Below are 48,090 nucleotides of genomic sequence, written 5' to 3'. Positions count from 1 at the left end.
TGCTCGCCGACAACACCGAGGAGCCTGTGTGAGCGCCCTGATCGACCCCGAGGACCTCACCCACGAGGACGCTCTCGTGTGGCTGGAGGACACCAGCTCCCTGGGCTACGTGCGACAGGCCCTCGACCGCATCACGGGCCGAACCCGCAGACCCCCGTACTACCGGGCCGGCCGCCTCGTCTGGTACGCCACCCTCGGCCCCGGCGCCCGGCCCTCACGCGCGTCCGGCACCTACCTGCGCCGGGTCTTCTGGCTCGCCCCCCACGACCGCGACCAGCAGCCCGACGGGCTCTACAGCAGCGGCTCACCGTCCGAGGCCGTCGATCCCCGGACGGTGAGCCCCGGAGTGAAGGGCTACAAGACGGAACGGTCCGAAGGCGGTCCCGCGTCCGACGCGATGCGTGAACTGGGCATCACCCTGCCCAAGACCTGACTTCCCGAAGAAGGGGCCCACGCGGTGGCATTCCGCGCGGGCCCCTTCTTCGTCTTCTGCTCCGGTCGCTCCCTCCACTCTCTGCGGTCGCTTCGATCGCTGGCTCGGAACTGACCGGATCCGCAGGTCACAGAGGTATGGACACTCTCACAGGGACTGAAGCGACTCAGCTTCGCACTACAGGTGCCCGGGCTCTTGTCCTCGGATGCGTCACAGATGCGTACCTTCAGTCGCTCGAGTCGCTTTTTCTGTCCCCATAGGCGCTCTGACCAGCAGTCATCCCCAAACGACCCAACGCGTTCCGCTCCGGCGCCGGTCGCTGCGCGTCCGGGTCCAGACGCTCTCGGCCGGATTCACTGATTCACCGCTGCCCCGGTGGCGGGGCCATGCTGGGACCGGCTCGTTCTGCCCCCACGCGTCGGGGCTCGATGGTGCGAGGACCGACAGCTGACACTGCAAGAGGGCGGTTGGTCAGTTGATGTGACGGACTGCGCCTCCCCCGGCCCGCCTCCCGGGCCGGGGGCATCGCCGCGCTCGCCACCTCCGGGCAGCGGTGCTGCCCGTTCTTCGACTTCCGCCTCCACCTCACCGGTAGAAAGACCTGGCCGCCGTGCTCGTCGTCTCCCTCCGGCGCGACAGCAGCTTCGGCCACATCCTTGAATGCGCAGCCGCGCGCATCGCGGTACACCTAGGGGCCTGGCGGGATTGAGGTGAGGCCGCGTGTTGTCCGCGGACAACACGCACCCCTCCGCTGATCGAGCACTCCCCGCAGCGGTGATGGTCCCGACGGGATACAGCAGCAGGCGATCGGCCCGTGGCCCGATCTCAGGTCATGCATCCCTCCCCCGTCGGGGTGGGACGCCAGAGATTTCCAGCCCCATCCATGTCACAGCCTCCAGAGAGGTGAGTAAGGTAACCGCATGACCGTCCCATACCCCCCTGATGACAGGGAAAAGGTAGTCGCCAAGCTACCAGCGGCCTTGCGACAAGAACTCAAGGTCAGAGCAGCCGAGTTCGGCGTCGACATCAAGGACGCTGTGACCGAAGGCATACAGGCATGGCGTGCAGACGACGCCGAGCGCGCCCCTGTGGACACCGCAGGGGGCAGTTCGTTCTCCACCTATCTCCCCACCGGGCTGTACGGGGAGTTCAAGGACGACTGCAAGCAGCGCGGCATCCCTTTCAACCAGGGCATCGCCCAGGCGATCCGCCTGTGGCTCGACACGCACCTCTCCCCCCGTCGGCCCGCAACGCGGCCCGGCTGGGCCCGCCGGCTCATCTTCGGCAACCAGAAGGGCGGAGTCGGTAAGACCGCCACGTCCTCGGGTGTCGCACAGGCCCTGGCAGAGGCAGGCAACCGCGTCCTGCTCATCGACTTCGACCCCCAGGGCCACCTCACCAAGCAGCTCGGGTACGACCTCTTCGACATCGACTCCCCCAGTCTGGCCAAGCACATGCTGGGCGAGGCAAAGGGAGAGCTTCGCGAACTGCTCGTCCCGATAGAGGACGGCGCCTTCAGCGGGCGGCTGTTCATGTTGCCAGCCTGCAAGGACGCGTTCCTGCTCGACGCCAAGCTCGCCACCAGCCGCTTCGTCCGCATCAAGGAGACGGCACTCGAGAAGGCCCTGGAACCGCTGGAGAAAGAGTTCGACTACATCGTGGTCGACTGCCCGCCCAGCCTCGGGTACACCATGGACACAGCCTTGTATTACTGCCGCACACGCGAGGACGAAGCGCCGGGCCTGTCCGGCATCTTCATCCCCGTACTCGCGGAGGACTCGTCCGCCGACGCGTACGACATGCTCTACGACCAGATCCAGGACCTGTGCGCCGACATGGAGATCGAGATCTCCATGCTCGGATTCATCGTCAACATGTACGACAGCCGCAAGGGGTACATCGCCACCTCGTCGCTCCACAGCTGGAAGGAGATCGGCGATCCGCCGGTCGTCGGTGTCATGCCTGAGCTCAAGGAACAGCGCGAGTCCGTGCGCCTCAAGCAGCCCCTGCTGTCCTACGCCCCGAAGTGCGAGCAGGCCGACATCATGCGCGCCATCGCTCGGAAGGTCATGTCATGAGTGTCGCCGACCGGCTCGGCACAGGCTCGTCCTTCGGGGGTGTGCCACGCGGCCGCAGCGCCCGTGGCCGGGCGAAGGCCATCGTGCAGGGTGACGTTCCGGCGTACGAGCTGCGGCGTCTGCCTTTGGAAGACGTCGCACCGACGCCGCTCAACCCTCGTCGTAACTTCGGTTCGGAGGAAGACCTCACTCGCTTCGGTGAGGAGCTGCGCATCGCCCAGCTCGCCGCGTGTGTCGCCGTGTCCCGTGCCGCGTACCTGAGCCTGTGGCCCGAGCACGAGGCGCAGATCGGTGACTCCGCCTACGTACTGGTCAATGGCGAGCGGCGATTCCGCAGCGCGGTCCATGTAGCTCTGGAAGCTCTGGACTTCGTCGTACGCGACGACCTGGCCGCCTCCCGCGAGGAGTTCGTTGACCACCTGCTCAAGGAGAACCTGGAGCGGGAGGACTTCGATGTCGTCGAGCGTGCGCGCGGCGTCCTCGAACTCGTACGGGTGTGCAGCGAGGAGTCGGAGAAGGGTGCCCGCACACGGGCTGCCAAGCGGCTCGGACGCGACCGTTCCTGGGTCACCAACCAGCTCGCTCTCCTGGAACTCCCAGTTGAGCTGCAGGCGATGCTCAGCTCCGGTTCTCTGCCCGAGCGTGACGGCCGTCTGCTCGCGCGGCGGCTGAAGGAGGAGCCAGGACTCGACGGGGCCGGGTTGCTGGCCCATCTGAAGGAGACCCGGGAGAAGGAGGTCCGCGCGCGCGAGGAGGAGAAGCTCCTCCTGCAGCGCGCTCGGCAGACCGTTGCTCCCCGGCCCTCCGTACCGGCCGACGGGGCCGGGCCGGGGGACCACACCCCCGTCCCGGAGATCGTGTTGTCCGCGGACAACACACCGCGCGAGACGCGGACCGCCCAATCGGCTCCGGCTCGGACGTCACCTCTTCCCCATCCCGCTCCTGCGGAAGAGCGTGTGTTGTCCGCGGACAACACAGAAGCGATCAAGATGCAGGCGCCGACCACGACCGCGTCCGTCCCTGCTCCTTTGTTGTCCGCGGACAACACGGCCGACGCCACCATCGCAACGGCCGAGACGAACCGCCAGGACAACGAGGCGGCTGAACCAGCGAACGAGCGCAGCCTGTTCCTGGTGCGCCAGCTCGGCTCATCCGTCGAGGAACAGGCTCGCACTCTCGTGTCCGGGCTTTCTCCCGAGCAGCTGACGCAGCTGATCGAGGAGCTCCACACATACGTCTGAGGGCGGTGACTGGTGCGCCGGGGGTCGGTCGACCCCCGGCGCACTTCTGTCCCGCAGCATGTTCCTCATCAGCTCCAGGCCGGTGGCCAGCGGTACTTCCGCTCCGGCACGGAGTGTGTTGTCTGCGGACAACACACTGAACCCAGGCGTTCAGAGCAGCTCATCCCCGCGCGGGTGGGGAAGGACCCTGGCCCGGCAGTTCCCATGGACAACGAGCTCGCGGTCATGCTGCGAGGCGAGTAATCGTGTCCCGTGCCTCCCGGCGCAGGGGGGCGCCGCCAGACGGCACGCGGACACCATCCGTTCCGGTCCGGCAGCGCTGAAGGACCAGACCCTGCCCACAGGCTGGCCGCCGCACCAGCCCTTCGACCTACGGCTTCGTTTTCGCGGAGGCCCACTCGGCAACAACCGTCGTCCCCCGAGCGATGCGCTCCCTGCACAGACGGGGGTGGTTCCAAAGCGGAAGACCTGCTGGACACCTGTGAAGGGCTCCCACGCCTGCGGGAGGGTTCCAAGAACTGCGGCCCGGCGGCGCTGCCGTGTGCCCGGTTCGCAGCCACGGTGACGGCCCGGTGCTGCAACCACCACATCGGACTGCCTGCGGCCTGGCAAGCTCCGCTCCGGACAGCCTGCCCTGGCGGCCTGTCCTCGGCAGAGGGAGGGGCCGAAGGCCTTCAGTCCCTCTGTTGTTCAGTCCCTCCACAAAAGGCCAGGTCAGAGCGATCTGCTCGGGACTGAAGGGACCGAAGGGACCAAAACTCCTTGTTCCAGCTGCGTGCGGGCGCGTGTATGCGCGCGTACGTAAGACTGACCCTTACATATCCTGGTCAGCTCATAACTAGGGAAATGAGTCCCTTCAGTCCCTCCGCCTCAGCGCATAGCTGCTCTGACCTGCGGAAACACCATGGGGACCGAAAAGGGGCCGAACAGTCCCTCGCCCCCGGCAGGCTTTCAGTCCCTCAGCTTTCGCCCAGCAGGAAGATCACTTCCGCCGCCTTCCGGAATCCCGAACCGAGGGACCGAAGGGACTGAATCTGGAATAAGTGCTCATGTCTCCCGCAGAGGGGTTCCCCCGTGCGCTAGGCTCGGTCCGCCGTAAGGGAAAGTCAGTCCCTTCAGTCCCTCAGTCCCTCGTGCGATCCCGTTTGACCAGGCAAAACGCCCAGGGCTTTGTTGAGAAAACCAACCTTGGCCACACAAGAGGAACGGACCGACGAACAGTGCAGCGCCCCGCCGACATCGCCACGTCCGGAGCCGTGCAGCAGCCGGGCCCCGTGGCCGTGGCCCGGTGGCTCGCAGGCCGTCAGTGGCCGGTCCACCCGCTTGCCCCTGGGCGAAAGACGCCGACCGCCAACTGCGAGCAGTGCCGGGGCCGTAGGCATGATCCCTCGCACTGTCCTTGCCATGGACAGGGCCGCTGGTGCCACGGCTTCCACAGCGCGACCACCGACCTCGCCCTGATCGATGCCTGGTGGGGGCGAGAACCGAGTGCAGGAGTGGGTGTGTCGTGCGGACCGGCGCATCTCGTGGTCCTGGACGTCGACGCCCACGCCTCACAGGTACCGGACCGCAGCCGGCTCCTGCCGGGGATCCGCATCCCGAAACAGGTCAATCTGACCGGGCTCGCCTCAGGCTTCGACACCCTGGCTCTCCTCGCCGCCTACCGGCAGGAACCGAACCCGGCCGAGGACGAGAGGACCCTGCGCGTCCGCACTCCTTCCGGGGGACTGCACATCTGGTACGTCAATCCCGACCCTGCCGTCCGCTACCGCTCCTCCACCGGGTCGAGCCCCAGGACCGCGCTGGCGTGGCAGGTCGACGTACGCGCTCACGGGGGATACATCGTGGCCCCCACCACTCGACTCCCGGCAGGCACCTACACACCTCTGGGAGCAGTACGGGACCCCGCCCCCCTTCCCGCATGGCTCGCAGCAGAACTGACACGCACGGGCCACGACATGCAGGCATCCCCCGTTCCCGTTTCCGTGCTGCGGTCGGGCGGACATGCCCGGGTTCCTCGGACCGGCGCCGCTCAGGCGCTCCTGCGGTCGCTCATCGAGACCGTTCGTGACTGTGTGGCCCACGCGGAAGGCACCGGCTTCACAGAGAAACTCAACCGCGCGGCGTTCACGGCAGGAGGGCTCGCCAGAGCAGGGCACCTGAATCATGCTGAAGCTCGTCAAGAGCTGGCAGAAGCCGCTCACTATGCTCGTCCCCATCAGAACCGCCGTAATGAGACGATCATCGCCGCAGGCCTTTCCGCAGGCGCCAGACGCCCGTTCCATCCCAAAGGACTCGCATGAGTAGCGCCGAGAGCAGTCGCTTCGATGCGGCCGCCGCCGCTCAGCAGATGCTCGATCTCGAGGCTGCCGCCCCCGCGTGGGTTCCTCCCCAGCCTGTACAGGCGCCTGCCCTGGTGGATGCACCAGCTCTGCTGCCTCCGATGCTCACCGACCGCGGGAACGCGAAACTGTTCGCCCAGCTCTACAGCGACCAGTTCCGTCACGTCGAAGGTCTCGGCTGGTACTGCTGGGACCAGTTCCGCTGGAAGCGTGTCGGCGGAGAGAAGGCCGCCTTGTGGGCCGCCGGAGACATGGCCGAGCAGATGTCCCCCACTGACCCCCGGGGCATCTTCAGCGACCGTGAGATCGCCCAGCATCGTCGGCGGACCATGTCCACGAGCGGTATGAAGGCGCTGCTCCACCAGGCGAAGGCCGCGCCCGCGCTCAGCCTCGACCCCGACGTCCTCGACGGCGATGCCTATTCGCTGTGCACACCCGCCGGTGTCGTCGATCTGCGTAACGGCCGCCTGCGCAAGCCCGATCCGATGCGGGACCTCCACTCGCGTGCCACTCATGTGGCTCCCCAGGCGATGCCGACTCCGCGCTGGCATGCCTTCCTGGACGACACCTTCGGCGACGACGCCAAGGGCCAGGAGATGATCGACTTCCTGCACCTGCTGCTCGGGTACTCCATCACCGGTGATGTCGGCGCGCAGGTCCTGCCTTTTCTCTGGGGCAAGGGTGCCAACGGGAAGTCGGTCCTTCTGGACGTCATGATCCAGGTCATGGGGGATTACGCCGATGCGGCCCCACCCGGGTTCCTGATGGACAAGGGCAACTTCGCCGAGCACTCGACGGAACTGACGGAGCTGCACGGCCGCCGGATCTTCGTCTGCAGCGAGCTCAAACCCAACGACAAGTTCGACGAGGCCCGGGTCAAGCTCCTCACCGGCGGAGACAAGATCAAGGCCCGCCGTATGCGGCAGGACTACTTCAGTTTCACCCCGACCCACAAGCTCTGGCTGCTCGGCAACCACCAGCCCGAGGTCGGGACCGGCGGGCACGCGTTCTGGCGCCGGATCCGGCTCATCCCCTTCGAACGCGTCGTCGCGGCCGACCGGAAGATCGACAACCTGGCCGGCGAACTCGTCCAGGAAGAGGGCCCGGGCATCCTGCACTGGCTGATCCAGGGCGCGATCCGCTACCTCACCACCCGTGACCCGCTGAGCGGTCCGTCCTCCGTGCGTCTGGCCACCGCCGCGTACGAGACCACCGAGGACCACATCGGGCGTTTCCTGGGGGAGTGTTGTCTGCGTCAGAGTCCGGACACCGGGGACCTGCGCGTGGAACAGGGGCTTCTCTACGCGACGTACACCGGCTGGTGCAGCTCGGAGGGCATCCGGGCCGATACGACCAGGGCTTTCGCCGGCCGCATCCGTCAGGAGGTCGGACTGGCGTCTCCCGCCGAGATGCTGAAGTCCAGCGGAAAGAAGTACTACCCCGCCCTGGCGTTGCTGAAGGACGACATCGTCCGCCCTGACGGCCCGTCCGGCGGGCGCTCATGAGGCACCACGGCTCTCTGGATCGGCCATCGCTTTATCATGGGAGCGTCCCGGACCCCCGCACTGCCCGGCCCGTACCGAGTAACCGCAAGCACCACCACATCACCGACAAGGAGCTGCGTCCATGAGCTCGCTGCTGCATGAAAGCCAGCTCGCACACGAGGCGAGCGTGGTGTGGCTGGAGGACCTCGACGAACTCGACTACGTCCGTCAGGCGCTCGACAAGAGTGCCCGCCGTGGCGGGAAGCCCCGCTATGCCCGAGACGGACGCATGGTCGGCTATGCGGAGCTCGACAAGGAAGCCGAGGCCAACCCTGACAGCGGCCTCTACCAGCGCCGTACCTTCTTCCTTCTGCCTCATGACAGGCCGAACGACCCTGAGGGCCTCTACAAGGAGGGCGCTCCGGGCGAGGCGGTGGACCCGCGGACGATCGAACCGCGCCGGGTAGGGGAGAAGACACCTCGTTCGCAGGGGAAGCGCAGAAACGAGATAGTGCCTTCCTGAGCCAGCTCTCCTCCTCCGGGTCCCGTCGGCCGAACTGCGAAGGGACCCGGGAACCCTGTGTGTCCTGGTCCCTTCGCAGAAGCGGGCACGGGGCGTGCCATGGTGCGACTCCGCAGGCGTGCTGTCGCGACCGGCGCGGTTCTCTGGTCGCGGCGACGGCAGTCAGGCAGATGACCCTCGTCGCCCCGTAGTGCCTGTTCCGTATCTCCGGTTCTGAGTAGCCTTGGCGCCTAGGATGGCCATGTGTCCGAAGGCGCCAGGCGGACCGGAGAGCGGGTGTGCGAGGGCTGTGGTGAACGGCTGAGGCCGGGAGCGCGGCCCGACGCGGTGTTCTGTTCTGCGGTGTGTCGTGCCAGGTAGTGGCGTCGGGTCCGGCGGCAGCCGCTCGAAAGGCAACGTTCAGCAGGCCGTCAGCGCCTCACGACGGAGAACGTGATCTTCATCCACGTACGCGACCTCGAAGTCAGCCTGCCCCAGTTCCTCGACACCCACCGACCCTCCCGAAGCGAGCTCGTACTGATCCGAGCAAGCCACACCCGACAGCCGCCACCAGGCTGAACACCCGTAAATCACCCGTGGGAGTCAACCCTCTGTCCCGTCTTACGTAAGTCGGGGAAGAGCATCGCTTTGACCTGCGGTGCCCCAGATGGGTTGAGACGAGGGTCGTCGTTTCGTCTCTACGATCTCGGGGCACGGCAGCACGAGCGTGGTGATGGGGTGCAGCCGCAGCGGACGTCGGAACCTGGCTCACCCACCCGGTCAACCGCTGCTCGAGGCGCAGGTCGTACGGGAAACGTCCGGTGCGGCTCACCGCTCGTGGATTCAGGATGAAAGCATGTCCATCATGACAGGTCAGCGCCGTTTTTCGTAGGACGGAACGCACAGTTCGCGAGGCTTGTCCGGTCCGTTCCCCGCCACTCAGAATCTCCTTCGTGCGTCATCCGCAGACAGGGGGAATGGTGACGATCGATCACGACGCGGTGCTTCGGGCCCGCGTGCTGCTGCTGGGGTCCGGACGGCCGAGTCGGGCCGAACTGGTCGGCGCGTACCGGGTTCTGGCCGAGGTGAGTTCAAAGGCGTACATGCCAAAGTTGGTCGACGCCCTGCTCGCGCTGCGCCACGAGAGCCGGGATCCGAAGGTGGACCTCGCGCTCGCCGCCGAGGCTTCCCGGGCCGCTCGCAGGATAGAGGTCGGGGCACCGAACCGGGCAGAGCGGTTGCACCGGGCCCTGGACGCCTATCAGGCTTCCTTGTTCGCCCTCGGGCACAGGGCGGAAGGGCGCGCAATCTGTGAGGAGCTTGCCGAGGCCGGCCGAAGCGAGCCCCTGGCGAGCGTTCTGGCCGAGGAGGGGCACTTCAGGGAGGCCTCGGAGCTCAACGAAGAGGCCGCCCGGGACGGAATCCCGGAGCACACCTTCTGGAACATGGTCCGGTGGGCGGCGAACCTGGAGGGCGCCGGGCTGTACGACGCCGCATCAACCGTCTTCCGCGAGCTCCTTGAGGAGACCCGGCGCAAGGCGGCCGAACAGCGCACCGCTCTGGCGATACTCACCTGGGAATTGGTTCACTTCTCCCGGATGCGGGAGGCTGTCGGGGATGAGGCGAGTGCTGCGGCCGCCCGGCGAGAGGCCCTGAGTGTCCTAGAGGAGCTCGCCACCACGGGCGAGCCGAAGAACTGGAGTTGCATCCTCGGGTGGTGGAGGACGCTCTTCGTCCTGTCGGGGCGGACAGCCGAACCCGCCGCGAGCCCCGAGTCCCCGATGCCGCCGTTCGGCACGGAGCTCCGGTGGTCGCGCGACGTGCGGGACGGTTTTCTCGGCATGCTGCCGGGCCTCGAAGCGGAGGCGGCGAGACTGCGCGGGGCCGATCGGCTGCCCGAGCTGGTCGACGTCCAACGCAGGATCGGTATCCGCGCGGCCGTCCGCGAAGGCGACCACCCCTACCTGTTCAAGGACCGGTTCACGCCGTACTTCGACGAGGGTGTGACGCTCGCCCGCCGCCTGCCTGACAACCACGCACGCCTCGCCCGCGCCCTCACCGACCGGTCGATGTTCCTCGTCGCGGCACGATCCTTCGAACCCGCGCATGCCGACTTCGCCGAAGCGGTCGCCCTTCTCCACGATCGCTGATCGCGCCGCCCGGTTGCCGCGTCGCCCGGGCACGAGGACGCGGTCCAGGCCGTCACGGTGCCACCGGTGCCGGGCCCCGGGCTGAAGCAGCCGATCCCAGCCCTGTTGAAGGCTGGGATCGGCTGCTTGACCTCCGAGTCTGTGTGCCCCGAGAAGACTGAGACGCCTGCCTAAGACCTGTCCCTTAAATGATCTCCAGCGGGGGTGGTTTGGCCCAGTACGCGTTCTCGCTGGACACCCTGTTGGTGTGGTGCGCCGCTTCAGGCCCGTGCGGGGAAGTCAGGATGGCCGGTGTACGGCGAGGCAAGGTCACGCAGGTCGTGGCACGGCCAGGGGTCGCGGGCGTGACGGGCCAGAATGCGCCGCTTGGCCTCGATCTCGCGGAGGACGCGGGCCGGGTCGTGCAGAGCCACGTGCAGAGCAATCGTGGGGTGGAATCCGGAGAGGTCAACCTGACAGAAGTCGACTGTGTGTCCGTGGGCAGACCACTCCCCGCATCCGTCGCCGTCGCAGCGCCGGGCCAAGTCGGCCTCCTCGTCCAGTCGCGCCTCGATGAACCTCACCAGTTCTTCAGTCATGGGAGCATTCTCGACGTTGTGCCAGGCCCCATGAAACGATCTTGTGGTGTCTGGTGTGATCACGGCGTCGGAGCCAGCCTGGACAGCCCCTTTCACGGGGCTGGGCCCGCGTGTCTTCGGCAAGTTGGTGACTGCGCTGCGCCGCGAGGGTGCGGACCCGGTCCGCAAGAGTCGCCCGTGGTCCCTTCCGCTGGAAGACCGGGTGCTGCTGGTGGCGGCTTACCGGCGCACGAACCTCACGTTACGCCAGCTTGCCCCGCTCTTCGATATCTCGAAGTCCGCGGCCGACCGCATCATCGATGATCTCGGTCCGTCGCTCGCGCTGCAGCCCCGCAAGCGATTCCGTAAGGGCACCGTGCTCATCGTGGACGGCACCCTGGTGCCCACCCGCGACCACACCATCGCCGAGCAGTCCAAGAACTACCGGTACTCCACGAACCACCAGGTCGTCATCGACGCCGCCATCCGGCTCGTCGTACTGGTCGGCCGGCCTCTGCCCGAAAGGCGGCGGCGTCCATCACGCCATGCTCGGAACCGCCCGCCTGCACAACCTCAACCTCGCCGGATAGCTGAGCGGTCGGGTTGGTCACCGACCACATCCATACGACTCAGAGATCATTTACGGGACAGGTCTTAGCTTCGGCTATTCCTGAGTTTCACGGTAATTAGCTGCTGCCTCCCTTGTCCGGTAGTGCGCACGTAGAACCGGACGAGGGGCGGAGCCGTCGCCCGCTACCGCGGCGGTGAGACGGGCATGGTAGCGGCGGGCCCGGAGGCCGACCCGCGGACTCCACTTGAGCAGTCCCCAGACATACCGGCTTCGTCGTAACCCGTGTGCCTGGGTCAGCGCGTACAAGAGGTCCTGCTGGTGAGAGGCCCGTTCGGCCTTCGGCATCCACCATGAGGGGCACCCCGCAGCCCTGCCCACTGCCTGAAGCTGCCCGGATCCGGTCAGCAGCGGTTCGGTACGACAGCCCGTAGACCTCGGTCCGCCCGGAGACGCCTCTCCAGGGGCGCGACGGACGCGGCGCCGGTGCGCAAAGGACCGCTGATGTCGGACCGGCACGGGGGCGGGACGCCGGGGACCCGGTCGTACCGACCGTGAATCACCCGGCGTCCCATGACATCAGTTCAATGCGACGGGAGGCGGCGTGCCGTAAAAGGTCAGGGGCGGCCACCCCTTGGACTGGGCCAGCGCGGACAGTGCCTGGGCCACCTCCAGGGGTGTGATGTCCTGCGCGGACGGATAGCCATTCGGCTTGTCGACGCGGATCGTGAAGCTCATGTCCATCAGCAGGTCGCTCTCGGCCATGTTCGCGTCGGCCCGGAACTCGGTGCCCTCCATGAACTCGACCGTAGCCGTCGCTTCTTCCGTCTCTGCGGCCTCGGCCGCATCAGTGGAGGCGAACACGGCCCCCGCTGCGGCCGTTCCCGAGTAACCCAGCAGCTTGCGTCTCGATATGTCCGACACGGGTCCTCCTCCTATGGATGTCCCGGTCACCCAGGAGCCAGAATCGATCATATGAACGAGGAATCGATTTCGAAGCAGATTCGCGGTCTTTTCCCTATGGCTACCGGAGCTCGCTGTTCCGTTCGCAGAGGCAAGGTCGCCTTCCGGCACCGGCAAGGAGAAGAGCCCTCCTCGGGAGTTGAGCGGTGTGCGGGCACGGAGCCTGAACGCGTTCAGGCGCTGGGCAGGCTGCCCGGACGAGTCCCCTGCCGCGCGGGGGAGGCCCTGAAGAACATCGCCTCGCCGCCGCGCGACCTCATGTTCGAAGCGCTGTGGCGCCTGGTGGGCAAGACGGTCACGGCGGGAGGCGAGCATGAGGTGATGTGAAGGGTGGCCCGGCACCTGCAGCCGGTGACCACCGCTCTGGCCGCGGCCAGAGCGGACCCGTCACCTTCGGGCCGGTCCCGCTCCTTGGGCCGTCAGCCATCACGCCGTGATGGTTCGTGGCCTCGATCCGCCTCGGAACCGCCGGCCTGTCGTGGCGTCAAGGCGTAATCCAACCGCAGTATGACGAGACAGGTGCGATTTTCGGTCACTGTCACGGCGGTGCGGGGGAACTGTTCTGTGACTCAGTCGCTGCGGTCGCTGTCGTCTCAGCAGTCTTCCCGCTCGGTCCCTGATGTGCGGCGACCGGACGGAGCTTCGGTCGCTGCACATCGGGAAACGAGAAACCCCAGTTCAGAGCAGTGCGTGCCCCTGCGCAGCGACGCAAGCGACCGAGGTTCAGGTATGTCGATACATCAACATGCGCGTGTGTGTGTCATAGAGGGGACTTGAGTCGCTGCAGTCGCTTTCATGATTCCAACACTGCTCTGAACTGGGGTTTCAGGGACGATGGCCGTCAGCGACCCAACGGCTCCGGTCGCTCGACCGCCTGGCGCCAGGCGGTCTGGGCCTCAAGGTCTGCACCATGCAAGATTCGGGAAGCTACGTTCCGAATGCTTGTCATGTGTTCGCTAATCTGTCTTGGTCGTTGAGTCGCTTCGGTCGCTATGGAGGGGGATTCAGGTGACTCCTGAGCTGCACCTGGTGGGCTTCGACCCCTCCCGACCGACGCCGCCGCGTCCGGTCCTTCCTCGCTCTGTCGCCACTGCCCGATGGTGTGCCGAACAGGGCTGGCCGGTGCATCCGCTCGCCGCCGGACGCAAGACTCCGGCCGGGAACTGCGACACCTGCCGTCATCCCGGTCATACCCACCGGGGCTGTGACTGTGCCGCGGCCGGCCGCTGGTGCCACGGCTTCCACGCCGCCACCCGTGACGCCGACAGGATCGACCACTGGTGGGGGAGGAACCCGAGTCTCGGGGTGGGGGTGTCCTGTGGCCCTGCGGGACTGGTGGTGATCGACATCGACGCGCACCCGCAGAGCCTGCCTGCACGGGAGCGGCTGCTGCCCGGTATTCCGATCCCCGAGCAGGTCGACCTCACCGGCTTGGCCCACGGTTTCCACACGCTGGCCGTCCTGGCCGCGCTACGGGGCGCACCGGACCCGGCGGCCGACGAGACGACGTTGCGGGTACGAACTCCCTCGGGCGGCCTCCACGTCTGGTACCGCGCTCCCGATGCCCGTCAGTGGCAGTGCTCCACCGGCTCGAGCAGCAGGCGTGCCCTGGCCTGGCAGGTGGACGTCCGGGCGCACGGCGGCTACATCATCGCGCCCGGCACGACCACCAGGGCGGGCAACTACACAGTGCTCGGTACCGTCCGGAGTCCGGCGGTCCTGCCGGCCTGGCTCGCCCAAGAGCTCGAACGCACGGGGCATGTGCTGCCGGAGCGGTTGCCGGGCCCGAGGCCTGTCCCTCCCCGAGCACTCCAGGCGGTCATCGCCGCCGGTGGGGGCCGGAAAAGCCCCCTCGGAGTCCTCGGCTTTGTACTGGCCGAGGTGACCGCTTGTGCAGCCGTTGCCGAGGGGGCAGGGTTCTCGGAGAAGCTCAACCGCGCTTCGTACACCGCCGGTGGTCTCGTCACCGCCGGACATCTCACTCATGAACAGGCCGAACAGATCCTTCAGTCAGCTGCTTCCGTTGCCCGCCCGGGCCAGGGCCCGCGAGCTGCCCGGATCATCCGTAGCGGAATGACCGCCGGTACGCGCAGGCCGTTGTACCTGGGGAGGCCCGGATGACTCCGGCCGGCGACAGTTCGCTGTTCGATTTTGACGCCCAGGCCGTGGCAGCCGACATCATCGCCAGAACCACGCCCCGCGCAGGCACCCCCACCTCCTCCGCGGGTGAACCCGCGGGGCCCGTACCGGTTCCGGCGCAGGACGCGGCGTCTTTGTTCCAGGAGCATGTGTCACCTGTCGGGCTGATGCCCGACACCTTGACGGACCGGGGCAACGCCAAGCTCTTCGTGAAGCTTTACGCACATGACTACCGGCATGTCACCGGTCTGGGCTGGTACCGCTGGGACAACACCCGTTGGCAGAGCGACGAGGACGACACCGTGGTGTGGGCTGCGGGGGAGATGGCGGAGAACATCGCCGTCACCGACCCCCGGGGCGTGCACTCCGACGCGGCCCTGCGCAAGCACCGCCGTCGTGCTTTGAGCACATCGGGGATGAACGCGTTTCTGGTGCAGGCGAAGTCGGCCCCGGGCATGGTGCTGAGCGCGGCGGTGATGGACGCCGATCCTTACGTGCTGTGCACCCCCGCGGGGATCGTGGATCTGCGGACGGGGGTGCTGCGGGCGCCGGATCCGGACCGGGACTTTCACTCGCGTTCGACGTCCATCGGTCCGCAGCGGATGCCGACCCCGCGCTGGGAGCAGTTCCTTGCCGATACGTTCGGCGACGACGAACGGGGAACGGAGATGATCCGTTTTCTGCACCTGCTGCTGGGCTACTCGCTGACCGGGGATGTCGGGGCGCAGGTCATGCCGTTTCTCTTCGGTTCCGGCAAAAACGGAAAATCGGTCCTTCTGGATGTTCTGATCAAGCTCCTCGGCGACTACGCCGATGCCGCGCCTCCCGGCTTCCTCATGGCCCGTCCCTACGAGGGCCACCCCACGGACCTCGCCGAACTCCACGGCCGGCGCGTCATCGTCTGCTCCGAGGTCAAACCCGGCGACCGCTTCGACGAAGCCCGCGTCAAACTCCTCACCGGCGGTGACCGCATCAAAGCCCGGCGCATGCGCCAGGACTTCTTCTCCTTCACTCCCACCCACAAACTGTGGCTCCTGGGCAACCACCGCCCCGAGGTCGGGACCGGCGGTTACGCCTTCTGGCGCCGCATCCGCCTCATTCCTTTTCAACGCGTCGTTTCTGACCACCACAAAATCGACAACCTCGCCGATGTTCTTGTCACCGAAGAGGGCCCCGGCATCCTCAACTGGCTCATCAGGGGAGCTCATCACTACCTGAACAGCTCCCGTGACCTCACAGGACCTGAGACCGTCCGCATCGCCACCACGGCGTACGCGGAGACCGAGGACCACACGGGCCGCTTCCTCGACGAATGCTGCAGCGTCCAGCCCCACTACCGGGTCGAGCAGGCACACCTCTACACCACGTACAAGATCTGGTGTCAGGACGAAGGCGTCACCGCGGTCTCCTCGAGGGCGTTTGCCGCGCGGGTGCGGGAGCTGGCGGGGCTCTCCTCGCCGAAGGACATGATTCTGTCGAACCAGCGCAAGTTCTACCCGGGCGTGGGTCTGCGAGACCGAGACCGGTGAGGAAGCCCGCATCCTCGAAGAAGGACGTGTCTGCCGCACCCTCTTAGGCTGTCGCGGGTCGAAGGCTAGGAAGGGGCTCTCGCTGTGGCAGATACGGCTGACTTACCGGTTCGTGTAAGGGGAGACCTCCCGCAGGAGAGCGGGGTCAGGCGCCGTGGACTGCTGCTGGTCCTCAGCACGGTCGCAGGCTTCCTCCTGACCGTGGTCTGGTCGGCGGAGTTCGTCGACCAGACCGTGGGCGGGAACATCGCCACCTCGATCCTCGGCCATGATCCGGAGACGTCCCCGCTCGCCTCGGCGGCTGCCGGAACAGCCTTCGCCTTCACATCCGGTCTCGCCGGGACGTTCACCGCGTGCAACATCGCGGTGTTCGGCACGGTCGCCCCGATGCTGGGAACCGTGAACAGCCGCGCGGGCCGGGCTGTCCAGGCGCTCAAGCCGCTCGGATGGCTCTTTCTGGGAATGGCCGTGGTCTCGGCGGCGTACGGCGCGGTGGTCGGACTGGTCGGTACGTCGATGCCGCAGTTCTCTCAGGCGCAGTCCGTGCCCGGCGTGCTGTCAGGGCGAGCGGTGCAGTCGATGGTCACGTTCGGTTTCATCGGACTGGCGATGTTCTTCATGGGGCTGAGCTCGCTGGGATACACCCGTGACCCGTTCGCCGAAGTGTCCCGCCGCTTCCCCCATGCCCAGTCGGTGTTCATGGGTGTGCTGGTCGGCGGGTTCCTCGTCGGCCGCCCGTATCCGCTTTTCCGCCAGCTCTTCCGCGATGCGGCTGAAAGCGGCAACCCGCTCTACGGGGCCGCGGTCTTCGTACTCCAGTCGGTCGGCAACGTGGTGATCATCGCGGTGTTCTTCTTCCTGATGGTGTACTTCGCCGGAGGCCGGCTGTCCGCCTGGACAGTGGCCAAGCCCGGCAGAACAGCCGCCGTGACGGCGGTGACCCTGATCGTCGCGGGTGTCTTCACCTTCCTCTACTGGGACGTCAGGATGCTCGCCCGCCGCGAGATCATCCCCTGGTATCCGATCGCGCCCTGGGCGGTCTGACCCGGAGCCCTCCCCGGCCGGCCGGTGCCGGTGCCGTGAACACCACCGGTACCGGCACCGGTTCTCACGTCTGCTTCCTGTGGATCTGCTCGTCTTCCGTCACAAATCCCTCGTGCGTGTGCGGTGTACGACGGCAGACTGCCCAGCCGTGCGGCCCGGTGTCAGAATGAGCGCGTGGGTCTGCTCGTCGAGGAGGAGGCGGGATGAGTGCTCTCATCGACGAGGTCGAGATCTGTGACGAGTCGGAGCTGGTCTGGCTGGAGGACGTCTCGGTCCTGGACTACGTACGTCAGAGTCTGGACCGGCTGCCCACTCGGCGGGGAAAACCCGCTTACCACCGAGGCGGACGCATGGTGGGATACGCCGTGCTCGGTTCACAGGCCAAGGCATCGAGGTCTTCGGGCACATTCAGGCGCCGTGTCTTCTGGTTGCTCCCCCACGACCGGGACAGCAACCCCGACGGGCTCTACGCCACTGGGGCACCCTCCGAGTCGGTCGACCCCCGGACCCTGGCCAGAGGGAAGAAGGGCTACAAGACGGAGCGTTCCGAGGGCGGGCCGCCCTCCAGCGCCATGCGTGAACTGGGCATCACCCGGCCCCAGTAGTCACCCGGACCGGCCGTGGACCACCACGCCGTGACGACGCGCGGCTCGTACGCGCCCTGGTGACACCGGACGGCGGACCGGACACCGGGCGCTCTCCCGCCGGTACGCGCCGGGTACGTCCACAGCCGACTGTCCTCGTGGGCAACACGATAGATCTGATTAATTAGCCCGATCAGGGCGGGTACCCCGTTGTGTGACCGGATGTGCCGGGATGTCAGGAACGATCTTGGGTGAAACGCCCATCGTCCGGAGCTGCTTGACGGCCCCCGGTACCGTCCGCACACCACGGAGGAACTATGCGACACCCTGTGCCCTGCTCACGCGCGCGAGCGCGCGCGAGAGGCTGGTCCGGGGCGGCGGCCGCACTTTTGTCCCCGGTCGCCGGCGACACGGCCGGTCGGCGGTTTCCGGGTCCGGCCGTCCGCGCTGCCAGTGGCGGTGCGGTCTAGCGTGCTGTCATCGACCAAGCTCAGCTACGATCGCCACTGTGCCGAGATCGTCGCGCAGACCGGTTTGTTGCGGTCCCGTATCGCAGGGGCCGATCTGACTCTTCCTGTGCCTTCCTGCCCCGGCTGGAACATCGGTCAGCTGCTGCGGCATCTCGGTGGCACCCAGCGCTGGGCGGAGGAGATCGTGCGGACCAGGGCGGCGCAGCCTCCTGCCGACGACCATTTCCGCGACCTGTCCGGCTATGTCGACGAGGACCCCGACGTCCTCGGCCCCTGGCTCGACGAGGGTGCCGCGCGGCTGGCGGAGACCTTGAGCACCGCCGGACCCGACACCGATGTGTGGACCCCGGTCGAGGGAGAGACCACGGGATTCTTCGCCCGCCGTTTCGCACACGAGACAGTCATCCACCGGGCCGACGCGACCCTGGCTCTCGGCGCGGACTTCACCGTGGACGAAGAGGTCGCCCTCGATGCCATCGACGAGTGGATGGAGCTCGGCTCGCTGCCGCAGATGCTCGAGATCCGCCCTGAGATGCGTGCGTTGCTCGGGCCCGGCCACACTCTGTACTTCCAGGCCACCGACACCGCGCCGGAGACGGGGGCGGAGTGGCTGGTCGACCTCACGGGCGACAGCGTCGCCTGGCGCCGTGCACGCGAGAGTGCGGCCGTCACCGTACGCGGTCGGCTGACCTGTCTGCTGCTGACCGTCTACCGCCGGCAGGCGGCCCCCAGCGAGCACGTCGAAGTGATCGGCGATGAGAAGCTGTTCGCGCTCTGGCTGGAGCAGGTGGGCTTCGGCTGACCGGCCCGGGGCGGACAGAATTCCGTTCGGGCCGCCCCATGATCCTGGGAAGGGCCGTTCTGGACCGAGAGCGATGCGCACCGTGTGAACCACGTGCAAATACTGTTTCCGGCCCGGACCAGGTTCGCGCCCTCCCCGGGGAGGGCCGTTTTTCCGTCCTCACGGGGCGGGCCGGAGTCAATTGTGTTATTCCTGCAAAGAAAAAGGTGACATCAGCTGCGCATCCCTGCTGGGTACAGAGAGTAATTGCTTTGTGCCTGTCGGTTTCCGGAGCTTGTGTGCTTCCGGGAACTGCTGCGGAGTTCCCCGCCCGACCAGCGCTCCGCTGATGCCGTCTTTCGGGCCCGAATACGCGCACCGGCGATGAGGCCCCGGCGGGTGCATGCTGAGCGTGCCGCTTCGCGAAGCCCGGCCCGAGCCGGCCGTGGATGCGCCTCCGGCCGTCGGGCACTGCTCAGAGGCTGGCGGGTTCCTCGGGTGTGGCTGTGGCCGGTTCCGACGGCGGGACGAGAAGGGCGCCGTGTCGGCGCGCGGCGGTGAAGGCGGACCAGGCCACGAGTGTCAGGAGGGAGGCATCGCCGGATCCGCTGTGCAGTACAGGCGCGATGACGGTTTCGTCCACACGGTAGGAGGCGAAGGCGGTGAGCAGGGCGAGGCGGCCGGCGGGGCGGTCCTCGGGGGGCAGCTGGGACTCGGCCTTGTTGAGCCAATCCGGAACGAGCGGCTTGGGTGTACCGTCCCAGCCGGAGAGTTCCTCGGTCACGAGGGTGCGGACGGAGACGGGGACGGTGTTCTCGCCCGCGGTGGCGATGGCCTTCGCGGCGCGGGCGAAAGCGTCGGCGACGGTCGGCCTGGCGCCGGCCCAGCCGAAGTCGCCCGGGAGCGCGGCCGGGGGCAGCAGGCCGAGCGAGCGGCCGGGTTCGCGGTGGGCGCGGGCGCCGCGTGCGAGCACCGCGGCGAACAGACGTGAGGCGGGGCCCCGGGCGGCGCCGGGGATACGGGCCGGCAGAGGGGACGGCTCGAGGAAGACGTTGACCATGCGGTTGAGGTAGTGGAAGACCACTGCCACGCCCAGGGCTTCGGGCAGTTGTCCCGGGGCGGGTGCGGGGGAGCGCTGCCCGCCCCGGGGGCCTGTGGCCCATTCGGCGAGTCTTCGCAGCTCGCCGGACGGGAGAGCCCGACGGGTGTCCTGGCCCGGGAGGTGGGAGCCGGGCACGAGGGTGTTGAGCACCGACCCGTGTACCTCGACGCAGTAGGGACAGGAGTTGGCGGCCGAGACCGCCGCGGCCACGGCCTCCTTCTGCGCGCGGTCCATGGTTCCCTCGGCGACCAGTGTCTCGCGCAGCATCGTCCAGGCGGCGGCCAACAGGGCCGGCTGCGGGGCGTGCATGGCCACGGGAGGCGCGAGTACGCCGAACTCCTTCTCGGTTTCCTCGTAGACGGCCGCGACCGGCCCGGTCGCGGCCGCCGGAGGGATGTGCCCTATGTACCGCACCTGCGCCAGCGATCTCCGTGCGGCCGGACGGATAAGTGGGTACGGCATCGTTCTCCTGCCTCTTCTTCCAGGGCGGTTCGTTACTTACGGGTGAGCAGGGGAAGCTGCGGGCGGACGCCGGCCCGGCCGGCGGTGCCGCCATCGGGGGTGGGGGCGCCGTAGCTGACGTCGACGCCGCGCTCGCGGGCCGCCTGGACGATCCCGGGGATGGCGCGTTCGGCGAGTGCGGAGATGGTCAGCGCCGGATTGACGGTGAGGGCGCCCGGTACCGCGGAACCGTCCGTCACGAAGATGCCGGGGTGGCCGCGCAGTTCGTGGCGGTCGTCCAGGGCGGAGGTGTGCGGGTCGTCGCCGATGCGGCAGGACGCCAGCGGGTGGACGGTGTAGGCGCCCACCACATCGTTGGTCCAGGGCGTCACACGGGCCAGTCCGTCTCGTTCCAGGATGTCCTTGACGACCGCGTCGGATTCGTCCCAGCCGCGCAGGGTGTTGGCGGTGGGCCGGTAGGAGATCGGGCCGCGGCCGAGCATCTGCTGGGAGATCCGGACGGCGTTGCCGGTCGGCGGGGGCGGGCCGAAGACGCCTTCGTTGTCGTCCTCGACCATCGTGAAGATGGTCAGCCAGGAGCGCCAGCGCCGGACCATCTCGGTCTTCTCCGCACCGAACCAGCTGGGCCCCTGGGCATCGGGGACCTGGGCGAGGATGGTGCCGAAGCCCGGGGGGAAGTAGAGCTGTTCGAGCGAGAACCGGGAATGCTCGGGCAGGGTGCCGTCGAGGTTGTCCCAGCTCGCCACCACCGGGCCTTTGCCGATCTGGTTGGCGAGGTAGGCGATGTCGTCGCCGCGGTCCAGGCCCAGGAGGTCGCGGGCGCGCTCCTCGTTGATGACGGCGTTGTTCAGCCTCTCGCCGTTGCCGGAGAAGTAGCGTCCGACAGCGTGTGGCATACCGCCGAGGTCGGCGGCGGAGCGCTGCAGGATGACCGGGGTGGCGCCGGCTCCGGCGGCCAGGATGACTATCTTGGCTTCGATGACGCCGCTGCCGTTGGCGAGGCGGTAGTCGGTGTCGTCGATGGTGTTGTAGTGCACCCGGTAGCCGCCGTCGTCGGTGCGGGTGAGTTTCTGCACCTCGTGGAGCGGCCGGACCTCGGCACCGTGGGCGCGGGCGGCAGGCAGGTAGTTCAGCAGGAGTGAGCGTTTCGCGTCGAACCGGCAGCCGGCCATCATCCAGTTGCAGTTCGTGCACTTGGAGTTGTCCACCGCGGTGGGGACCGGGTTGGCGGTCCGGCCGGCGTGGTCACAGGCCGCGGCGAAGAGACCTCCGGCGTAGCTGACGTCGTCCCAGCTCTGGGTGGTGACGGGAAGCGCCTCGCTGACCACGTCGTACCAGGGATCGAGGGTGTCGCGGCTGATCGCGGCCGGCCACATGCGGCGCCCGATGCTTCCGGTGCGGTCGAAGACGAAGCGGGGCGCGCGGGGCATCGCCGCGAAGTAGACGACGCTGCCGCCGCCGACGCAGTTGCCGCCGAGCAGGCTCATGCCGTCGCCGACGGTGAAATCGAAGATCCGGGTATAGGAGGAACCGAGAAGGAAGTCGTGCTCGAAGTCGTTGGATTCCAGCCACGGGCCCCTTTCCAGCACGGTCACCTTCGCCCCGCCCGCGGCGAGGTGATAGGCCGTGATGGCTCCGCCGAATCCGCTGCCCACGATCAGCACGTCGGTCTGCTCGGTGGCGTTCACGCCAGGCTCCCGGAGGGTGTCGTGTCGGGGTGGAGCCGGGCGAGGGGGCGGCCGTAGGAGAAGTCGGGGAAGCGCCACTGCCCGTCGTCGGAAGGCGGCGCGAAGCCCAGGGCGGCCAGGCCCGGGTGGCCGGCGGCGATCGCATCGGCGGTATGCAGATGGGCGCCGGTGTCGAAGGCCATGTTGCTGAACAGGGCAAGGCTGACCCAGAGATCACGTTCGGGGTGCCCGGGGGCGGTCAGGACGGTCACCAGGCGGGTTCGCTCGGTGTAGGACAGGGCCACGAAGGGCGGCACCGCGGAGTCCGCGTCGGCCGGTTCCGCGGCGGCGTACAGACGGGCGTGGCCGTTGAGGGCGTCGGCGAACTCCTCAAGGGAGTCCGACAACCCGGTGGCGGGTGTCTGGAGCAGTTCGAGAGCTCCTGCGGCCACCGCGCCGGGACCCTGTACGACTCCGGCCACGGCCCGGTCCTCCGCGTTTCGTTTCGCACCGGGAACTATGGTGTCGGCGAAGGCTTCCAGCGTGCCGATTATGTCCTGGTTTAACAGCGGTTGAATGGATGGCATTCCTTCTCCATTTCGGCGTACGAGGGTGTCGTGAAATCGGCAGTGACTCGCCATACTGAGAGCCTCTCCGTACATCGATCCTCCGCTGTGGAGATGGTTGAAGCATCTCCGTCATTGCTGTCGGCCGGTAGGCCGAAAAAGATCGCATATGCCCATGGGGTGTGATGGGTAAACATCGATGTCGTGGTTGCCCGGACCCTTATCTGAAGCTAATAATGTCCAGCGGCGCTGATCGATTCACTCCGCGCGAACGGTTGGTGCGTGGCGTGAATGATCGTCATTCGTCTCGGATGCGGAGGGCAAAATGCACAGTGCACAGTGCACAGTGAAAGGGATTGAGAGGGCTGTGGAGCAGTCGATCCACATCATGCGGAGCAAGCTCTCCGAGCCCTTGAGCATCGATGACATGGCGCGATTCGCCATGTACAGCAAATTTCACTTCTCCCGAGAATTCCATCGAATTACCGGGATATCGCCGAAACGTTTCCTCTCCGCGTTGCGGATACAGGAAGCCAAGCGGCTTCTGCTGACCACCGGCATGACGGTTACAGACATCAGCTGCACTGTCGGCTACAGCAGCGTCGGAACATTCAGCTCACGCTTCACCAATAGCGTCGGACTTCCGCCCTCGGTGTACCGTCAGTTCGGCGGATATACGACGCGGATAAAAGTTGCGAAGAACGAGGGGGACGGAGAGTCGGTGCGAGGTCTGGTTGTCGCGCCGGCCGTCGCAGAATTAGGGCTCATTTTCCTGGGTCTGTTTCCGACCAGAGTGCCGGAAGGTCGACCCATCAGCTGTGCGGTTCTCCGCACGCCCGGACCTTTCGAGATGCGGAACGTGCCGCCCGGTGTCTGGTATCTGCTGGGCCATTCCGTACCTGCCACAGCACATGAAGCGCTGACGGATGGCCAACCGGTCCATGTGGGATCTCTCGGTCCGCTGGAGATCGGGTCAAGGCTCGGGAACAGAATCGTAGAGTTCCGGCTACGAGGCGTACACGTCCTTGATCCGCCTGTGTTGATGGCTCTGCAGAAAGTGCGGTCGGCCGCGTTCGAGAACAACCTGGTAGGGGAAGCCGGATGACCGTCGGGTGCGGTGGAACCGGCTTCCACCGCACCGAAGCCGCTGCCCTGATCGCGGCGGGACGCACATCCGCGCCGGGCCCGGTGCCGCACCAGTGATGTGACGGAAAGTAACTGACGGTCCGTCGTACGTCCCTGGCGAGGGCATCAGGCCCTTCTCCGCGCAGCCACTCCTCCCGCGCCGGCCGCCGTGCGGCGCCCCCCGGCCTCCCGCCCCCTCCGGCGCTCTTCCTCGCGACGACGTCTTTTCCCGCGCCGGCACCCGCCCGCCCGCCGGCTCCGGCCTGCCGCGTGACCCACCGGTGCCGGAGGCCTTCACCGACCGGAAGACCGCCGAGGAAGAGCCGCACCAGCTGGCGGAGGGCGGCAGCGCTCAGCACGATGCCCGGCACGTGCCGGACCGGCCCTCGGATCCCCGGCATGTCCCCTCCCGTTGTGAGTCGACGGCCGGACCATCATCGGGCGCGGGCGGAAGCCGGTGCTTCTCTGCCGTTGCGCCTGGTGGATGTTCCTCCGCTACAGCACGGACAAAGAAGGGGATCGGCCCGCTCGCGCCCCAGACTGGGCCCGCAGACCAGCCGACCGGAGAGAGGAACCAGGCATGACGCACGAGAGGGACGTCATCACCGATCTGGTGGAGGAGGGCAAGGCGCTTGACGCCCTGCTCGCCGGGGCCCGCGAGGACGTGTGGACGCTTCCGACCCCCGCCGAGGGGTGGTCGGTCCGGCACCAGATAGGACACCTGGCCATGGTGTTCGCCATGGCGGAGAAGGCGGCTGCGGATCCCGTCGGCTTCAAGGCGTTCGTCGCCGGGCTCAACAGCTCCTTCGACGCTGCCGTCCAGGAAGGCCTGGCGCCGTATCTCGCCATGGACGGCGAAACCCTCATGAGGGAGTGGCAGAGGCAGCGGGAGGCGACCACGAAGGCGCTGCGGGGCGTCCCCCCGGCCCGCCTGGTGCCCTGGCTGGTACGGCCGATCCCGGCGGCGGTGCTCACCGCGGCGGGTATGACCGAACTGTTCGGGCACGGCCAGGACATCGCCGACGCGCTCGGCGTGACCCGCCGCCCCACCGACCGGATCAGGCACATCGCCGAATTCGTCACTCTCACATGGGAGTTCGGATACGAGTCGCACAGCCTGCCGGAACCCCGCAAGGGTTTCCGGTTCGAGCTGGAGGCGCCGTCGGGCGAGAAGTGGACGCTCGGTGCCGTCGACGCGACCGAGCGGATCACCGGTCCCGCTGTGGACCTCTGCATGCTGGCCACGCGGCGCCGCCACCGCGACGACCTGTCACTCACCGCCTCAGGTCCGGACGCCGACCAGTGGCTCGACATCGCCCAGGCCTACCGGGGCCCGGCCGGGACCGGACGCCGGCCTGGGCAGTTCGCCGCGGTACGCGGCTGACCGGTCCCGCACCGACAGGTCCGGAGTCCCTCGAGGACCCCGGGCGTGTCGGCCTGAACAGCACCCGTGTCGAGGCCGCGGCCGGTCCGCGGTACGGAGGGAACCCCATGGCAACCAGCGAGAACGGAACGGACGACGCCCGGAGTGCTCCCGCCACCCGCCCCCTGACGGGGGACGAGTACATGGAGAGCCTCAAGGACGGCCGCGAGATCTACCTGTACGGCGAGCGGGTCAAGGACGTCACCGAACACCCGGCCTTCCGTAACCCGGTACGCATGGTCGCCCGGCTGTACGACTCCCTGCACGACCCGGAGCGGCGGAGCATCCTGACCGCCCCGGTGGACGGACCGGGCGACGGATTCACTCACCGCTTCTTCACCGCCCCCCGCTCGGTGGACGACCTCGTGGCCGACCAGCGCGCCATCGCCGAGTGGGCGCGCACGACGTACGGCTGGATGGGCCGCAGCCCGGACTACAAGGCGGCCTTCCTCGGCACCCTGGGGGCCAACGCCGACTACTACGCCCCCTTCCAGGACAACGCTCGCCGCTGGTACCGGGAGTCGCAGGAGAAGGTTCTCTACTGGAACCACGCCATCGTCAACCCGCCGGTGGACCGGCACCGCTCACCGGACGAGGTCAAGGACGTGTTCGTGCACGTCGAGCGGGAGACCGACGCCGGGCTGCTGGTGAGCGGCGCCAAGGTAGTCGCGACGGGTTCGGCCCTGACCCACTACAACTTCATCGCCCAGGCCGGGGGAGTGCCTTTCAAGAAGCGGGAGATGGCGCTGGTGGCCACCGTCCCGATGGACGCGTCCGGCATGAGCCTGATCTGCCGTCCTTCGTACTCCGCGGCGTCCGCCGGACGTCCGCCCTTCGACTATCCGCTGTCCTCACGGCTCGACGAGAACGACACCATCCTGGTCCTCGACCGCGTCCTGGTCCCGTGGGAGAACGTCTTCGTCTACGGGGACGTGGAGAAGGCGCATCGGTTCAGCGCGCGGTCCGGGTTCCTGGAGCGCTTCACCTTCCACGGGTGCACACGGCTCGCCGTGAAGCTGGAATTCCTGGCCGGGGCGCTGACCAAGGCGCTGGAGATCACGGGCACACTGGAGTACCGCGGGGTGCAGTCCCGGCTCGGGGAGGTGCTCGCCTGGCGCGACTTGTTCCAGGGACTCTCCGACGCCGCCGCCCGCAACCCGGTGGAGTGGAAGGACGGCATGCTGCTGCCCAATCCGCGCTACGGCATGGCCTACCGATGGTTCGCGCAGATCGGTTACCCGCGGATCAAGGAGATCATCGAGCAGGATGTGGCCAGCGGACTGATCTACGTCAACTCCGGTGCCGAGGACTTCGCCAACCCGAGTGTCCGGCCGCACCTGGACAAATACCTGCGCGGTTCCGGCGGTGTCGACTCCGTCGAACGCGTCAAGGTGATGAAGCTGCTGTGGGACGCCGTCGGCACCGAGTTCGGCGGACGTCACGAGCTGTACGAGCGCAACTACTCCGGAAACCACGAGAACACCCGGGTCGAACTGTTCATGGCGCAGATGGCCGACGGAAGCGTGGACGGCTACAAGTCGTTCGTCGACGACTGCCTGGACGAGTACGACCTGTCCGGGTGGACGGTGCCCGATCTTTTCCCCCGTTCGACCGAATAGCCGCCGCACCGGGACTCAGAGAGGGGGGCCGCCCGGACATCGTCCGGGCGGCCCCCCTCGACGACCGGCGGGTCACGCCGCGTCGTACGGACTGTTCTGGTAGGCGGCCAGGGACCACCGGCCGTTTTCGCCGCGCACGGCGACCCAGGACGCACGGACCCTGCGCTCGGGACGGACGGTGTCCTCGCCGGCGGCGCGGACACCGCCCTCGGTGACCAGTACGGCCGCTTCCTCGCTGAGAACGTTCACCTCGACCGGTGCGCCGACGACCTGGGTGCCCCGGTACGGGCCCTTGAAGGCGGCCGCCATGAACGTACGGATGGACTCCCGGCCCTGGCAGTGCACTCCGGGCATCACCATGCTGGCGTTCTCGGTGAAGACGTCCGCGAACGCGTCGGCGTCGTGGGCCGCCCATGCCGCCATGATGCGCTCCGGCAGGCCGGCGAAGCCGTCTCGCGTGTCGGCCGTGGCCGTGGTGCTGGTGGGGTTCATCGGATTCCTCTCTCCGTGCTGCGGGCAATGCGGGGGAGCGGGGGGAACCCGGCTCCGCTCACTGTCACGTGTGCGATGTGGGCCAGTACTCGCCGACCACCTCCCGTGTGATCCTGCAGTCCAGCAGGAGGACGCCGCGGTATCCCCGGTCGCGCCAGGCCCGCACCGGTGCCAGATCCTCGGTACGGCGCACGGTGACGGCTTCCGCGCCCAGTGCGCGGGCGACGCCGGCGAAGTCGCAGTCCTCGAAGACGGCGCTGTCCAGGGCGGCCCCGGTGGGCGCGAACCGGTGCACCTCGGCGGCGTAGGCCGCGTCGTTGTACACCACGACGAGCGCCGAGTGGGCCGCGCGGACCAGCGTCTCCAGGTCGGGCAGGCCCATCAGCGCCCCCCCGTCGCCCAGCGCGGCCACCGTCGTACGGTCCGAGCGGCCGACCGCGGCTCCGACCGCGCCCGCCAGACCCAGACCGATGCTCTGGAACGCGGCGCCGGTGAACACGGCTGCGGACGGGTCGGGCACCGGCCAGTACATCCAGGGCCAGCCGACGAAGTGACCCCCGTCAGTCACCAGCGTGCGTTCCGCCGGCAGCAGGCCGGCCAGTGCTGCGGACAGGGTGCGCGGATCGATCCGGTCGGCGGTTCCGGCGTCCTCGTGCGGACCGGGCGTCCCGGGGCGCAGGCCCGTCGTCCTGGCCCGCCAGGTGTCCGGCGCGCTGTGCGCGCCGGACACCGAGTCGAGCAGCGCGGAAGCCGTCTCGGAGGCGTCCGCGGCGATGAACTCGTCGACGCGGTCACTCGTGGCCCGGGCGCCGGTGCCGATCTGCACGAGCCGTGTGTCCGGGCCGAGCAGGGAGCCACCGTGCAGGGTCCACTCGTTGAGGCCGGCGCCGAAGGCGACCACCAGGTCCGCGTCCCCGACGACGGAAGCGACCTCCGGGCCGCTCAGGTTCCCGCATACCCCCAGGCACCACGGATTGCCGGCGAACAGGCCGCTCGCCATCACGGTCGTCGCCAGCAGCGCGCCGGTCCGGTCCGCGAGATCGGCCAGCAGCTTGCCGGCACCGGACCGCCACGCGCCCAGTCCGGCGAGCAGCAGCGGACGTTCGGCCTCCTGCAGGGCGCGCCGTACCACCTCGACCCGGGCGGGCTCCGGGCGTGCGGCGGGGCGCCGGCCCGCCCGGGGCACCAGCGGGGAGGTTTCCTCGGGCACCGGAGCGTCCATCAGGTCGACGGGCAGGGACAGCATCACCGGGCCGGGCCCCGAGCGGGCCGTCTCCAGGGCGGCGGCCGTGTCCGCCCGGACCGTCGCCAGGTCTGTGAGCCGGAAGGCCGGGACACCGAGGGAGGCGGCGAACGCGGCCTGGTCGATGTCGATGCGGCGGGCTCCGCTCGACGGGGCGTCACCGCAGAGCAGCAGGACACCGCTGGCCTGCTTGACCGCGTCCGCCAGCCCGGTGGCGGCGTTGGTGAGTCCGGGGCCGAAAGTCGTGGTGCAGACGGCGGGTTCACCGGTCGTGCGGTAGTAGGCGTCGGCCATGGCGATCGCGCCGCCCTCGTGACGGGCGGAGAGATAACGCACGCCGTGGTCGGTGAGAGCGGTGACCGCGCTCATGTTGCCGTTGCCCACCACCCCGAAGGCGTGGCGCACACCGCAGTCACTCAGGGTCTGGCCGACCGCGTCGGCGAGTGAGGTCACGATCCGGCCTCCTGCCGTCCCTCGGTCCGCGGGGCGGGCGACGGCGCGACGACGTCACCGCGGAACACGCCGTCCGGGTCGATCCGGTCGCGCACCGCCGTCACCGCGGGGAGCAGCCCGGCGTCGAAGTCCCGCCGGGTCTCCGGACGCTCGACCAGACTGGGTACGGTGCGTCCGCAGTCCCAGGGGGCCAGTGCGGTGCGGACGGCGGCCAGGTCGTGCGTGATCTGCTCGGGGCCGGCCGTGCCGAAGGGCACTCCGGACCCCTGGTAGGCGAGGCCGGCGGGGAAGTGGTCGACCACGCCGCCGGAGCGGTCCCGTTCGGCCAGCGCGCCGCCGAGCTGGCGCAGTTCCACGTTGGTCAGCGCGCAGCCCGAGTCCGGTCCGGCTGCGGCGGCGAGCGCGGGGGCGCCGACAGCGTGCACCAGCATGTGGTCACCGAGTACCGGCAGTGGCGCGGGCGGGTCCAGGTGGGCGTGGAGGGCGGCCAGGGTCCCTTCGGCCCCCCAGCCGTCGACCAGGGGCGGTGCGACGGCTCGCAGCGGTTCGAGCAGGTCCCGCATGATCTCCGGCGTCCGGCCGGGTGCACCCGGCGGTGCGAGCACGGTGCCGTCCACACAGACCACTTCGGCGCCCCGCAGGGGCTCCGGCAGCTCCGGCTGCGGGGGCAGCCGCATCATCCGGAAGGAGGTCGTGGCCTGCCGCGGGGCGTCCTTCTGCCACGTGAGCCAGGTGTTCAGCAGGGCCTCTGCGTGCCGGGCCGGCCAGTACGCGGCTCCCGACAGCGTGATGCCGGCGGTGAACAGACCGATCTCGACGGCCGTCACGACACCGAACCCGCCGCCGCCGCCGCGCAGGGCCCACAGCAGATCCGGGTCCGTCTCCGCGTCCGCCCTCACCGACGTACCGTCCGCCGTGACGAGTTCCACGGCCCGGACGGAGTTCGCCGCGACGCCGGTGACCCGGCCGTACACGCTCAGGCCGCCCCGCAGCAGGTAACCCACCGCGCCGACCAGGGGGGAGGAGCCGTGCGGGGCGAAGAGAGCGTGCGGCGCGGCGGCCCGAGCGACCTCGCCCCAGGTGGCGCCCGCGGGAATGCGTGCCGTCCGCCGGTCCGGGTCGATGCTCACAGGTCCGCGCATCCGGGTGCGGATCAGCAGCGCCTCGTCCATCGGTGCCGCCGTGGCCGCGCCGTGCCCCGTGGTGTGCATCCGTACCGCCCACCCGGACGAAGCCGCGGTGCGCAGTGCCGCCCGCACTTCGCCGGGGGAGCCGACCGTGACGGCTGCCGCCGGACGGGGAACGGCCGCCAGGTTGAACGCCTCGGTCGCCCGCAGATAGGCGGGGGTGTCCGGGAGTGCGGCGCCCGGGTGCGCCCCGGCCCTCACCGGACACCGAACCGTGTGCGGGCGTACTCGCGTACGGCGACCGTGGGCAGCAGTACGGAGATCCCGCCGTGGCTGTGCAGGGCCGACATGTCGCGCCAGATCCGTTCCAGGCGCCGGCCCTGACCGGTGGCGGAGGAGCCCGCGGTCGGGAACAGGAAAGTTTCGACGGCCTTGTGGCACAGCGCGATCACATGCCTGCACACGCACGACAGCCGCAGGTCCTGCTCCCGGGTGAACGACTCCGGAGACCGGCAGATGGCGCTCCACTGGTCCACGGCTCCGCGCAGCGCCGCGTCCGCGGTGGCGATCAGTCCGGCGGCCTCGCCGTACCAGAGCTGGTAGTCGGCGTTCTCGGTGCAGGGGCGGCCGGGAGGGACCGGTTCCCTCCGCTCCTGCAGCGACTGCTCGTATGTGTCCAGAGCGCCCTGTGCCATGCCCACGGCCAGAGCGGCGATCTCCAGGTTCATGAAGCTGAGCGGCCCGCCAGCGTAGTCGGCGTTGCCGTGCAGGGCGGCACCGGGCGTGCCGTCGGCGACGGAGGTCTGGCTCACATGGGTGCCGGGCAGTGCGAGATGCGCGGGAACGTGGGCGTCCTCGACCACGATGGTGTGCGACCCGCTGCCGTTGAGACCCAGTTGGTTCCCCCAGTCGTCCAGGCGCCGCCATCCGGCACGCGGCAGACAGAACAGCATCGGCGCCGGCGGGCCTTCGGGGGAGGCCTGAACCAGGGCGTGGGCGAGGAAGTGGGTGGCGTAGGGGGAGCCCGAGCAGTACTTCCACTGTCCGCGTACGGTCCACCCCCCTGCGGCGGCCGGCTCGGCGGTGCCGCCAACGGCGATGGCGAGCGGGGCGATGAAGTCTCCGTCGGCGAAGATCTCGTCCTGGGCGCGCTCCTCGAAGAGCGAGGCCGCGATGAGCGCGTGCGCGGCTCCCAGGCAGTACATCCAGCCGGTGGACGGGCAGCCCCGGGCCAGCTCGGTGACCACGCGCAGGAACACGCCGGGCCCCAGTTCCAGGCCCCCGTGGCGTCGTGGCACCAGGATGCGGTAGAAGCCGGCCTCGGTGAATGCCTCGTGGGTCTCCGGGGCGTAGTAGGTACGTTTCTCCGTCTCGGCCTGGCGGGCGATCAGCTCCGGTCGCAGGGCCCGCGCCCGGCCGAGGAGATCGCGTACGGTGCGTTCTTCGGAAGTCACCGCGGCGGCCCGCTGCGGTGAGGCGGAGGAATCGGGCATCACATATCGCTCCCTGAGTGGCGAGGCTGCTGAGGTGCTGGTCGGTGGGGTGCTCGGAAGCCGGCGTGGTTCAACGCGCGGCGACCAGTTTCCGCATCGCGTCGAGCTGCTCGCCGGGCGCCAGCGGCATGGCCCAGAAGACGTGTCCGATCCCCGTTTTCTCCAGGACGGCCAGGTCCTCACAGACCTGCTCCACCGAACCTGTGAGCGGCGCGCGGCCGTCGAGCGGCCCTTCGGTGACCGGACCGTTCACCCGCACGACCGCCGGGAGCCGGTCCGGCGTGTGTCCGGCCTCCACGGCGGCCTCGCCGTGCGCCTGGAGCACGGCGAGCAGGTCCTCCAGCGTCCCGAACGGGGAACTGAAGCCGACGGCCGGGTTCAACGGGATACCGAGGCGTCCCGCGCGACGGGCGGCGACGGCCGTCTTGGCTCCGATGAGCATCCGGGGGCCACCCGGTCGCGGGCTCCTGGGGCCGATCTGCGACTCGGGAACCGAGTAGAAACGGCCGTGGAAGCTGACCGGGTCGGGGCCCCACACGGCGCGCATCGCCGCGATGTGCTCCTCGAACCCGGCGCCGCGGCGCGTCATCGGTGTTCCCGTGAGCGCGAACTCCTCCTCCATCCAGCCCTGGCCGAGCCCGGCCAGCAGCCGCCCGCCGCTGAGCCGGTCCACCGTCGCCAGGCGGCGGGCGAGAACCACGGGGTGGTGGAAGAGGGCGCCCAGGACACTGGTTCCCAGAGTGATCTCGGTGGTGAGAGCGGCGATGTGGGCCAGGGTCTCCAGCGGGGCCTCGACATTCGCGTACACCTCGGGGACCGGTTCGCCGCCGGCCGCCCGGACCGGGCGGAGCAGCCGTTCCAGCACCCACACCGAGGCCAGGCCCATGCGCTCCGCCTCGACGGCGGTGTGCCGGATCGCCTCGGGCGAGGTGGCCGGGCCGATGGTGGGCAGCGCGAGTCCGAGATCCATGACGTCTCCAGAACGGGAGGCAGGTGGCGGCCTGAGCGCGGCGGCGCCCGGCCCGGGGATGCCTCGATGCTCGCCTGCCACCTCGGTGACGTACCACTCCAGGATTGCTCTGGCTCCCCTCAACTGCGCTTTACCGCGGCGCTGTTGAACGAACATCCCCGAACGTGGCGCGGGCACGGCGGAGCGAGGGCCGCCACCCGGAGGCCCTCGTGCCGGCCCGGTCACGTGGGCCGCGCCGCCGCTACCGCGCGGGCGTCCCGGCGGGCCCAGGGGCTCCGTCCACCGTGTCCCGCTCGGCTGCGGGCCGCGCTTCCCCGGTGTCCCGCGCCAGGTGGCGCAGGCACAGCACAGCGAGAGCCGCCAGCACCACGGCCCCGATCCAGCCGGCCGTGTGCAGGCCGCTGGTGAACGCCTCCCGGGCCCGGTCCGCGAGCTGATCGCCGACGCCGTCCGGGAGGCTCTGTGACGCCTTCACCGCCGCGGCCACCGTCTCCTCGGCGGCGGCGCGGACATCCTGCGGCACCCCGTCCAGCTGTGCGCCGTCCAGCCGTGACCGGTAGACCACCGCCGCGACCGTACCGAGCAGGGCCATGCCGAGCGTGCCGCCGAAATGCAGGCTGGTCTCGGAGAAGGAAGCCGCCGAGCCGGCCCGCTCAGGTGGCACCGAACCGACCACCATGCCGGTGCCGAGCGCCACCAGCGGGCCGTCGCCCAGGGCCATGACCGCGATGCCGGCCACCGCCACGGCCCCGTTGCCGCTGCTGCCGGCCAGGGTCAGCATCAGGAAGCCGGCGCTGCTGAGCGCGAGACCGCCGGCCACCGCGAGACGGGGCCGCACGTACCGCACCAGGAGCGGCGTCAGCAGCGCCCCCAGGGCCATGGCCAGTCCCATCGGGGCGTACAGCAGCGCGGCCCGCGCGGGCGGATGGCCCAGCACGCTCTGCAGGTACTGGCTGACCAGCATGCCGGTGCCCGAGAGCACGACACCGCTGAGCAGCATCGTCACGAGCACCGTGCGCACCCGGATGGAGCGGAACAGCCCCAGGTCCAGCAGCGGCTGCGCCAGCCTCGACTGCCGCCGTACGAAGAGCAGGGCGAGCAGCGTGCCGACGACCAGGGCTGCGCCGGGAACGACCGGCCCGCCCAGGGGGTCGCCCACCAGCAGCTCCTTGAAGCCGTAGACGAGCGACAGCACGGCGCCCAGGGACAGCGCCACGCTCAGCGGCTCGATCCGCCCCGCCTTGTCGTTGCGGCTCTCCGGCAGCAGGAGGGGCCCCACCACCAGCAGTACGGCCATGATCGGCACGCCGAGGAGGAACACCGATCCCCACCAGTACCGTTCGAGCAGCAGACCGCCGATCGTCGGTCCCAGGGCCGCCCCCGAGAACTGGACCGTGGCCCACAGCGCGATGGCGGTTCCGCGCTGCGTCGCGTCGGCGAACATGGAGTTGATCAGCGCGAGGATCGACGGCATCAGCGTCGCGCCCGCCACCCCGAGCAGCGCCCGCGCCAGGATCAGTGTCCAGGCGTCGGGCGCGAAGGCCGCCGCGAGCGACAGCACGCCGAACGCGGCGGCACCGGTCAGCAGCGTGCGGCGCCGGCCGTAACGGTCGCCCACGGTCCCCATCGTGACGAGGAATCCGGCAAGCAGGAATCCGTAACTGTCCGACACCCACAGCTGCTGGGTGCTCGTAGTGTCCAGGTCGACGCTGAGCTGGGGCAGCGCCAGGTAGAGCGCGCCGATGTCCAGGCTGATCAGCAGCGTGGGCAGGATCAGCACGGCCAGCCCCAGCCACTCCCGCCGGGTCGCGCGCGCCGCCGGATTCACCTCGTGCATGGCAGACCTTTCCGTCGTCCGGCTCGACTGCCGCATCCACTCACCCCGGAGTCGGAGCCGCACGGCCGTCCTCGACGGCCGGCACGGTCCCCACGGGCAGCGGCCCGTCGGGGGCGGCCGTCACCGTGTCGAGCAGCGCCGTGTAGCTCGCCGTCCAGGACTCCACCGTGGCCGCGTCGAAGAGCCGGGTGCGGTACTGGACACTGCCCGTGATGGGCCCCGCCGGATCGAGCTCAAGGGTCCACAGCGCACCGTCGGGTACGTCGGGGCCGAGCGGCTGTGACCTGGTCCGGCCCCGCAGCTCGGTGTAACCGAGCGGGCCGACGCGCTCGCCGTCGAGTAGCTCGGGGAAGGAGAACCCCTGGAACACGCAGGGCGCCCGGTCCTCGAGGACGGCGTCGGCCATCAGGGTGGGGAGGGCCCCGAAGATGTGCAGGGTGGGGATGTCGTTGGTGTATCCCCTCGCACACGCGGTACGGGTGCGCCGCAGCAGATCACGGAAGTCGCGGCAACCCAGATGATCGATGCGCAGCGGAAGAAAGTTGAAGAAGGATCCGACGGTCCGGTCGAAACGGCCGTCACCGAACCTGCCCGGCGTGAAGGTGGGAACCACCACGTCCGTCGTACCCGTCGGTCCGCGCATCAGCAGCCCGTAGGCGGCGTAGAGCACCATGAAGTGCGTGCAGCGGGCCTCGTTGGCGAGCGCGCGGATCCGGTCCGACGTGTCCGCCGGCAGCGCGAAGCGGTGGATGGCGGAGGTGTCCGGGCGGTCGGTCCGTGAGCGCGGGTGATCCGTGGGCATGACGGTGACCCGGGTGTCCGCGAGCGTCTCACGCCAGTACGGCAGGGCCTCCTCGACGTCCTTCCCGGCGTCGTCACCCTGCTGCCACAGGGCGAAGTCGCCGTAAGCGGCCGCGTCGTACGGCTCCGGTGCGTGACCCGCCGCCCGTGCGGCGTAACACTGCGAGAGGTCGCGCACCAAGGCCCGCACCGACCAGCCGTCCGCCGCGGTGTGATGCACGGTCAGTGCCAGCAGTGAGCGGTCCGGGGAGAAGCGGGCCAGGACGGCACGCAGCAGCGGGGTCTGCCGCCCGTCGAGCGGTGTGGCCTCCAGCTCGGTCAGCAGCTCCTCGGCGGCGCTTTCGCGGGCGGCGTCCGCGGTGTGCGTGAGATCCCGCAGCAGGAGCTCCGGCGCGGAGGCGGGCCGCACCTCCTGCAGGTAACCGGCCTCGTCCGGCCCGGCTACCAGGACGGTGCGCAACGCCGCGTGGCGTTCCACGACGTCGGCCAGGGATCGTTCCAGCACCGCCTGGTCGACGCTCCCGTCGAGCCACCAGGCATGGGTGATGTGGTACCAGGAGCCGAGCGGTCCGTGCTCGCCCTCCGGGTCGAAGAGACAGACGAACTGCTGGTTCAGGGTGAGCGGATACCGGACTTCCGCTCCGCTCCCGCCGGCCGGGTCGCTCATCGCGCGGCCTCCGCCCGCTGCGGCAGTGACCGCGACCGGGGCCGCTGGTCCACCCACCACCAGGCGATGATCAGATTGACCACCCAGCACAGCCAGTTGGCGAATTCGAGGTTGGTCAGCGGATCGAGCTGGAGACCCGGCATGAGAGTGACGAGATAGGCCAGCAGCCGTCCCCAGGTGGTGCCCATCGCCAGGGCGAAGCTGTAGATCATCCAGCGGCGGTGTTCGATGTAGCGGTGCTGCTTCTGCATCCGGTAGCCCATGACGGTGGTGACGATCCACAGCACCGCCATGCAGAAGAGTCCCATCTGGCCCATCGGCGCCTTGGAGTAAGGCAGCAGCACCAGGGCCAGAAGCGAGCTGGGCAGCACTCCGGCGAGCATGTAGGTCATGCCGCTGGCCCGGTGGATCCGCGGGTGTTCACGGCGCAGTCGCGGCATGAGCTGGAGCACCACGGTGACCAGCGCCACGTTGCCGGTGACCAGGTGTACGACGAGCACCGGGAACTGGAACGGTGCCGACGGGTCGAGGGGGACGCGCGAATCTGCCGAGTCCAGGGACATGTAACGGGGCAGTGCCCACAGCAGGTTGAAGACGACGAGAACCGTCAGGGCGATGAGCCACGGGACGAGCCCGCCTCCGCCGCCGGCCGGAGGCCGCTTGTGGTCGGGAGGTGGACTTCCGGGAACGGTCGCTGCTCTGGCGTCAAACGACATGACGAGCCCTGCCCTTCTGCGGGGACGATGCGTGTGGTGGACGGTCCCGGACGGTTGCCGGACGGGCCGGATGTTCAGCCGATCGCCTGGGCGAACCGGAAGAAGCGGTGCGGGTCGTACGCCTTCTTGGCCCGGACCAGTCGCCGGTAGTTCTCGCCGTAGTAGGCGGGGCGCCAGTCACTCAGCGCCGGGTCGATGAAGTTCTGGTAGCTCTCCCGCAGCGAGTTCGTGTCGATGGTGGAGAAGCCTCGGGCCATCCACGCCTGGCAGGCGTGTTCGTCCTCGCTGGTGTAACCGGCGTCGTTGAGCCCTCCCGACACGCCCGCCATGAAGGAGGCCGTGCGGTGCACGTAGGCGGTGTCGGTGCGGGCGTGGTCGTTCACGGCGCCCCCCAGCGCGATGAAGTCCAGCAGCCGGAACTGCCCGGGGCGGGGCCGCTCGCTGAAGGTGTCCAGCATCGCGGCGACCTGCCGGGGTGTCTGCGGCCGGTCGTGCAGGCGGTTGCGGTTGTGGAACCAGTTCAGACGTGCCAGCTCTGCCTCAGGCGAGTAGCCCACCTGGTGGCACTGGTCCACGGTGCGGTCCTCGCACTCGTACCAGCTCATCATCGCGGAGGCGAACGACCGCTCCTCGACCTCGCTGGTCGTGGGCGGGGACCCGACCATCGAGGTCAGTGCGGAGAGCTGGCGTCCCAGGTCCTTCTCGCGCCCCAGCCAGGCACCGTTGACCAGGAGGATGGGTGCGCCCGTGGAGGAGTCGAGGTGCAGCAGCGCGAGACCGGAACCCAGGTCCCGGGGGGCGGTGCCGATCCACTCCTGCCAGGCCGTGACCACCTCGGCCGCCGACTCCCAGGGCCAGGTCAGGGCGTAGTTCACCAGACGGGACTGGGCGCTGGGCCGGGTCTCGTACGCGGTGACCACGCCGAAGTTGCCGCCGCCTCCCCCGCGCAGCGCCCAGAACAGGTCCGGATGCTGGTGCTCGGAGGCCGTCACCGTGCGGCCGTCGGCCAGCACGACACGGACCCGCTCCAGCTGGTCGCTGCCGAGCCCGTGCCGGCGCGACTGCCAGCCGATGCCCCCGCCCTGCAGGAAACCGCCGAGCGCCACATTGGGGCAACGGCCGCCCACCAGGGACAGCCCCTGCGGGGACAGCGCCTCGAGCGCGTCCACCTGCTGGACCCCTGCCCCGGCCACGACCGTGCGGCGCCCCGTCACCCGCAGCCCGTTCAGACCACGCAGGTCGAGCACGATGCCGGTAGTGCTTGAGTAACCGCCCTGGCTGTGCCCGCCGCTCCGTGGAACCAGGTGCACTCCGTGGTCCTGCGCGAACCGGAGCGCCGTCGCCACGTCCCGCTCGGTGGACGCGCAGACCACCGCCGCCGGGCGGATGCGGTCGTACTGCACCGTCGCTGCCTGCCGCACCCGGTCGTAGCGGGGATCACCGGGCCGGATCAGCTCGCCCCTGAGATGACGGCGTAACCGCTCCCAGGCCGGCTTCCCGCCTCCGGCAGTGGCGACAGCCGGGGCCAGTGACGCCGACACCGCCGCGGCGCCGGCCGCTCCCGCCGCCGTCTGTATCAACCTTCGCCTGCTCAGCATGGCCTGCCTTCCTGCCGTTGTCGTGCTGACCGAGCGGCCCCGGACGCGACCGGGGCGGCCTGACGAACTCCCGCCGTGATTCCCGCGTCCCAAAGGCCGGCGCCGCGAGGACTCCGTCGGCCTCGCCCGCCGCCCCCGATCGCCGGGAGCCGTCACCTGCCGGAGCTCCGCCCCGCCCCGGGCGGCCCGGGTGACGCGGCCGGGCACCCGGCGCCGCCCGTCCCGTCCCCGGGGGGCGGACGGCGCGCGGGTCCTGCCCCGAACCGGAATCAGGCTGGCGGTTCCGCGATCGCCCGGCATCTTTTGACGTGCTGTGAGGCAGCGCATTCTGAAAGATGGCCGGGCTGCTCCCGGGCCACGAGCATGCGGTGGTGTCACACCTCAGGAACCCGAAAAGAGAGGCTCCATGGGCACCAGCACCGACACATGCGCTGTGGTTCTCGGCGGGAGCATCGCAGGCCTTCTGGCGGCCAGGGTGCTCACCGAGTCCTACGACCGGGTGGTGATCGTCGAGCGTGACCGCATCGCCGGGGTTCTCGGTCCGCGACGCGGAGCCCCCCAGGGCAACCACGCCCACGGCCTGGTGGCGAGAGGGCACCAGATCATGGAGTCCCTGTTTCCCGGGCTCACCGATGAACTGATCGAGGCCGGCGTACGGCCCGGCGACTTCAGCGGCGCCATCCGCTGGTACTTCAACGGACGGCTGCTGCGCCCGGCCCGCACGGGGCTGCCGTCCGTTCCCGCCACCCGCCCCGTGCTGGAACATCATCTGCGCGAACGGGTACGGGGCCTTCCCGAGGTGACCTTCCGGGAGGAACACGACGTCCTCGCGCCTGTCACCGACAGCTCCGGGCACCGGGTGACAGGTGTCCGGGTGCGCCGGCGCGACCCGGACGCCGTAGAGGAGACACTGACGGCGGACCTGGTCGTGGACGCCACCGGACGTGGCTCACGCACCCCCGTGTGGCTGTCCGAACTGGGATACGCACGTCCTCCCGAGCAGCGCATCGGGGTCGACCTCGCGTACACGACCCGCCACTACCGCCTGCTCGCGGACCCGTTCGGCAGTGACATCGCCGTCATCCCCGCCGCTACTCCGAGCCACCCGCGCGGTGCCTTCTTCTACCGGCTGCCGGGAGCGGACAACCGTGTGGAACTGTCACTGACCGGAATCATGGGCGACCACCCGCCCACCGACCCCGCGGGCTTCGAGGAGTACGTCCGATCGCTGCCCACCCCGGAGATCCACGAGGCGCTCCGCGGCGCGGAGCCGCTCGACGCCCCGGTGCGGTTCCACTTCCGGGCCAGCGTCCGCCGCGACTACGACCGTCTGGACCGCTTCCCCGAGGGGCTGGTGGTCATCGGTGACGCCATCTGCAGCTTCAACCCCGCATACGCGCAAGGCATGACGTCGGCCGCCCTGCAGACGCTGGTCCTGCGAAAGCACACCAGAGGCGGCCGCCGGCCCGAGCCCCGTGCCTACTTCCTGGACATCGCACGTGAGATCCGGGCCCCCTGGGAGTTCGCCGCCACCGCAGACCTCGGCTACGCCGGCGTCTCCGGCCGCCGCACCGCACGCATCCGGATGGCCAACCGGTACGTCGCCCTGGCCCAGCGGGCCGCGGTGCACGACTCTGCGGTCACGGAGGCACTGATGCGCATCGCCGGACTCGTCGCCTCGCCGGAGTCCCTGATGCGTCCGCGCATCCTGCTGCGTGTCCTGCGCTCGGCACGCCGGTCCCAGCGGGCACCTGCCGCCACGCCCTCCCGGGCCTGACCCCTCCCCCGCCCACCACTTCGTGAGGTGCTCATGCGACCCTTCCGGATCGACTTCCCCCAGGCCGACCTGGATGACCTGCAACGCAGACTCGACACGACCCGGTGGCCCGAACGGCTGCCGGACGACGGCTGGCGACGCGGTGTCCCGATCGGATACCTCAAGGACCTGGTACACCACTGGCGCCATACCTACGACTGGCGCAAGGCCGAGGCGGAGCTCAACGCCTTCCCGCAGTTCCGGACCGAGATCGACGGGGCGCTGCTCCACCTCCTGCACGTCCGCTCCCCGGAACCGGACGCCACCCCGCTGCTGCTCACCCACGGCTGGCCCAGCTCCTTCGTCGAGTTCCTCGACGTCATCGGCCCGCTCACCAATCCGGTCCGCTACGGCGGCGACGCGGCCGATGCCTTCCACGTCATCATTCCCGCGCTGCCCGGCCACCCCCTCTCCGGCCCGTCCCCATGCGCCAGCTGGGACGTCGAGCGCACCGCCCGTGCCTGGGGTGACCTCATGGGCCGGCTGGGCTACCGCGACTATCTCGTCCAGGGCGGCGACTGGGGGATGCCCGTGTCGCTCCGGCTCGCCCAGGAGCGGCCCGACGAGATACGCGGGGTCCACCTCACCATGTTCGTCACCGTGCCGCCCCTGTCAGCGGCGGACACGCCCGAACTGGACGCCGAGGCGATGGCCCGGCTGGAATTCGCCCAGCACTTCGAGCAGGACGGTGCCGGCTGGCGGCTGCTCCAGTCGACCCGCCCCACCACTCTCTCCTACGGGCTCACCGACTCGCCTGTCGGTCAACTCGCCTGGATAGTCGAGAAGTTCAGGGAGTGGAGCGCGGCCGAGGGCAGTCCCGAGGACGCCATCGACCGGGACCGGATGCTGACCAACGTCATGCTGTACTGGCTCACCGGATCCGCCGGAAGCAGCGCCCAGTTCTACTACGAGTCCACGCATCTGACCACGGACTTCCTGCGCACCTGGGCCGGCCCGTGGACCCACCCGGCTCCCACAGCGGTGGCGTACTTCCCCAAGGACGTGGTGCGCCCGGTCCGCGCCCTGGCGGAGCGCGCGCTGCCCACGCTGACGCGGTGGACCGAGTACGAGCAGGGCGGCCACTTCGCCGCGCTGGAACAGCCGCAGTCCTTCGTAAGCGACTTGCGGGCCTTCAACCGCGGCCTGCGCTGAGGTCCCCGCGAATCGCAATCCGCGAGATGCCGCCGTTTCCGGTGGGCTGACACCGTGAGACCGCGCCGCCCGGGAGCCGGCTGCGGCAGACCCACGACCACCGGCCGAAGCCCGCACCCGGTCCGGGCCCAACCGCCCGCGACCTCGCTCCGGACGGTCCGCTGTCCGACAACGCCCTTGCAAGGAGACCTGGTGGACCCTACGACGACGACCCACGACGCCGTGCAGAAGGCAGCGCAGCTGCTTCCCGTGCTGCGGGAGAACACCGCCTGGGAGGAGGAGAACAGTCGGCTGCACGAGGACACCGTCTCGGCGCTGATCGCCTCCGGACTTCCCCGGATGAAGGTCCCGGCGCGCTACGGCGGCCTCGAGACCCCGATGCGTGACCAGGTGGACGTCCTTGCCGAGCTGGCCAGGGGCAGCGGCGCCGCGTCCTGGACGGTGGGCGTCTGGACCATCAGCAGCTGGACCGTCGGCCTGTTCCCCGACGCCGTGCAGGAGAAGGTCTTCGCCTCCGGCGACACGCTGGTCAGCGGCATACTCAGCCCCAGCGCCATGGCCACGCCGGTCGACGGAGGCATCTCGGTCTCGGGGACCTGGCGGTTCAACACCGGTGCCTGGCACTCCAGCTGGAACGCGAACGCCGTGCTCCTGCACACTCCCGAGGGGCCGCGGCCGGTCCTGGCCCTGCTGGCGATGTCCGACCTGGACATCACCGACGACTGGGACACCAGCGGGCTGAGGGGATCCGGAAGCGTCACCACCTCCGCCGACGCGGTGTTCGTCCCCGACGGCTGGTACATCCCGCTCGGCGCGCTGATGTCGGGTCAGGGCGGCCTGGGCTCGAACGCTGACCGGCCGACCTGGCACTCGCCGATCATGCCGACCGCCTGCGCGACGGTGGCTGCCACCGCCGCGGGTCTGGCCCAGGCGGCGGGCGACGCCTTCTTCGACCGGCTGCCCGGCCGCTCGATCACCTACACCGACTACGCCGATCAGCGTGAGGCCCCCCTGACGCACCGGCAGGTGGCGCAGGCCGTGGTCCGGACCGACGAGGCCCTGTTCCACGTCCACCGCATCGCCGACCTCGTGGACGCCAAGAACGGCTCGGCCGAGCCCTGGACCCCCGAGGAGCGTGCGAAGGCGCGCCTCCTCACGGGTGCGGCCACCCAGCGCGCCAAGGAGGCGGTGGAGGTGCTGGCCTCGGCCAGCGGCGCGTCATCGATCCACCGCACGGTGCCCATCCAGCGCATCCTGCGCGACGTCCAGGCTCTGAGCGTGCACGCCGCCATGAACACCGACACCGCCCTGGAGCTCTACGGGCGTCTCCTGTGCGGCCTGCCCCTCAACTCCACCTACGTCTGAGCGGGAAGGGACACCGACGTGAGCGGCACCTCCAGCAAGACCGTCATTGACGCCTGGCTGCACTATTACAAGACACCGAGGTTCCTCGACCAGACCGTGGAGGCGGCGCGCAGATTCAACGCCTCGCACCCCGAGTACGACGTCAGGATCTCGCGCCACGACTACGTGCTGATTCCCGGCGAGATCGGGCGCGCAGCCGCCCGGGGCGAGCGTCCGGCCATCGCTCAGTACTACTCGACCAGCACCAGGGCCGCAGCCGACATGACCGGGTCCGACGGGGCCCCGCTCTTCACCTCGGTGGACGCGGCCGTCGCCGGCCGTGACGAGATCCTGGGCGTCCCTGTCACCACCGAGGACATCGTCGACCCGGGCAGGGAGTACTTCCGCCTGCCCGACGGGTTCAGCTCGCTGAGCACCCTGGTCTCCACGACCCTCCTCTACGCGAACACCGATCTGCTCCGCGCCGCCGGTGTGGAGCAGATGCCGCGTACCTGGCAGGAGGTGACCGAGGCGTGCCGCGCCGTCACCCACGCGCGCGGGGGCCCGGCACACGGGATCACCTGGGCCTGCCACGGCTGGATGTTCCAGCAGGCGGTGGCCTGCCAGGGCGGCACGCTGACCGACGCCGACAACGGGCGCGGCGCCACCCCCGGCACCGTGACCCTGGACAGCGAGGAGATGCTCGCCTACGTCGACTGGTGGCGCGGGCTCCATCAGGAGGGTCAGTACCTGTACACCGGCGTACGGATGACCGGACCCGGCACGGACGTTCCCGAGAGCCATCTGCAGCCGTGGGTGGCCTCGTTCCAGGCGTTCGCCGAGGGACGGACCGCGTTCCTGATCACCTCGTCCGTCGACTCCGAGCGCCTGGTACAGGTCGGCCGTGAGCGCGGCTTCACCGTCCGGGCGGGACGGCTGCCCTACAACGCGGAAGTTCCCTACCGGGGCAACATCCTCGGTGGTGACTCGCTGTACCTCGGCCACGGCCTCGACGAGGAGGTGCGGGACGGCGCCCTGGCGTTCATGCAGTTCCTCAACTCCCCGGAGAACGCCGCCGACCGTCACCGCGTGAGCGGCTACATGCCCAGCACCGTCGCCGGGCGCCGGCTGCTGGAGGAGGAGGGCTGGTTCGAGCGCAATCCGCACCGGGCCGTGGCCGGCGAGCAGCTCGCCGCCTCCGGATCCTCCGGGGCGTCCCTGGGGGCCGTTGTCGGCGAACTCCCCCGGATCCAGGACCTGATGACCGAGGCCATGCACGACGTACTGGCGGACAAGGCGGCCCCGGCCGCACGGTTCGCCCTGGCGACCGAGGCGGCCCAGCGCCTCCTCGACGAGTACAACGTCCATGGGCCGACCAACTACCGGGTGCACTGAGCCACCCCTCCGGAGCTGCCACCATGGTGTACAAGAGCGACAGCCAGCCCGGCGCCCCGGCGGCGGCCGAGCCGGTACCCGAACGGCGGCGGCCGTGGTGGCGCCGGCCCTGGATGATTCCGCTGGCCATCGTCAATGTGGTCTTCCTGACCTACATCTGGCGTCCCTACGTCACACTCGACCCCGCCACGGCCACCGTCCAGCTGGTCGCCGGCATACCCGCGCACTACTTCATCGTGCTGGTGCACGTCTTCGGTTCCGGCACAGCCATGATCTGCGCCTTCTTCCAGGTATGGCCGTGGCTGCGCCGGAAGCACCCGCGGGTGCACGCCAGGACCGGCCGCCTCTACATGGTGGCCGTGACAGCCGCCACGGTGACGGCCGTCGCGCTGCAGGTGATCCGCAACGTCCGTGACGGCAGCGTGCAGGCCGGTGCACCCGGGCTGTACATCACCGCCCTGCTCTGGCTGGCGGTCTCCCTCGCCGGGTACCGGGCAGCCAGACGTGGTGACTACGTACTGCACGGCCGGTGGATGACGTACAGCTTCGCGCTGGCGATGACCAACATCTACAGCCGGCCGCTCTACCTGATGCTGGAGGGTTCGTCACCGCTGGTGCTGAACTCCTACTTCGAGATGGTCGGCTGGCTGCCGTGGATCGTCCACCTGGGGCTCGCCCGGTGGTGGCTCGGCCCCGCGGGGACGCGCGGCCGTCAGCACCGTGAGCCGCGGCAGCCCCGCACCGAGATACCACAAGGAGCTGCGCGGTGACGGAACACGCGGTGTGGAGCCACACCTCGATCGCGGGACGGGTCGCGGACCTGGCCGCTGTGCAGCCACAGGCTCTCGCCCTGTCCTGGAGCGGCGGCCGGCTCACCTACGGCGAACTCGACCGGCGCGCGGCCGCCCTGGCCGCCCGGCTGACGGCCGCCGGGGTCCGCCCCGGCCTGCCGGTGGCGATTTTGATGAGACGTTCCGCCGATCTCGTGGTGGCAGCGCTCGCCGTGCTCAGGGCCGGTGCCCGCTACCTGCCGTTGCACGACACCCAGCCGGCGGACCGGGTACGCCGTATCATGCAGGACTCCGGAGCGGTCGTACTGCTGACCGACGAGTTCGGTCCCGAGGATGTCCGGCGGCTGCACGCCGGCCGGGTGATGACGACGGGGGCCGCGGACGGCACGGGTCCGGCTGCCGCCCCGCCGCCCCCACCGCGGACCGCCGACCCCGTCGCCTGCGTGGTGTACACCTCCGGTTCCACCGGCGCCCCCAAGGGCGTCGAGGTGACGCAGAGCGGGGTCCTCGACTTCGCCGCGGACCCCTGCTGGGCCACCGGACGGCACCGGCGGACCCTGATGGTGGCTCCGTTCGCCTTCAGCGTGCATCTCTACGAGCTGTGGGTGCCGCTGCTGAACGGCTGGGGGATCGCTCTGGCCCCGCACGGCGGCCTGGACACGGCCAGCCTGGCGGCCCTGATCCGTGAGCACGAGGTCACCGCCCTGCACCTGGCGGCCGGACTGTTCCGCGTGGTGGCCGAGGAGGCACCGGAGAGCCTCGCCGGGGTACGGGAGGTGCTCACGGGCGGCGATGTCGTGGCCCCCTCCGCCGTGCGCCGGATTCAGGCCGCCTGCCCCGGCATCGTCGTCAGGGCGACGTACGGGGCGACCGAGACGACCCTGTTCACCCTGACCCGGGTGCTGGCCGACGGACAGGACCCGGGCCCCACGGTGATGACCGGTCAGCCCATGGCCGCAGTGGTGGCCCTCGTCCTGGACGCCGAGCGGCGGCCCTGCGCCCCGGGCACGCCGGGCGAGCTCCATCTGGGCGGGCCCCGGCTCGCGCTGGGCTACGCCGGACGCCCGGACTTCACCGAGGAACGGTTCTTCAGCGATCCGTCGCTGGCCGGCGGAATGCGTCTGTACCGGAGCGGAGACCGGGCCCGCCGCACCGCTGACGGCGGCGTGGAACTGCTCGGGCGAATGGACCGGCAGGTCAAGATCCGCGGATTCCGGGTGGAACCGGCCGAGGTGGAGGCGGCCCTGCTGAGCAACAAGGACGTCAGCGCGGCCGTGGTGGTGCCCCGCCCGACCCCCTCCGGCGACACCGCTCTGCTCGCCTGTGTCGCCACCGGACCCGGCACCGAGGCCGCCTCCCTGGAGGCGGCCCTGCGCGAGGTGCTGCCCGACTACATGGTGCCGGGCCGGATCATCACGGTCCGGGAGCTGCCGCTGACGCCCAACGGGAAGATCGACCGGGACGCGCTGCTCGCGAGCGAACCGGGCCCCACCGGGCCCCGGTCGCCCGCGGACGAACAGCGCGAGCTCCTGCGGAGCGTGTTCGCCGGCATCCTGGGCCGCCAGGTCGGAGACGACGACGACTTCTTCGCCTGCGGAGGGCAGTCGCTGGACGCGATGCGGCTCGTCAGCAGGCTCCGCAGACAGCTCCGCACCGACGTCGACCTGGAGGACCTCTTCGACTGTCCGACCGTGGCTTCCCTCGACGACCTCATCTCCACCCGGCGCTCCGGCGCGCCCAAATGAGATACCCGGCACGCGTCGAGATCGGCGAGACGGCTCCGACAACGACGTGAGAGGTGTACGAACCGGGAGCCGAGGCCGTCAGGAGCGCAGGTGTGAAGTACTTGCTGATCATCCATATGAACCGCGGCGCCTGGAACGCGCTCGCGGAAACGGAGCGCGAGGAAATGGCGCGAGGACACCGCACCTTCCAGGAAAGCGTCGGAGAAGCGGGAGAGCTGATCTCCACCCACTCGCTGGCCGATCCCCTGCAGAGCTCGGTCGTACGCGTGCGGGAGGGGGTGGTGACCGTGACCACCGGTCCGGTCCACGATTCCTCGCCCTTCCCGGCCGGCTACTACATGGTCGACTGCGATTCCCGCGGTCGCGCCGAGGAACTGGCGGCGGAGATCCCCGACGCACGCATCGACGGTTTCGGCATCGAGGTACGTCCCGTCATGGTGTCCTCGGGAGAGGAAATGTGACGCTGCGCGCGAGCAGGCGTCCCGGCTCGGCGTCTGGATCGCTCCCCTCACAACGGTCCCACCCCTCAGGGAAAGAAGCTGCGCATGAGTCCCACCCAAGAGGCCCGTCCGGCGCTGCTGCCGTCGCTGACAGGCATGCGAGCCATCGGTGTGCTGTTCGTGTTCATCACCCACGGCCTGGCACTGGGCGCTTTCAGCGATCCGCAGGCCGTCGAGCGTTACAACACCCTCATCGGCGGCGGCCGCATGGGGTACCTGGCCGTTTCCTTCTTCTTCGTCCTCAGCGGATTCATCCTGACCTGGACGGCCGGGCCGCGCGACACCGCGCGCGGCTTCTGGCGGCGCCGGCTGATGCGCATCGGCCCGAGTCACCTGGTGATCGCCGGCATCGTACTTGTCATGTTCCTGGCCGCCGGTGAGCGCATACGTATCGTCCCTGCGGTCGCCAACCTCTTCCTGGTGCAGAACTGGGTCCCCGACCCCGACCTCATCTTCTACCAGCTCAACGGGCCGACCTGGACGCTCTCGGTGGAGCTGTTGTGCTATGCCCTCTTCCCCGTCCTGTTGCCTCTCATCAGGAGGATCGACCCCGGGCGGCTGTGGCTCTGGCTGGGTGCCTTGGCCGTGACCGCTGTACTGATCCCGCTCATCAGTTACCCGCTGCTGTCCGGCTACCCGCCGAGCACGGTGTTCACCGACGGGTCATGGCCCCAGCAGTGGCTGCTGTACTTCTTCCCGCCGGTCCGGTCGCTGGACTTCGTGATCGGCATGTTCCTCGCCAGGATTATCGCCACCGGACGCTGGCCCAGGATCCGCGTGCTGCCGGCCTTCGCCCTGAACCTGGCCGTGTACCTCCTGCTCTACCACCTGCCGACCCCCTTCGGGTTCGCCGCGCTCTACCCGTTGCCCATGGCCCTGCTGATCGGCGCGGTCGCCAGCTCCGACCTGGCCGGACGCACTTCCGTGATGAGCAGCCGCCCCGTGGTCTGGCTGGGCGAACTCTCCTTCTCCTTCTATGTTCTGCACGTCACCGTGATCTTCGCTGTGCACGCGGCCTTCGCCGGCGAGCTGTCGCGATACGCCCATCAGTACACCCGGGTGCAGTTCGGTACGCCGACCGCGATCGCGCTCCTGACAGGCCTCTACATCCTGTGCGTCGC

At 69.4% G+C, this 48,090-nt stretch carries 38 protein-coding genes and 1 pseudogene; 25 read left to right on the top strand and 14 right to left on the bottom strand.

Annotated features, from left to right (window positions below; translation table 11 throughout):
- Nucleotides 1–28 precede the first annotated feature (28 nt).
- From VN520_RS32955 to VN520_RS32925, 7 genes are all read left to right on the top strand, one after another.
- Nucleotides 29–433, top strand: coding sequence for a DUF6009 family protein (locus tag VN520_RS32955; protein ID WP_325750611.1), 405 nt, complete (start codon nucleotides 29–31; stop codon nucleotides 431–433).
- Between the two features lie 920 nt (nucleotides 434–1,353).
- Complete coding sequence (locus tag VN520_RS32950) at nucleotides 1,354–2,511, top strand: ParA family protein (RefSeq protein ID WP_325750607.1); 1,158 nt, start codon at nucleotides 1,354–1,356, stop codon at nucleotides 2,509–2,511.
- Nucleotides 2,508–3,752, top strand: a complete 1,245-nt coding sequence (locus VN520_RS32945; protein WP_325750606.1) for a plasmid partitioning protein — start codon at nucleotides 2,508–2,510, stop codon at nucleotides 3,750–3,752. Before VN520_RS32950 ends, VN520_RS32945 begins: the two co-directional genes overlap by 4 nt.
- Nucleotides 3,753–5,032: 1,280 nt before the next feature.
- Nucleotides 5,033–6,055, top strand: coding sequence for a bifunctional DNA primase/polymerase (locus VN520_RS32940; protein ID WP_325750610.1), 1,023 nt, complete (start codon nucleotides 5,033–5,035; stop codon nucleotides 6,053–6,055).
- Nucleotides 6,052–7,599 carry a phage/plasmid primase, P4 family gene (locus VN520_RS32935; RefSeq protein WP_325750605.1) on the top strand — a complete coding sequence of 516 codons (1,548 nt, stop codon included), beginning with the start codon at nucleotides 6,052–6,054 and terminating at the stop codon, nucleotides 7,597–7,599. Before VN520_RS32940 ends, VN520_RS32935 begins: the two co-directional genes overlap by 4 nt.
- 121 nt (nucleotides 7,600–7,720) lie before the next feature.
- The gene (locus VN520_RS32930; protein ID WP_325750604.1) at nucleotides 7,721–8,101 is read left to right on the top strand and encodes a DUF6009 family protein; all 381 of its coding nucleotides are present in this window, start codon (nucleotides 7,721–7,723) and stop codon (nucleotides 8,099–8,101) included.
- 956 nt (nucleotides 8,102–9,057) lie between these two features.
- Nucleotides 9,058–10,230 carry a hypothetical protein gene (locus tag VN520_RS32925; protein ID WP_325750603.1) on the top strand — a complete coding sequence of 391 codons (1,173 nt, stop codon included), beginning with the start codon at nucleotides 9,058–9,060 and terminating at the stop codon, nucleotides 10,228–10,230.
- Nucleotides 10,231–10,490: 260 nt separating this feature from the next.
- Here the strand turns inward: VN520_RS32925 and VN520_RS32920 are convergent, their stop codons facing one another.
- Complete coding sequence (locus VN520_RS32920) at nucleotides 10,491–10,808, bottom strand: DUF6221 family protein (protein ID WP_325750602.1); 318 nt, start codon at nucleotides 10,806–10,808, stop codon at nucleotides 10,491–10,493.
- 46 nt (nucleotides 10,809–10,854) lie between these two features.
- On the opposite strand from VN520_RS32920, the pseudogene VN520_RS32915 reads away from it, so the two are divergent.
- A pseudogene (locus tag VN520_RS32915) lies at nucleotides 10,855–11,316 on the top strand (helix-turn-helix domain-containing protein); the annotation flags it as partial.
- A gap of 618 nt (nucleotides 11,317–11,934) precedes the next feature.
- On the opposite strand, the gene VN520_RS32910 reads toward VN520_RS32915, so the two are convergent.
- Nucleotides 11,935–12,279 carry a twin-arginine translocation signal domain-containing protein gene (locus VN520_RS32910; protein WP_325750601.1) on the bottom strand — a complete coding sequence of 115 codons (345 nt, stop codon included), beginning with the start codon at nucleotides 12,277–12,279 and terminating at the stop codon, nucleotides 11,935–11,937.
- 51 nt (nucleotides 12,280–12,330) lie between these two features.
- On the opposite strand from VN520_RS32910, the gene VN520_RS32905 reads away from it, so the two are divergent.
- From VN520_RS32905 to VN520_RS32880, 6 genes are all read left to right on the top strand, one after another.
- Nucleotides 12,331–12,645 carry a hypothetical protein gene (locus VN520_RS32905; protein ID WP_325750600.1) on the top strand — a complete coding sequence of 105 codons (315 nt, stop codon included), beginning with the start codon at nucleotides 12,331–12,333 and terminating at the stop codon, nucleotides 12,643–12,645.
- Nucleotides 12,646–13,440: 795 nt separating this feature from the next.
- Nucleotides 13,441–14,439 carry a bifunctional DNA primase/polymerase gene (locus VN520_RS32900; RefSeq protein WP_414720027.1) on the top strand — a complete coding sequence of 333 codons (999 nt, stop codon included), beginning with the start codon at nucleotides 13,441–13,443 and terminating at the stop codon, nucleotides 14,437–14,439.
- Nucleotides 14,436–15,986, top strand: coding sequence for a phage/plasmid primase, P4 family (locus VN520_RS32895; protein ID WP_325750599.1), 1,551 nt, complete (start codon nucleotides 14,436–14,438; stop codon nucleotides 15,984–15,986). The genes VN520_RS32900 and VN520_RS32895 overlap by 4 nt, the downstream gene beginning before the upstream one ends.
- 84 nt (nucleotides 15,987–16,070) lie before the next feature.
- The gene (locus tag VN520_RS32890; protein ID WP_325750598.1) at nucleotides 16,071–17,030 is read left to right on the top strand and encodes a hypothetical protein; all 960 of its coding nucleotides are present in this window, start codon (nucleotides 16,071–16,073) and stop codon (nucleotides 17,028–17,030) included.
- Nucleotides 17,031–17,233: 203 nt separating this feature from the next.
- Nucleotides 17,234–17,635, top strand: coding sequence for a DUF6009 family protein (locus VN520_RS32885; RefSeq protein WP_325750597.1), 402 nt, complete (start codon nucleotides 17,234–17,236; stop codon nucleotides 17,633–17,635).
- Nucleotides 17,636–18,085: 450 nt separating this feature from the next.
- Nucleotides 18,086–18,886, top strand: a complete 801-nt coding sequence (locus tag VN520_RS32880) for a maleylpyruvate isomerase family mycothiol-dependent enzyme (protein WP_325750596.1) — start codon at nucleotides 18,086–18,088, stop codon at nucleotides 18,884–18,886.
- 454 nt (nucleotides 18,887–19,340) lie between these two features.
- Here the strand turns inward: VN520_RS32880 and VN520_RS32875 are convergent, their stop codons facing one another.
- Genes VN520_RS32875 through VN520_RS32865 form a run of 3 tightly spaced genes read right to left on the bottom strand, consistent with a single transcriptional unit; the run spans nucleotide 19,341 to nucleotide 22,683 of the window.
- On the bottom strand, nucleotides 19,341–20,429 hold the full coding sequence (locus VN520_RS32875; RefSeq protein WP_325750595.1) for a carboxymuconolactone decarboxylase family protein: 1,089 nt from the start codon (nucleotides 20,427–20,429) through the stop codon (nucleotides 19,341–19,343).
- 32 nt (nucleotides 20,430–20,461) lie between these two features.
- Nucleotides 20,462–22,117 carry a GMC family oxidoreductase gene (locus tag VN520_RS32870; protein ID WP_325750594.1) on the bottom strand — a complete coding sequence of 552 codons (1,656 nt, stop codon included), beginning with the start codon at nucleotides 22,115–22,117 and terminating at the stop codon, nucleotides 20,462–20,464.
- Nucleotides 22,114–22,683: a DUF5987 family protein gene (locus VN520_RS32865; protein WP_325750593.1), complete on the bottom strand. Its 570-nt coding sequence runs from the start codon at nucleotides 22,681–22,683 to the stop codon at nucleotides 22,114–22,116. Before VN520_RS32865 ends, VN520_RS32870 begins: the two co-directional genes overlap by 4 nt.
- Before the next feature lie 367 nt (nucleotides 22,684–23,050).
- Between VN520_RS32865 and VN520_RS32860 the strand changes: the two genes are divergently transcribed.
- The 3 genes from VN520_RS32860 (at nucleotide 23,051) to VN520_RS32850 (ending at nucleotide 26,829) form a co-directional block, all read left to right on the top strand.
- Nucleotides 23,051–23,767, top strand: coding sequence for a helix-turn-helix transcriptional regulator (locus tag VN520_RS32860; RefSeq protein ID WP_325750608.1), 717 nt, complete (start codon nucleotides 23,051–23,053; stop codon nucleotides 23,765–23,767).
- 600 nt (nucleotides 23,768–24,367) lie between these two features.
- Nucleotides 24,368–25,171: a TIGR03084 family metal-binding protein gene (locus VN520_RS32855; RefSeq protein WP_325750592.1), complete on the top strand. Its 804-nt coding sequence runs from the start codon at nucleotides 24,368–24,370 to the stop codon at nucleotides 25,169–25,171.
- A 107-nt stretch (nucleotides 25,172–25,278) separates the two neighbouring features.
- Entirely contained in the window at nucleotides 25,279–26,829 is a 1,551-nt protein-coding gene (locus VN520_RS32850) for a 4-hydroxyphenylacetate 3-hydroxylase family protein (RefSeq protein WP_325750591.1), read from the top strand.
- A 72-nt stretch (nucleotides 26,830–26,901) separates the two neighbouring features.
- On the opposite strand, the gene VN520_RS32845 is transcribed toward VN520_RS32850, so the two are convergent.
- From VN520_RS32845 to VN520_RS32805, 9 genes are all read right to left on the bottom strand, one after another.
- Nucleotides 26,902–27,321 (bottom strand): SgcJ/EcaC family oxidoreductase, encoded by a 420-nt coding sequence (locus VN520_RS32845; RefSeq protein ID WP_325750590.1) that lies wholly within the window; start codon nucleotides 27,319–27,321, stop codon nucleotides 26,902–26,904.
- Nucleotides 27,322–27,385: 64 nt separating this feature from the next.
- Nucleotides 27,386–29,017: a thiamine pyrophosphate-binding protein gene (locus VN520_RS32840; protein WP_325750589.1), complete on the bottom strand. Its 1,632-nt coding sequence runs from the start codon at nucleotides 29,015–29,017 to the stop codon at nucleotides 27,386–27,388.
- A complete protein-coding gene (locus VN520_RS32835; RefSeq protein ID WP_325750588.1) occupies nucleotides 29,014–30,405 on the bottom strand; it encodes an FAD-dependent oxidoreductase in 1,392 nt (463 codons plus the stop codon). The genes VN520_RS32840 and VN520_RS32835 overlap by 4 nt, the downstream gene beginning before the upstream one ends.
- Nucleotides 30,402–31,637, bottom strand: coding sequence for an acyl-CoA dehydrogenase family protein (locus VN520_RS32830; RefSeq protein ID WP_325750587.1), 1,236 nt, complete (start codon nucleotides 31,635–31,637; stop codon nucleotides 30,402–30,404). The genes VN520_RS32835 and VN520_RS32830 overlap by 4 nt, the downstream gene beginning before the upstream one ends.
- Nucleotides 31,638–31,707: 70 nt before the next feature.
- Entirely contained in the window at nucleotides 31,708–32,607 is a 900-nt protein-coding gene (locus VN520_RS32825; protein WP_325750586.1) for a TIGR03619 family F420-dependent LLM class oxidoreductase, read from the bottom strand.
- Between the two features lie 241 nt (nucleotides 32,608–32,848).
- Nucleotides 32,849–34,444: an MFS transporter gene (locus VN520_RS32820; protein ID WP_325750585.1), complete on the bottom strand. Its 1,596-nt coding sequence runs from the start codon at nucleotides 34,442–34,444 to the stop codon at nucleotides 32,849–32,851.
- Between the two features lie 40 nt (nucleotides 34,445–34,484).
- Nucleotides 34,485–35,912, bottom strand: a complete 1,428-nt coding sequence (locus VN520_RS32815) for a condensation domain-containing protein (protein ID WP_325750584.1) — start codon at nucleotides 35,910–35,912, stop codon at nucleotides 34,485–34,487.
- A complete protein-coding gene (locus VN520_RS32810) occupies nucleotides 35,909–36,628 on the bottom strand; it encodes a DUF2306 domain-containing protein (RefSeq protein WP_325750583.1) in 720 nt (239 codons plus the stop codon). The genes VN520_RS32815 and VN520_RS32810 overlap by 4 nt, the downstream gene beginning before the upstream one ends.
- 74 nt (nucleotides 36,629–36,702) lie before the next feature.
- On the bottom strand, nucleotides 36,703–38,226 hold the full coding sequence (locus VN520_RS32805) for an FAD-binding oxidoreductase (protein WP_325750582.1): 1,524 nt from the start codon (nucleotides 38,224–38,226) through the stop codon (nucleotides 36,703–36,705).
- Nucleotides 38,227–38,632: 406 nt separating this feature from the next.
- On the opposite strand from VN520_RS32805, the gene VN520_RS32800 reads away from it, so the two are divergent.
- The 8 genes from VN520_RS32800 to VN520_RS32765 all read left to right on the top strand — a co-directional run.
- Nucleotides 38,633–40,003, top strand: a complete 1,371-nt coding sequence (locus tag VN520_RS32800) for an FAD-dependent oxidoreductase (protein WP_325750581.1) — start codon at nucleotides 38,633–38,635, stop codon at nucleotides 40,001–40,003.
- Nucleotides 40,004–40,036: 33 nt separating this feature from the next.
- Nucleotides 40,037–41,194 (top strand): epoxide hydrolase, encoded by a 1,158-nt coding sequence (locus tag VN520_RS32795; RefSeq protein ID WP_325750580.1) that lies wholly within the window; start codon nucleotides 40,037–40,039, stop codon nucleotides 41,192–41,194.
- 192 nt (nucleotides 41,195–41,386) lie between these two features.
- Nucleotides 41,387–42,559, top strand: a complete 1,173-nt coding sequence (locus tag VN520_RS32790) for an acyl-CoA dehydrogenase family protein (RefSeq protein ID WP_325750579.1) — start codon at nucleotides 41,387–41,389, stop codon at nucleotides 42,557–42,559.
- Between the two features lie 18 nt (nucleotides 42,560–42,577).
- Nucleotides 42,578–43,933, top strand: coding sequence for an extracellular solute-binding protein (locus VN520_RS32785; RefSeq protein ID WP_325750578.1), 1,356 nt, complete (start codon nucleotides 42,578–42,580; stop codon nucleotides 43,931–43,933).
- Nucleotides 43,934–43,956: 23 nt separating this feature from the next.
- Entirely contained in the window at nucleotides 43,957–44,703 is a 747-nt protein-coding gene (locus tag VN520_RS32780; RefSeq protein WP_325750577.1) for a DUF2306 domain-containing protein, read from the top strand.
- The gene (locus tag VN520_RS32775) at nucleotides 44,700–46,469 is read left to right on the top strand and encodes a non-ribosomal peptide synthetase (RefSeq protein ID WP_325750576.1); all 1,770 of its coding nucleotides are present in this window, start codon (nucleotides 44,700–44,702) and stop codon (nucleotides 46,467–46,469) included. The genes VN520_RS32780 and VN520_RS32775 overlap by 4 nt, the downstream gene beginning before the upstream one ends.
- Before the next feature lie 92 nt (nucleotides 46,470–46,561).
- Nucleotides 46,562–46,930, top strand: a complete 369-nt coding sequence (locus tag VN520_RS32770) for a YciI family protein (RefSeq protein ID WP_325750575.1) — start codon at nucleotides 46,562–46,564, stop codon at nucleotides 46,928–46,930.
- A gap of 84 nt (nucleotides 46,931–47,014) precedes the next feature.
- Nucleotides 47,015–48,090, top strand: a 1,076-nt coding sequence (locus tag VN520_RS32765; RefSeq protein ID WP_325750574.1) for an acyltransferase, incomplete at its 3' end; no start/stop codon positions are given.

This window comes from Streptomyces sp. (assembly GCF_035563135.1).
In the GTDB taxonomy this organism is placed as follows: domain Bacteria; phylum Actinomycetota; class Actinomycetes; order Streptomycetales; family Streptomycetaceae; genus Streptomyces.
The sequence above is the reverse complement of the archived record's forward strand: the minus strand, read 5'-3'. Positions and strand labels throughout refer to the sequence as shown.

What these genes read in the sequence shown, in the direction of transcription:
- VN520_RS32845 (WP_325750590.1), bottom strand. Translation starts at nt 27,321, where the DNA reads ATGAACCCCACCAGCACCACGGCCACGGCCGACACGCGAGACGGCTTC.
- VN520_RS32800 (WP_325750581.1), top strand. Translation starts at nt 38,633, where the DNA reads ATGGGCACCAGCACCGACACATGCGCTGTGGTTCTCGGCGGGAGCATC.
- VN520_RS32920 (WP_325750602.1), bottom strand. Translation starts at nt 10,808, where the DNA reads ATGACTGAAGAACTGGTGAGGTTCATCGAGGCGCGACTGGACGAGGAG.
- VN520_RS32905 (WP_325750600.1), top strand. Translation starts at nt 12,331, where the DNA reads ATGAACGAGGAATCGATTTCGAAGCAGATTCGCGGTCTTTTCCCTATG.
- VN520_RS32855 (WP_325750592.1), top strand. Translation starts at nt 24,368, where the DNA reads ATGACGCACGAGAGGGACGTCATCACCGATCTGGTGGAGGAGGGCAAG.
- VN520_RS32820 (WP_325750585.1), bottom strand. Translation starts at nt 34,444, where the DNA reads ATGCACGAGGTGAATCCGGCGGCGCGCGCGACCCGGCGGGAGTGGCTG.
- VN520_RS32825 (WP_325750586.1), bottom strand. Translation starts at nt 32,607, where the DNA reads ATGGATCTCGGACTCGCGCTGCCCACCATCGGCCCGGCCACCTCGCCC.
- VN520_RS32945 (WP_325750606.1), top strand. Translation starts at nt 2,508, where the DNA reads ATGAGTGTCGCCGACCGGCTCGGCACAGGCTCGTCCTTCGGGGGTGTG.
- VN520_RS32830 (WP_325750587.1), bottom strand. Translation starts at nt 31,637, where the DNA reads ATGCCCGATTCCTCCGCCTCACCGCAGCGGGCCGCCGCGGTGACTTCC.
- VN520_RS32815 (WP_325750584.1), bottom strand. Translation starts at nt 35,912, where the DNA reads ATGAGCGACCCGGCCGGCGGGAGCGGAGCGGAAGTCCGGTATCCGCTC.
- VN520_RS32780 (WP_325750577.1), top strand. Translation starts at nt 43,957, where the DNA reads ATGGTGTACAAGAGCGACAGCCAGCCCGGCGCCCCGGCGGCGGCCGAG.
- VN520_RS32935 (WP_325750605.1), top strand. Translation starts at nt 6,052, where the DNA reads ATGAGTAGCGCCGAGAGCAGTCGCTTCGATGCGGCCGCCGCCGCTCAG.
- VN520_RS32805 (WP_325750582.1), bottom strand. Translation starts at nt 38,226, where the DNA reads ATGCTGAGCAGGCGAAGGTTGATACAGACGGCGGCGGGAGCGGCCGGC.
- VN520_RS32865 (WP_325750593.1), bottom strand. Translation starts at nt 22,683, where the DNA reads ATGCCATCCATTCAACCGCTGTTAAACCAGGACATAATCGGCACGCTG.
- VN520_RS32795 (WP_325750580.1), top strand. Translation starts at nt 40,037, where the DNA reads ATGCGACCCTTCCGGATCGACTTCCCCCAGGCCGACCTGGATGACCTG.
- VN520_RS32885 (WP_325750597.1), top strand. Translation starts at nt 17,234, where the DNA reads ATGAGTGCTCTCATCGACGAGGTCGAGATCTGTGACGAGTCGGAGCTG.
- VN520_RS32810 (WP_325750583.1), bottom strand. Translation starts at nt 36,628, where the DNA reads ATGTCGTTTGACGCCAGAGCAGCGACCGTTCCCGGAAGTCCACCTCCC.
- VN520_RS32875 (WP_325750595.1), bottom strand. Translation starts at nt 20,429, where the DNA reads ATGCCGTACCCACTTATCCGTCCGGCCGCACGGAGATCGCTGGCGCAG.
- VN520_RS32850 (WP_325750591.1), top strand. Translation starts at nt 25,279, where the DNA reads ATGGCAACCAGCGAGAACGGAACGGACGACGCCCGGAGTGCTCCCGCC.
- VN520_RS32950 (WP_325750607.1), top strand. Translation starts at nt 1,354, where the DNA reads ATGACCGTCCCATACCCCCCTGATGACAGGGAAAAGGTAGTCGCCAAG.
- VN520_RS32895 (WP_325750599.1), top strand. Translation starts at nt 14,436, where the DNA reads ATGACTCCGGCCGGCGACAGTTCGCTGTTCGATTTTGACGCCCAGGCC.
- VN520_RS32925 (WP_325750603.1), top strand. Translation starts at nt 9,058, where the DNA reads ATGGTGACGATCGATCACGACGCGGTGCTTCGGGCCCGCGTGCTGCTG.
- VN520_RS32930 (WP_325750604.1), top strand. Translation starts at nt 7,721, where the DNA reads ATGAGCTCGCTGCTGCATGAAAGCCAGCTCGCACACGAGGCGAGCGTG.
- VN520_RS32860 (WP_325750608.1), top strand. Translation starts at nt 23,051, where the DNA reads ATGCGGAGCAAGCTCTCCGAGCCCTTGAGCATCGATGACATGGCGCGA.